Source organism: Haloarcula sp. HT12 (assembly GCF_055271655.1).
The window spans coordinates 385,593-439,735 of record NZ_JBUXKW010000005.1 but is presented as its reverse complement, the minus strand read 5'-3'; the positions used below and the strand labels follow the sequence as shown (position 1 = coordinate 439,735).

Sequence of the window (54,143 nt, the reverse complement as noted above, 5' to 3'; positions counted from 1 at the left end):
GAGCCTCGACATCGTGCTCGGGGAGGTGGACCGGTAATGCAGTCGGCGCCGTTACCGGAAACGCTCGCGAACCTGCTTGGGCTCGATCCCAACAGCACGGCCGTGATGATCGTCATGAGCCTCATCGGGGCCGGGCTCATCGGGACGCTGATGATGACGAACACGGCACTTGCCGGCCCGTGGGCGAAGCGGAAGATCACCGCCGCGTTCACCGACCGAATCGCCGTCGACCGTATCGGCCCGTACGGGCTGTTCATCATCGTGGCCGACGCCGTCCGCCTACTGTCGAAGGAACTCATCGTTCCCGAGGGCGTCGACCGGCCTGCGTGGGACCTCGCGCCGCTGATCATCGCCAGTACCGCACTGCTTGGCTTCGCCGTGATTCCGATGGGGAACGGCATCCACCTCGCCGACCCCGAGGTCGGACTGGCCTACGTGTTCGCAGTGGCCTCGACCACCTCGGTCGGCCTCGTCATGGCCGGCTACGCGTCGAACAACAAGTACTCGTTCCTCGGGGGCCTGCGCGCGGTCGCCCAGAACCTCGCCTACGAGATCCCGCTCATTCTGACGGGCGCGTCGGTCGTCCTCTTCGCCGGCTCGCTCCAGATGAGCGAGATCGTCGCGGCCCAGCAGCAGTCGCTGATCGGCCCGCTGCCGTCGTGGTACGCGTTCGTGAACCCGTTCGCGTTCGTCCTCTTTATGATCGCGAACCTCGCGGAAGTCGGTCGGAACCCGTTCGACATTCCGGAAGCGCCGACCGAGATCGTCGCCGGCTACCAGACCGAGTACTCCTCGGTGTACTTCGTCCTCATCTACCTCGGGGAGTTCATCCACATCTTCCTGGGCGGGGCGATCATCGCCACGATCTTCCTCGGCGGTCCAGCCGGTCCGGTCCTGCCCGGTATCGTCTGGTTCCTCATCAAGATCTGGGGCGTCTTCCTGTTCACGCAGTGGGCCCGCTCGGCGGTGCCCCGCGTCCGGATCGACCAGCTCATCGAGATCGGCTGGAAGGGCATGCTGGTGCTCTCGCTGGCGAACCTACTGCTGACCGCGGTTATCGTCGGGGTGACCGTCTGATGACGGCCACGCGCACCGACCCACGAGCGACCGGAGGTGACCTGTCATGATCGGAATCCTGAAATCAATGGCGACGACGATGAAACACGCCCTCGACGGGGAGACGTTCACGGTGGAGTACCCGGACGTCGCCCCCGAGGTGAGCCCCCGCTTCCGCGGCGTCCACAAGTGGAGCCAGGAGCGGTGTATCTGGTGTCGGCAGTGCGAGAACGTCTGTCCGAACAACACCATCCAGATCGTGATGGACGAGCAGCGCAACGGCGAGCAGTACAACCTCCACATCGGCCAGTGTATCTACTGCCGCCTGTGTGAGGAAGTCTGCCCGACCGACGCCATCCTGCTGACCCAGAACTTCGAGTTCACTGCGGACACGAAAGACGAGTTCGCTTACGACAAAGAGCAACTCAAGAACGTGCCGTGGTACAAGGACATCGACCCGCTTGAGTCCCGCGAACCCGACCGGGGCGCGTGGATCGGTGAAGGCGACGGCGAAGTCGACTATCAGTAAGGGAGCATCCGCTCGCCATCAGCGAGCGGTTCCGGACTCAAACGAAGTGAGAGTCCGTTTTTTCGCCACAGAAAGATTCGCACCGCTCATCTTTCGAGCCTTGCTTCGTGGTTCGAGAGAGCTTCGCTCTCTCGTCATCACGAGGGGCGCAAGCGCCCCTCGAACGACTCCGCTCAGCAAGACCACGTTTTTCAAGGAGAGGTCGGGAACGGAGTGACCGGCCCCGACGCCGAAAAAGGTGGCGGCGGCTGGGAGAAGGCGACGGCGAAGTCGACTACCAGTACCCGCATCGGATATTTTCCGGCTGCGCCCGAGCACAGACGAACACGCGGCTCTGGTTCTCGGACCTGTATCTCAATTGTCTTTAAATCCCCGTTCGTAAGTCGGTAATTCCAGAAGCAGGCGAGCATGTAATTCTAAACACACAGCATGGCGGCCACATATTCGGCTGTGGACTGATCCGCCCCCAGAATCGGGGGGTCATACCGGCAAACAGTGGCTCTACTGGCGAGACGAAAGAGGAATCTTCAAAGGGACGCCGCAAAGAGTCTCCAAGTAAGATGGCACTGGCAGAGTCAATTGCGTTCGCGCTGTTCGCTATGGTAACGGTGGGCAGCGCTGCGGGCGTCGTGTTAGTCCGGGACGTCTGGCACTCGGCGCTGTTACTGGGCGTGTCACTCGTCAGCGTCGCAGTGTTCTACGTAATGAACCAGGCGGCGTTCGTCGCAACGATGCAGATCCTGGTGTACGTCGGCGGCGTCCTCGTCCTCATCACCTTCGCGGTGATGCTGACTCGTGAGGACGAGTCGGTTATCGAGGTGACACCATGACTACAAAGCCCGAACTACAGACCGAGGGGAGTTTCGTCGCAGGACTGGCCGCAATCGCCCTGTTCGTCGTCCTCGGTGCAGTGTTCATGGGCGTCTCGTTTCCGACACCAGCGGGGTTCGGCGAGGGCGCATCGATAACGAAAAGCCTCGGTGCGGCGCTGTTCGACATCGAACCGAGTCTGCTGGTCGGTGACGCGGCCGTCCCCGCGGAAGGGTTCCTCGTGGCGTTTATCCTCATCGCCGTCGTCCTCGATGCGGCGCTGGACGGCGCGTTGATGCTGGCGAAACGCGACAACGAGGAGGACGGGGTCGTCGCCGACGGTGGCACGCACCACGGAGGTGACGACTCGTGATTCCGGCCGAGACGTACCTCCTGCTTTCGGCGGCCGTGTTCTGTATCGGCCTGTTCGGCATCCTCACGCGACGGAACGCGCTCATCTTCCTGATGTCCGTCGAGCTGATGCTGAACGCTGCGAACATCAATCTCGTCGCGTTCTCGCTGCAACATGGGAACCTCACCGGCCAGGTGTTCAGCCTGTTCACGATGGCACTCGCCGCCGCGGAGGTCGCCATCGGTATCGGTATCATCCTGGTCCTGTACCGCAACTTCACAGACGTGGACGTGACGAAGGCGACGACGATGAGGTGGTAACAGATGGCTGCATTCACATACGCTCCGGCGATTGTCCTGCTGCCGTTCGTATCGTTCCTCGTCGCGCTGTTTGCCGGCGACCGTATGCCCAAAGGCGGCGCGCTCGCAGGCATCACGGCGACGGGCGGATCGCTCCTGCTGTCGATCTGGGTCGCGCTGACGGTGGCCGGCGGCGATGTCCACAACGAGATACTGTACCAGTGGACCACGAGCGTCGAATCGCTCCAGCTTAATTTCGGACTCCTGCTGGACCCGCTGTCGGCGCTGATGTTGCTTATCGTCTGTCTCATTTCGTTCCTCGTCCACATCTTCTCGCTTGGCTACATGAACGACGAGGGCGAGACTGGCCTCCCGCGCTATTACGCCGGCCTCGGCCTGTTCACGGCGAGCATGCTCGGGTTCGTCGTCGCCAACAACCTCCTGATGGCGTTCATGTTCTTCGAGCTGGTGGGCCTGTGTTCGTACCTGCTCATCGGCTTCTGGTTCCGCGAGGACGGCCCGCCGAGCGCCGCGAAGAAGGCGTTCCTGGTCACCCGCTTCGGTGACTACTTCTTCCTCATCGGCGTCGTCGGCATCTTCGCCACCTTCGGGACCGGCCTGTTCGCCCCGATTACGCAGGGCGGCGAGGTCGTCGCCGAGAGCTTCCCGATGCTGGCCGAACACGCTGTCGTCGATGGCGACCTCGAACACATCCACATGCTGGAGACGGTCGGCATGGGGCCACAGCAGTGGTTCACCGTGCTCGGCCTCCTCGTGCTGGGCGGCGTCATCGGCAAGTCTGCGCAGTTCCCGCTGCACACGTGGCTGCCCGACGCGATGGAAGGCCCGACGCCGGTTTCGGCGCTGATTCACGCGGCGACGATGGTCGCGGCCGGTGTGTACCTCGTCGCGCGCATGTACGGCTTCTACGCGATCTCGCCGACGGCACTCGCCGTCATCGCGCTCATCGGCGGCTTCACCGCGCTGTTTGCGGCGACGATGGGCCTGGTCAAACAGGAGATCAAGCAGGTCCTCGCGTACTCCACTATCTCCCAGTACGGGTACATGATGCTCGCGCTGGGGTCGGGTGGCTACATCGCCGCTGTCTTCCACCTGACGACCCACGCCGTGTTCAAGGCGCTCCTGTTCCTCGGCGCGGGGTCGGTCATCATCGCCATGCACCACAACGAGAACATGTGGGACATGGGCGGTCTGAAACAGCGGATGCCGGTGACCTACTGGACGTTCCTCGCCGGCTCGCTGGCGCTGGCCGGCATCGTTCCGTTCGCCGGCTTCTGGTCGAAAGACGAAGTGCTGTACGAGGCACTCATCCACGGCTTCGGCACTGAGGGCGGCCTCGGAACGGCCTATCTCGCCGCGTACGCGATGGGACTGCTGGCCGTGTTCTTCACCGGCTTCTACACCTTCCGGATGGTGTACCTGACCTTCCACGGCGACGCGCGCTCGGACACCGCACGCGACCCCGAGCCCGTCCACTGGAACGTCAAGGGACCGCTGACGGTGCTTGGCATCCTCGCGACGACGGTCGGGTTCATCAACATGGCCCCGGTGAAGAAGCTCACCGGCGCGGAGATCGACTTCCTCCACAAGTGGCTGAACGGACCGGAGGAGGGCGGCTGGCCCGCACTCCTCTCGACGGATCTACACCACTACGAGGAGCTGCTGCACGAGGTCCCACACGTCGACCCGGCCTACCCGCTGGGCGGTGAAACGGGTACGCTGCTGGTCTCGGCGGCTGTCTCGCTCGGGCTGGCACTCGCCGGCGTGCTCGTCGCGCGGAGCCTCTATGCCGGTGCCGACCCGGTCGAGCATACGGACAAGCTTGGCGGTCTGAAGACGCTACTCATGCACAACTACTACCAGGACGAATATCAGGTGTGGCTCGCGACGGGCGTCACCTACCCCCTCGCCCGTGTGATGAACAAGTTCGACCAGGGTGTCGTCGACGGCGTCGTCAACGGCATCTCCAGCGTGAGCCTGTTCGGCGGCAGCCGCATCCGACGCATCCAGTCCGGAGTCGTCAGCAACTACGCGATGCTGCTGACGCTTGGACTCGTGCTCTTGCTTGCTGCCTTCGGCATCATGGGAGGGTGGTTCTAGATGTGGGTCGCCGCGCTCCTGCTCGTGACCCTGCTGGGCACCGGCCTCGTGTTCCTCTCGCCTGACCGGTACGCCGGCAAGCTCGCTGCGGCCGTCAGCGCGGTTCCCGCGCTTGGCAGCATCTACATGTACTGGGTGTACCTCACGCAGTACGGCGGCACGGGCAACGCGCTGCTGTCGCCCGCTGACATCGCGTTCGGCCAGCAGATCCCCTGGATCTCGCTGGGTGAGCTGGAAGTGTCGTACTACGTCGGCCTCGACGGCATCAGCATGCCGCTGCTCGCGCTGACGACGGTGCTGACGACGCTCGCCATCGTCTCGGCGTGGACGCCGATCGACGAGCGCCAGTCCCAGTTCTACGGACTGATGCTGTTCATGGAGGTGAGCCTCATCGGCGTGTTCTCCGCGCTCGATTTCTTCCTCTGGTTCGTCTTCTGGGAGGGCGTCCTCATCCCGATGTACCTGCTCATCGGTGTCTGGGGCGGCCCGCGCCGGAAGTACGCCGCCATCAAGTTCTTCGTCTACACGAACGTGGCGTCGCTGATCATGTTCGCGGGCCTGTTCGCGCTCGTGTTCAGCACCGACCTCACGTCGCTGTCCCTGCCCGCGATGGCCGAGGCGTTCCGCACCGCGAGCGGGCTGCCGACTATCGCCGGCGTGAACCTGATGACGATTTCGTTTATCCTGATGTTCTTCGGGTTCGCGGTGAAGGTGCCCGTCTTCCCGCTCCACACGTGGCTGCCCGACGCCCACGTCGAAGCCCCGACGCCGGTGTCGGTCATGCTGGCCGGCGTCCTCCTGAAGATGGGGACCTACGCACTGCTTCGGTTCAACTTCACGATGCTCGCTGACACGGCTCGCCAGCTCGCGGTGCCGCTGGCCATCATCGGCGTCGTCAGCGTCATCTACGGCGCGATGCTCGCGCTGGCACAGCGTGACCTCAAGCGCATCGTCGCCTACTCCTCGATTTCCTCGATGGGCTATGTCATCCTGGGACTGGTCGCGTTCACGCCCTACGGCATGGGCGGGGCGACCTTCCAGATGATCGCTCACGGCCTCATCTCGGGGCTGATGTTCATGTGTGTCGGCGTCATCTACAACACGACACACACGCGCATGGTCGGCGACATGTCCGGGCTGGCGGACCGCATGCCATGGACGGTCGGCATCTTCGTCGCCGCCGCCTTCGGCTACATGGGCCTGCCGCTGATGGCCGGCTTCGCCGGGGAGTACTTCATCTTCCAGGGCTCGTTCAACGCACCGACGCTGGGCGGTGCCGCGCCGGTGCTGACCTCGCTGGCGATGTTCGGTATCGTCATCGTCGCCGGCTACCTGCTGTGGGCCATGCAGCGCACGCTGTTCGGTGCCTTCAGCCTGGAGACCGACTACGAGGTCAGCCCGGCCGCGTTCCACGACGTTGCGCCGCTAGCCGTGTTGCTCCTGCTGGTCATCGCTCTCGGTGTCGCGCCCGACCTCTCCTTTGCCATGATACAGGACTCGATTTCACCGGTTCTCGACATCGGAGGTGGTGCATAGATGGTCGCGCTCCCCGACTGGATGGCGCTCGCGCCAGCGCTGTCGCTGGCCGTCGCCTCACTGGTGTTGCTGCTCGCTGACTCAATCGACCCGGACTCGACGAACACGGGTGCCATCGCCGGCATCTCGGTGGTCGGCTCGCTGGTGTCCTTCGGATTCGCCGGCTGGTTTATCACCGCCGGCACCGGGATAGCCGATAGCACCGGCGTCGCGCTGTTCAACAACCAGCTCGTCGTCGACCAGATGGCCCTGTTCTTCATGGCCATCGTCGCCAGCGTCACGACGCTGGTCGTGCTCGCGAGCTACGACTACGTCGCCGGACACAGCTACCAGGCCGAGTTCTTCTCGCTGGTTCTGCTGTCCGCGACTGGAATGAGCCTTCTGAGCGCGGCCAACGGCCTGGCGACGGCGTTCATCGCGCTCGAACTGGTGTCGCTGCCGTCCTACGCGCTCGTCGCCTTCCTCAAACACAACAAGGGCAGCGTCGAAGCGGGGCTGAAGTACTTCCTCATCGGCGCGGTGTCCTCGGCGGTGCTGGCCTACGGCATCTCGCTGGTGTACGCCGCGACGGGCGTCCTCCGGTTCGACGGCGTCGCGACGGCCATCACCAGTGGGACGGTCCAGACCATCGTCGACGGGTCGATACAGGCCCAGCCCGGTGACCCCGCGGTTCCGATGTCCATACTTGGCGTCGGTATCCTGATGATCATCGGCGGCGTCGCGTTCAAGACGGCCTCCGTGCCGTTCCACTTCTGGGCACCCGAGGCGTACGAGGGCGCACCGGCGCCGATCTCGGCGTTCCTCTCCTCGGCGTCGAAGGCCGCCGGCTTCGTGCTGGCGTTCCGCGTCTTCGCCGTGGCGTTCCCGATCGGCGATCTGGTCGCCACCGGGGGCGCGATCAACTGGGTAATGGCGTTCCAGATCCTCGCCATCGCGACGATGTTCATCGGGAACTTCGCCGCCGCGACCCAGGAGACGGTCAAGCGGATGCTGGCCTACTCCAGCGTCGGCCACGCCGGCTACGTCCTCATCGGACTCGCCGCCGTAACCGGCTCCGGCGAGGGGCTGAGTCTCAGCCTGAGCGCCGGCATGTCCCACCTGCTCGTCTACGGCTTCATGAACACGGGCGCGTTCCTGTTCATCGCGCTGGCCGAGTACTGGGGCGTCGGTCGCCGCTTCGAGGACTACAACGGCCTCGGCAAGGAAGCGCCGGTCGCCTGCGCGGCGATGACGGTGTTCCTGTTCAGCCTCGCCGGCCTGCCGATCGGCGGCGGGTTCTTCTCGAAGTTCTACCTGTTCTCGGCGACGCTCAACGTCGGCGCGTGGTCGCTGGCCGCCGCGCTCATCATCAACAGCGCGCTCAGCCTGTTCTACTACTCCCGCGTCGTCAAGGCGATGTGGATCGAAGAGTCGGACGGCAGCCGGACTATCGAGTCCTATCCGATGGGGCTGTACACCGCTGTGGTCGGTGCCGCCATCGTGACGGTCCTGCTCGTCCCCGGCTTCAACCGCGTCTCCGAGATCGCGTTCCAGGCCGCGCAGTTGCTGTAGTCTGACGCTGGGCTGTATTCTTTCTCGTGCTCGCTCAAACCTGGTAGCGAGGCCTACGCCGACTCGTAGACGAACACGCCACCGCTCTCACGCTTCTCGACGCGGTCCGTGACTTCGAGCACGTCCAGATGCCCGACAGCCTCGCTCATGCCCGCGAAGTACTCCGTGGCCGGGAGGTCGCCGAACAGCGCCGTCATCACGTCGCTCGGCGTCGTCGCGCCGCTGGAGACGATCTCGGCCACCTCCGCGGTGCGCTGGTCGTGTTCCGCGAGGATGTCATCGATGCGTTCCTGCGGTGAGTCGACGGGCTCGCGGTGGCCGGTGAGAAATCGGTCGTGCCCCTGCTCGCGGAGCCACCGGAGCGAGTCGTTGAACGCTGGCAGCACCCGCGGGCGCGCCCCGCGCTCGTCGGGGATCTGCAGGAACGGATTGGGCGTGATATCGCCCAGCACGTTGTCGCCGACGACCGCTTCGCGGCGGCCCTGGTAGTCGTACGAGAAGATTATTTCACCCGCGGAGTGGCCCTGTACGGTATCGACGGTGAGTTCGGTATCGTCGACGGTGACGGTGTCACCGGCTTCGAGCGTGCGGTCGGTGTCGACGCTCTGGGCGTAGGGCAGGAACGCCTCGGGCAACTGTGTCACCGTCTCGGCGGTCTCCCGTGAGACCCCACAGCGCTCGAAGAAATCCGCGAAGTACGACTGCTCGGCGTGCAGTTGCGCCGCGAAATCGCGCATGATCTCCGCTGCCGGAACGCTTGCGAGAACGCGAGCCCCCCGCTCGGCGAGTCGGTTCGCCATGCCGAAATGGTCCGGGTGCGGGTGCGTGACTAGGACTTGTTCGATGTCATCCGGGGACAGCTCGCGTGCTTCAAGCGCCTCGACCAGACGCGACCACGCCTCCTCGCTGTCAGGCCCCGGATCGACGAGAGTTCGTCTCGCGATGTACGTGTTGACTGGCCCGATCTGGAACGGCGTCGGAATCGACACCCGTGTGAACATGTCTCCCCGTTGCGGGTGGGGGTGCAAAACAGTTCGTACCCGCGGTGCGCGTTTATCGCTGTGGCCGCTCGCCGTCCCTCGATTCCGTATTGTTTTCCGGGCACAAGAGATATATTCGTCCTTCGCGTAGGGACAGATATGAACAAACACTTCGAAGACGCACGATACTACCTGAAACGCGCCGGCAAGACCGCCACCAAGGGCGTCAAAGAGGAACTCGAACCGGTCGAGGAACGGTTCCGCGAACTCACCGGGAAGGAAGCGGAGCCGGAACCCAGCCGACTGGAGGCCGTCAAGGCCGATCTGAAGGAACTGCAGGGGAAAGCCGAAGGCGAAGCCGAGGAAGCAATCGCTGACGCCCGCGCAAAGATCAGCGAGTACCGCGGCAAGGAAGAGACGGAAGCGTAGTCGGAAAGCAATTCTTAAGGGATGCGCTCGAATAGAGTCGAGTGCATCGGGTTGGTGATCTAGTTCGGTTATGATACCTCCTTCACACGGAGGAAGTCGGCGGTTCGAATCCGCCCCAACCCATTTCTGATTTCTCGCAGCGACGAGCACTGCGAGGAGGACGTGAAATCGAAATGGTCCGGCGGATTCGAACCCTGAAAGACGAGCGAAGCGAGTCTTTCTTCGGTGAGAGGCCGCCCCAACCCATCCGCTTATTTGACGCGTATGAAGGACGTGTCTCGCTGTTTGGGATACCTGTTGTAGCGGTGAATACAGATACGGAAAACTGGCCAGTAGCGGGTCCGTTTGACTCCCGACAGTTTTTACCGCTCGGTAAACAAGGAGGTGTATGACCGAGAACGAGTCGCGGGCGTCGACCAGCGGACCGATTCCCGGCGAGACGGTCCAGCACGGGACGGGCGTGAACTCGAACCGAGCGTTTCCGACGGACGGCTATCCACACAACCTTGACCCGTTCGTCCTGTTCGAGCAGTTCTACATCGACCCCGAGAAGGGGTTCCCGATGCATCCCCACCGCGGGTTCGAGATCGTCTCCTACATGATCGAGGGCGGCATGGAACACGAGGACTCGCTCGGCGTGGCAAACACGGCATACGAGAACGACGCGATGCGAATCACGGCCGGGAGCGGGATCCGGCACTCCGAGTTCCCCGCGGACGGACGAGCCTGTACCGGGCTGCAGCTCTGGGTGAACCTGCCGCGGGCGGAGAAAGAGGCCGACCCGGACTACGTCGATGCGACGGCCGACGAACTGCCGACGGAAGCGCGGGACGGCGCGACGATCACGACGGTCATCGGCGACGGCTCGCCGATCAGCCTCCACACGCCGATGGAGTATCTGGACGTGTCCGTGGCCGACGCGTGGACTTGGACGGTTCCAGACGAGTGGTCGGGATTCCTCTACGGTGTCGCCGGCGACGGGGCGGTCGAGGGGCAGTCGTTCGCTGCCGGTGATGTGCTGCCGGTCACCGAGGCGCAGTCGGTGACGCTCCGGGGCGATGATTCACTCCGTGTCGTCGCCGTTTCGGGCCGACCGCACGGGGAGCCGATCCGACAGCGCGGGCCGTACGTCCTGTGAGTGGGTATCGTCAGTCCCGGATTACGAATAAACGGCTCCGCTGACGGCCGATTCGCCGTCCGTGTTTCTGCAATCCGACCGCATTTTACCAGATGGTAAGACTCTTTTACGGGCGGTCCGTGCTGTGAAACATGGCAGATGTAGCAGTCGTCGGCGGCGGCCCCGCCGGCCTGAGTGCGGCACAGTACGCGGCGAAAAACGACCTCGAAACGATTGCCTTCGACACGGACGAGTCGTGGATGCACAAGGCCCACCTGTTCAACTACCCCGGCGTGCGATCCATCAGCGGCGACGAGTTCCTCACCATCGCTCGGGGGCAGACCCGGGACCGTGGCGCGACGCTGCACGAGACGGAAGTCACCGATATCGAACAGACCGACGACGGCTTCGTCCTGTCGACGGACGAAGACGAGTACACCGCTGAGTACGTCGTCCTCGCGACCGGTGGCGACCGGAGCCTCGCCGAGGACCTCGGCTGTGCGTTCACCGATGAGGGTGTCGTCGACGTGACCGTCGACATGGAAACGTCGGTCGAGAACGTGTACGCGACCGGCGCGATGGGTCGAGCGGAGAAGTGGCAGGCGGTCATCGCGGCCGGTGACGGCGCGGCCGCCGTCCTCGACATTCTCTCGAAGGAGAAAGGCGAGTACTACCACGACTTCGACATGCCGTCGGACGTGCCGGAGCTCTAACGATGCGGACAGAATCTACGCCCACAATGAACCACGATACCATTTCGAGTCGTACTGTTGAAAGCTACCGTGCAGCCCCGGCGGTGAACGCCTGATGGCACCCGAACTCGACGTCGCGTTGCTCGTCGTCGGACGTGTCCTCTTCGGTGGCGTGCTCGCCTTCACCGGCCTGAGCCACTTCACGCAGACCGAACAGATGGCCGGCTACGCCGAGTACAAGGGGCTTCCAGCGCCGAAGGTCTCCGTCCTCGCGTCCGGCGGGCTTCTCATCCTCGGTGGCCTCGGTGTGACCGTGGGCGTCTTCCCGGTCGTCGCGGCAATCGCCCTCGCAGTGTTCCTCATCGTCTCGGCCGTTGCGATGCACGACTTCTGGGCCGTGCCGGACGAGGACCGACAGGACGAACTGAACAGTTTCCTGAAGAACGTGACGCTCGCTGGCGGCGCACTCGTCGTCGCCGCGTCCGCAACTGGAACGTGGGCGCTCAGCGTCGGAATCAGCCCCGTCTGAGCCGTCTTTTTACCGCCGTCCGTTACTGCGGCGGATACAGCGAGTCGAGAACGAAATCGTTGATAGCTCGTTTGGCCTCCTCGGGGGCGTCCTCGTGCCCGAGGGCGATCCGCCGACCGCGGGCCGCGTGAATCACGTCCGTGATGAGCTGGCCCATCAGTTCGGCGTCAACATCGCGAAACGCGCCCTGCTCGATCCCGTCTTCGACGACCGTGGCGATGCTCTCCCGAAGGCGGTCGTAGTGCTCGTTGAACAGCGCCCGGTGTTCGTCGTCGTTCTGGGCGTAGGCGTACAGCTCGTGGTACACCTTCATCCGGTCCCAGTGCGAGAAATCGTCGAACTCCGGACCGAACAGACACCGGTCGATACGTACATCGAGCTCCGCGCGGGGGTCGGTCTCGTCGTCGACTTCGACGCTGCCCTCGTACTGATCGATGATGTACTCCAAGAACGAAGAGATAAGATCGTACTTGCCGTCGAAATGGTAGTGAATCACCTGCCGGGACATATCCATCTCCTCGCCGATGTCCCGGACCCGCAAGTCCTTGTACCCGTGCTTGCTCAACGCCCGAAAGGTGGCCTCCATAATCACGTCTCGGGTGTCCTGTGGCGTACTCTGCCCGTCCGATTCACTCATGGCTACTGTCTTTTCGTGGTGGACACATATCCGTTTCTCCATCCATACCGGGACTGGAGTCGCCATCGTCCGGGGCGGGCGGCCCGGTCCGCGACGCTGCCAGCGCCGCCTCGCTCACGCGCGTTCGACGAACCGAGCGTCGGCGGAGGTGTGGTCCCGGTTGAACGACAGCACCTTCGCCCGGATCACGTCGCCGGCCGACACCGACGACGGCACATCCTCGGTGAAAAGGACAAAACCCTCGACCTTGCCGACGGCGACGCGGTCGCCGGAGTGATGATCGGTAAATTCGGTGATGCCGAACTCGTAGGTCTCGCCGAGTTCGACCGGCGGTTCTCGTTCCTGTGCGGCCTCGTGAGCGCGCTTCGACGCACCGCTTCCTGAGCGGCGAGTGATGGCAAACGCCAGTGCGAGGCCCACGGCCAGGGCGGCCCCACCGGCGGCGAGCCAAATCGGTTCCATGCCAGGGTTTGCAGGGCGAACGGATTAATACCTTTCAGAGTTCGGCGACGGCAGTTACAGCCCGAGGCGGTCCCGGAGGCCGCCCCCCGAGCCGGAATCCCCGTCATCGGCGTCCCACTCCGTCGGGAGCTCGGCCGCGAGCGACGCCACCTCGTCGTCGCTGTAGCGGGGGTCCGCCGTCGCGTCGTCGAGCCAGTCCGCCCACTCCTCGCCCGTCATCCGGCCCCGCGAATCGACCTCCCACTGGTCGACGAGCGCCTCGCGGTCCTGAAACGGGATGTCCATGCCGCTGTCGCCCCAGTACAGCGGCGAAAGCGCGAACTCGTGGGTGTCGCTCTCCAGCCAGACGAGCCGATAGGGGTAGTCGTTGTAGCAAAATACGTCCTCGGGTGAGACGACGTCGCCGTTGGGGAGCTCCAGGGTCTGGGTCATTACGCTGACATAGGGGCTACCCGGGCTTCAGGGTTATGTGTCGGTAGAACTACGCGACGTGCTGGACCAGCGTCCCTACGCGAGCGGGTCACACAGCGCCCACTCGTCCGTTTCGGGGTCCAGATTGGTGGGTTCCGCACCGCGCTCGGTCACGATGCCAGCGTGGTAGTAGATCGCTTTCAGCTGGAAGACGGTGGGCGAGTGGTAGACGCTGCCGTCGGTGAGTTCCGAGCGGCGGAGTTCGCCGTCGCCGGTCAGCGCCCGCTGGCGAACGGCCTCGTCGCCGCGAAGGAACAGTTCGACGGTGAACTCGGGGTGGAGGGCGTGGAGGTATTCGACGAACTCGACGAGCGACGGGGCAGCGTAGCCGTCCCGGTGGCAGGCGTAGAGCCCGTCGACGAGCAGCTCCGTGGCCGGGTAGGCAGAGACGACGCGGCGGACGAGCTGGCCCCACTGGGGCGCGACGTCGATGAACCGCTTCCGGGAGCGCTGCCAGTCCTCGAACCGCCGGAGGGCGGCGTCGAGGTCGCCGACCGTCCGGAGCGCGAAGCGGACGACCTCGCGTCCCAGCGGGGTCAGCGTGAGCGATCCCTGGCCGGTGTCGATCAGGTTCAGGAACGCCGCGCCGGCGAGAGCGCCGTCGACGGCCCCGACGACATGCGCCGCGAGCAAGTCCCGCGCGTCGCCGTCGTGGTGGACGGCCAGCGGAACTGCGATGTAGTTTTTCGGATGGTTGAGCCCGAAGTTCTGATCGGCGACGCCCTGTGCACCCGCCTGGAACCGGATGGCCGAGGCGGCGTCCATCGACCCGTGGCCGACCACGCGGGGCCGTTCGAGGACCGAAACCGTGCCATCGGGTTCGACGCCCAGCACGCCGACGTTCAGCTCGCGGGCCATCGTCCGCGCGGCGGTGGAGATGCCGCTCCGGGGTGCGGTCAGGAAGGCGACGTTGGCCTCGTTGAGCCGGTCGTAGGCCTGGACGACGCCCCGCTCGGCGTCGACGCCACCGTTGCCGGTGTACCCCTTCGCCTCGACGGCGATCAGCGGCGGCCGGTCGCCGAGTCGGTCGACGGACACCAACTCAGTCGGGAGCGTCTGCACGCCCACGAGGTCGGGATAGCCCGTCCCGACCCGGACGTGGTTGAACGGCGCAAGGGTCGCCTGCACGGACGCCTCGATGGGTGTGGCGTCCAGCCAGCGTTGCTGTGCGAACTGCGTGTCCGCGACGACGTAGGCGTCCTCGCGGTCCGCGAACAGCCGGTCTTTGGTCCGGGCGAGTACCCGTGGCTCGGAGAGCCCCGACGCCGCTGTGGCCATAGACGGCGTTCACACAGGGCGGACATGAGTGTTCTGTCCCCGGAAAATCGGTGCGGCGAACTGCAGCGCCTCCATCACCCGGCGGCAGTGTTAACTCCTGACACGATTGATAGCTAGACATGACACCAAATCTACTAGACGGGGTACAGGACTGGTTCTGGGCCCGCCATTCGAGTCCCAGAAGCGGCTGGTCGCGGGTTCCGACCGGCGCTGTCATCGTGTACGCGGTGTATCAGCGGCGCTGGCGGCTCCTGACCGCGGCGCTGCTGTGGACGGTCATCAATCCGGTCCTGTTCGCGCCGCCGGACGACGAGGACGCCTGGATGACCCGCGCCGTGCTGGCAGAGCGGTGGTGGCTCACGGAGCGGGACAACGGCACGATGGGGCTGTCGTATCCGAACATCTGTAACACTGGCGGGGCGCTGGCGGCGGCCATCGCTCTGTACGCCGCCTGGCGTCGTCGACCAGGCATCGCGACGGCCGGCACGCTGGCGATGAGCGGGCTGAAGCTCTGGTGGCTCAGGAAAATCGTGCAGCGTTACGATGGGCGCGGTCCGGAGTGACCTGCGGGCGCGGGGATAGTAACACGTCCGTTCGGGAGTCGATGAGACGCCGGTCGCGGACGAAGGCAAAAGGGAATGTCTCGATAGCCGTCAGTACTCGTGGAGCGGCCGCTGGCGGATTTTGGCCCGTAGCTCCCCGATCGAGGGGTCGCCGTCACCGCCGAACTGCTGGGTGACGGAGTGGACCTCCTCGCGGGAGATCTTGACGTTGCCCTGCTCGATGACGTCGGCGGGCCGCTCGCGGAGTTCGCGGATCGTCCCGACGGCAAGCAGGAACGGAATGGCCCACGCGGAGAGGGTGTTGCCGCGGGTTTCGGGCATGGCTTCGAGCCAGGCCTGCGCGTCGTCGAGGTAGCCCTCCGCTCGCTCGGTGACCTGCTCGATGACGGGGACCAGCGACTCGACGTTGTCGGTGTTGCTCACGTCGCTGTGGTCAAGTCCCTGTTCGTGGAGCAGCTCAAGCGGGAGGTAGACGTTGTTCTCCTCTTCCATGTCCGTCGCGGCGTCCTTGGCGACGTTGACGAGCTGCAGCAGAAGGGCAAACGAGCGGGCGTTGTCCTCCATCTGGGCCACCTGCTCGTCGGTGGCCTCGTGCGAGACCAGCCCGGTCACCAGCGTGCCGACGGTGCCGGCGGCGTACCAGCAGTACTCTTCGAGTTCGTCGAGCGTTTTGATCCGCAGTCCGCCGGCGTCGGCGTAGCGGTCGACGAACATCGCCATCCCGTCGACGAGTTCCCGGACCGGGCCACGAATCGTCTGTGTGGAGTGGTCATCGAGGGTGTGAAACACATCGACGATTCGACCCGCGTTCTCGACGACCTCCCAGTCCGCGTTGGTCGTCGTGGGAATCCACTCCTCGACGGCGTCGTGGAACGACGAGACGGTCGTCCCGCTAGACGGTTCGAGCGAGCGGCTGTACGTCTGCAGGAGTTCGGTCTGCACCGCTGGAGGGAGGTGACCGGCGTCCTCGATCGTGTCGGCCACACGGCAGAGAAGATAGCCCAGACAGATGTCCCGGGCCATCGGTTCGTTGAGTTCCGAAATCGTGAGACTAAACGTCCGCGACACACGATGGACGGCATCGTAGCACCACTCGATGTCTTCCGAAGACGACCGGTCTGTGTGGTTCTGAGACATTCCCGACATCCGGGGTAGGGCATACGATGATAAAAATGGGACGGCTACGGTGTCGGGTTTGGACCGGCCACGGGTCGGTGTTTCGACAGACTCAGGAGTCTCCAAGCCGAACAGAAGGTATGAACGGGACAGCGGCGGGGAGGACGCGACCGTGAACAGCCAGGACGCAGTGGTGTTGGCGCTGACGGTCGTCGCCGCGATCATCCTCCCGGGGCTCGCAAACTGGGGGCTCAGCACGCTCGGCTACCCCTGGATCGGAAGTACCGCCTGGGCGCTTGGCTACGGCCTCGGTGTCGTCTTCATCTGGTACGAGTGGGTCCGGCCGCTCGATATCACCGGTCCGGAGGGCGTCAGCCGGAGCGAGGACTCCGGCGAGTAACGCGCTGTTCGGCCGCTGTTGATACCCACTCTCGGTTTTCTCTGCTAGCGTTGTCCCGTAGACCGTACGTATTGCATATATTTCATACAACAGTCGTAGTACCCACCTGGCAAGGTTTATACCCGTGGTCGGCCCAACGTGGGGTATGACAGACGAGGCGCTCGGCGAGGGCCGTCCCGGAACGGGGGCCCGCGCCGGTTGGACGCGCGAGCAGGCGGGTCGGATCGAGCGGACCGACGACACCGTCGCCCCCATCGTCTACCCGCCGGCCACCGAACAGATCCCGGAAGTCCACATCTGGGACACGTGGTTCCTCCGCAACCGCGACGGCACGCTGGCGACGGTCGACGGCTATCGGGTCTGTTTCTCGCTGACGGCCCCGTCGGACCTGCTGCCCGGCAAGCGCCACGACGTGGCGACCATCCGCTGTTTCTACTCCGACGACGGCCGGGACTGGCACAACGCCGGCCCGGTGTTCGAGGACGCCCTGGGCCAGCGCCAGTGGGCCGGGTCCGCACTGTACGACGACGGCAGCGTCTATCTCTTTTACACCGCGGCCGGCGAGAACGGAGCCGACGACCTGACCTACACGCAGCGGATCGTCGGCGCGGACGGGGGTAGCATCGACACGACCGACGGGTTCGAGCTCTCGGGGCCGTGGACCCACCACGAACTGCTCCAACCCGATGGCGACCGCTACGAGCGCGAGGACCAGTCCCGTGGGATGATCTACACCTTCCGCGACCCGTGGTTCTTTGAGGACCCCGAGACGGGCGAGACGTGGCTCCTGTTCGAGGCGAACACGCCGGTGCCCGAGGGGAGCGACGCCTGCGGTGGCGACGCCGGGCTGCAGGAGTTCAACGGCAGCGTCGGCATCGCTCGCTCGCCGACGGGCGACCCGCTGGAGTGGGAACTCGAAGACCCGTTGCTTGACGCCGTGGGCGTCAATCAGGAACTCGAACGGCCACACGTCGTATATCGGGACGGCCTGTACTACCTGTTCATCTCCAGCCACCTCCACACGTTCGCGCCGGGGCTGGAGGGGTTCGACGCGCTGTATGGCTTCGTCACCGAGGAGCTCCGGGGCGAGTACGTCCCGCTGAACGACTCCGGCCTCGTCGCCACGAACCCCGCAAACGCGCCGTTCCAGTCCTACTCGTGGATGGCCTTTCCCCACGGTGACGAGGTGCTGGTCCAGAGCTTCTTCAACTACTATGACTTCGACGGCGAGACGCTGGACGAGATCGCTCATCTGTCCGAGGCCGAGCAGATGCGCCGGTTCGGCGGCTCGCTCGGCCCGACGCTCCGGCTCGACGTTGAGGGAAGCCGAACCCGCATCATCGGGACGCTCGGACACTGGCAGATCCCGCTGGCGGGCGAGACACTCCCGCCGACGGACCGGGAACTGATCCGGCGCGGGAAACGGGACGCCGGGTCGGAAACCTACCACACGCGGGGCGAACCTGAGTCGCAGTAACGAGCACCGAAACCGCCTGTTCGCAGGAATACAGCCGGCAACTGTTCGCCAATACGCCTACCAGACGCCATCCAGTTCCCAGACGTCCAGCGACGCGATAGTGGCGCGCCCGCCCTCGGCGGACAGCGAGATGCCGGTCGCGTCCTCGCGGGTCGGATACACGCGGCTGGTCAGACAGTGGCGTTCGTTGGCGAACACCTCGACGACGCTCCCGTCGACGAAGACGCGCAGCGACAGCGGTGCGTCGTACGGCTGGACCCGCATCGTCTGGGTATCGCCGGTCGCCTGCGGGTCGGTGCTCGATGCCGACCGGTCGACGGCGATCTCGCTCTCGTAGGAGTACCGGATCGGCGTCCGCTCCTCCCCGTCCGGCGTTTCGAGGACGGACAGCTCGACGGCTTCTGCATCCTCCAGACGGACGGTCGCGCGGAGCTCGAACGACCGGCTCTCGACCGGTAACTGCTCGGTGTCGCCCGACCCGAGTCGGACCACGTCGTAGCTGGTGTTGTCGCCCCGCAGTTCGGTAAGTTCGGGGGCCGGCCGCTGGCAGAGGCCGCCATCGTCGGCCAGGGACAGCTCCCGCGGAAGCGACATCGCGCCGGACCAGCCGGCGTCCCACTGCCCGCTCACGTCGCGGGCTTCGGGGAGCCACCCCCAGGTCAGGATGCGGCCGTCGTCGGTCCACATCGACTGCGGGGCGTAGAAGTCGCCGTGGTCGAGCTTGTCGCGGCGGTCCACGTCGAACTCGCCGTCCTCGTAGGTGCCGAGGAAGTACACCACGTCCTCGTAGTTCGAGACGTGCAGGAGCTGCCGGTCGCCAAAATCGAGCAGTTCGGGGCACTCCCAGACGGTTCCGGCGGTGTCGCGGTCGCCGGCCAAAATCGGACCGCGGTACTCCCAGTCCCGGAGGTCCGACGACTCGTACAGCAGCGCCGCCCCGCCGCCGCCCTCGATGCCAGCCCCGATGAGCTGATACCAGGTGCCGTCCTCGCGCCAGACGCAGTGGTCCCGGAACTCCCCTTCCCAGTGCTCGGTGCGGAGCACCTCCGGTTCGGTCGGTAGCTCCTCGATGATGGGGTTGTCCGGGTCCTTGTCCCAGGCCGTGAGGTCGTCGTCCGTGGCGGTGGCGATACAGGGGAGCTGGCGCTTGTCGCGACCGCCCGTGTACAGCACGGTCGGGACGCCGTCGTTGTCGACCGCACAGCCCGACCAGCAGCCGTCCCGGTCGGGGCCGTCCGGCGAGGGCGTCAGCGCGACCGGGCGGTCCTCCCAGTGGACGAGGTCGTCGCTGACGGCGTGGCCCCAGTGGATCGTGTTGTGGAACGGCCCGGCCGGGTTGTACTGGTAAAACAGGTGATAGCGGCCGTTCCAGTGGATGAGCCCGTTCGGGTCGTTGAGCCAGTTCGCCGGCGGCGTCACGTGGTACGACGGCCGCTGTGGGTCGTCGGTAAGTCGCTCGCGCAACTGCCCGAACGTGTCGGCGTTCTTCGGGCGGCCGGTCAGCGGGTGTCGCTCGTCCGCCGCCAGGAATTCGAGCGCGTTCTCGACGAGCGTCTCGCGGTTGCCCTGACACACGTCGTGGGTCGGCTGTGCGAACGCCACCGAAGAGCCGATTCCGAGTACCTGCCCGGTGCCGGGCTCCCAGGAGACGATTGCCATCTGCTTGACCACATCGGTGTCGCCCCGGATCGTGCTCGCGAGCACGTCTCCGGACTGGGGCGCGATGGACTCGTATCTCGCGTACGGGATCGTCACGCCGGCGCCGCGGGTGTGAACGCGAAGCGTGTCGTAGTCCGCGTGGATCGGGTGGTCGGCATACAGGGCTTGCCAGAGGTGGCCGGTCGGCTCCGGGATCTCCTCCCAGCCGACGGCGTCGGGCGCGACCGCATCGAACCCCAGCGGCTCGACGGCGGCCATCGCGCTCAGTGTCAACAGGAGCGACCCGCCGTCGCGGACGTACGCGGCCAGCGCCGACGCGTCGGCCAGGGCTCGCTCGTCGAACAGTTCGTCCCGATGCCACCAGAGGACGTCGTACTCCGTCGGCTCGACCGAGGAGAGTGCGCATCGCTCGGCACCGTCGACTGTCTCCTGACACCAGTCGTACGCCGCCGCCTGCTCGTCCGTACAGGCGTCGGTGTAGAGACAGCCGATACGTGGCGAATTTCCCATTGCCTCGGTATCCCCTCCTGAAATATAAAAACATTCGGCAATCGTTTCTGAACGAATATGCACGCTCTTGTGGGTTCTGTCCCCGATGCGGTCAGCGAAGCGTCCAGCAGCCCATCGGTGGCTTACGGCGCACCGTCAGTATGGACCGTCGAGGATGCCAGAAAGCACTGAGAAGGGGCAATAGCCGGAGCGGTGGCTGAAGGCGGACGATCAGCGAAAAAGCGGACAGGACCGGTCAGTAAACGCGGGCGTTGCGGGCCTCGGCCTTCCAGTCGATGACGGTTTCGTGACAACTGGGACAGACGAACTCGGTGAGCTTTGTCGTCTGGTCGTTGTATGACATTCGCGTGCCACAGTTGGTACAATCCATTATAATTGTATATATTCCACAAGGGGATATAAACTTTCTCCTGATCATAGTCGGTTCGGGCGTAATACGGCCTGAACCGACTGTATTTTGCTATCTCATCACATAGGACTGATTGAACAACTGCAGCAGGTGGCAACAAAGCCGCCGCTGACCAGTCGCTCTGGAGCGCGAACTGACGCCGCAGATAGACGATCCGGTGAGGAACTGAGTACCGGTAGGGACTACGACCCGTCGTGTCCCGACGGGTCGATTTTCGGCTCAGTGCCGTCGATGCGACCCTCGATATCCGCGAGTTCGGTCGTGTCAGCCGGTGACGGCGAGCGCTTGTCGGCCGCCGCGAAGTCCAGGTCCGGCGTTGTCGCGGTCTCGTCGAAGCGGTCATCCACGTCGACGCGTTCGCCGTCGAGTCTGGCCTCCGTTCGCGAGAGTCGCTGCTCGACGGCGTCGAGTTCGGCTTCCAGGTGATCGGTGGCGTCCGGGTAGCAGTCCCTGGCTGCCGCCAGCGCAGTTTCGAACGCCGCCTGCGCCGTCTCGTACTCCACTAGGGCGGCGTCGGGCTGGCTGGCGTCGGCGTACCAGTCCCCGGCCTCCATCGCATCCGTCGCGACCGTCCGCCGCGCGGCGACGAGGTTCTCCGCGACGGTCCCGAGTCGATCCCGGACCTTCTCGGGGTCGCCGGCGAACCGACGGTCGTCCGCACCCCAGTCGAGTTCGAGGACATCGCGGTAAGCTTCGAGCGCCTCGGCCCAGTGGTCGGCGGCGACTGCTGGGTCCTCCGCCGCGACGGCCTCGTTATCGGCTTCGACCGCGATACGGAGCGGCGACCGTTCGAGGTCTTCGACGACGGAATCGAGCCGGTCCCGTTCGGCCCGGATGTCAGCGAGGTCGGGAACGGCCTCCGTCGGAAGCGAGAAGATCTCCTCGTACTCCGCCCGCGCTGTGTCGTAGGCGTCGTACGCGGCCTCGAACTCGTTCTCCCGCCAGTGCTGCTCACCGGTGTCGACCGCCCGCCGGGCGCGGCTCCGGCGGACTTCCGCGAGCGTCGCAACGTGGCGCTCTCGGACCGTGGTCACACGCCCTTCGAGCGCGTTCGCGTCTCCGGGTGGTCCGAATTCGGTGGCTGTCTCGCTGGCGACCTCGATCCGGTCCCCGGCGTCCAGCACCGTCTCCAGTGCCTGATCGTGGTCACCGCTGTCTCGCTGCTCGGTCGCCGTCACGAGCAGCCGCTTGACCTCGTCCAGGATGTTCTCGACGCGGATCCACGCCTGTGACGCGTGGGAGAGATACGCGGTGAGATCCACGAGACCCTGCTTCCCACAGTGGACCTGCCACTCCGTGTCGCCGCACCGCCGAAACGTGATCCGGCCGTGTCCCAGCGACCGGTCGCCCGCTATCTGGTCGATATCGACGTGCGGGATGGCGAACCGCGTGTCGCCGCTGTCCTTGCCCACCAGCAACAGGAGTCGCTTGTCAGTCACGACCCCGATCATGCGGTAGTTGCGTCCCGGCCGCACTGTCTCGCCGGATTCCGACCCGCCGATTTCGATGCCGTGTTTGCGACTTGTGAGGACGAACTGCGGCGTCTCGTCGTCGTCAACGGCTGCCAGTGCCGGCCCATCGTGGAGATACCCGGTCGAGAGGAGCCCGCCCGGACCGGTGCCGGTAAGAACGTCGGGCGGATCGTCCCCTAAATTATCTAAGTTGATAATTTTTCCCATTATCGGGTAGAATACGCCTGTGGACTTGAGATTCACTTATCTATTCTGATACCGGAATAGTAAATTAATATGATCAGCGATTATATCATACTGTGATTCCCCGGTCCCGGCCATGTCTGCGATTCTACTGTGTGCCTCGCAAGTCCGTCCGTCAGCCGGCAGACGGCTGTCTGACTTGGCTTTAGGTATCATGTCCCCGTAGTCGGCCATATGCCACGTAGCCGTCTCGGTGGGGGTTCGTCCCAGAACCGACAGGGTGGTGAACTCCCAACCGACGCGACCCGCTTCGGGATCGATACGGACGTGTTCGAGTTACTTTCGAACGACCGCAGTAACGAGATGGCCCGGCCCGAGCCACGGATCGAACGGTGGTTGAACTGCTGGCGGAATCCCTAGTTGGTCTCGACGAGGCGCGCCGCGATCCGCTGTGCGCCGATTGTCGGCGCGACGTCCGGTTCGTCGGCGGCGATAACTTCGATGTCGCGGTTCAGTTCCGCGCTGAGTCGGTCCTCGAACTCGTCGACGATGCCGGGGATGCAGGCCATGCCGCCGGTGAGGGCGATGGGCCGGTCCAGCGCCAGCTGGTACACCTTCATGTAGTCGTTTGCCAGCTCAGGCAGGAACGTGTTCGCCAGTTCGTCGACGGCGTCGTCGAGGTATTCGTCGAGGGCGTCCATCACCGAGCGCTCGATGGTGAACTCGTGTGAGCCGCCGCCGGGCTGCTGGATGATGTCCGTGAACGGCTCGAACTCGACGAAGTCGGCGTGCTCTTCCTTGTATTCGCGGGCGGTCTGATTGTCGATGTTGACACGGCCCTGCGTCTCCTCCTCGACGTAGTTTGCGATCATCCGGTCGACTTCGTTGCCGGTCACCGCGCCCGTCGTGAAGGGGGAGAGCTGCTCGCCGCGGCGATACGCGGAGGCTTCGAGGTTCGTCGACCCCATGTTGACGGCGACGAATATCTCGTCGATGGCTTCGAGGTCGTCGCCAAAGGCCGGGATGGAGCCACACAGCGACTCCGGGTAGCTCTCGACGAGTTCAAGCCCGATCGAGGAGTTCTCGATGACGTCCTGCAGGTTCTCCAGCCCTGTCGGATTGTCGATGGTCGGGATGGCGTACACGACGCCGCTGTTCGCCGGGATGTCGTGCTCCTCGATGATCGCCTCGAAGAACGTCTTGGTCATCTCGGCACGGTCGGCGTCCTCGGGCAGTCCCGACCGGAGCATGTACTGGACGCGGTCCGGGTACTCCCGGGCCGCTTCCTCGCCGTAGAGGACCTTCTCCTCGCCGGTCAGGGCGTCCTCGTAGGTCGCCATGCACGTCAGCGTCTTGATGATCCGGTTCTCCGTGCCGTGTTCGCCCGGCAGGGCAATGACGGTCCGGGTGCTCCCGAGCTTGACCCCGACCGGAACAGCGGCAGCGCCGCCTGACGACACACCGGCGTCCGATTCGGACCCGGCTCCGTCGTCCGCATCGTCGTCACTCATATACGGTCGTCCTTGTCGACCGCCCGCTATATATCCTCTCCCTAGTATTCAGGACTGATAGCTGTCCCCTCGGGAATTTGATACCGATACCCGTCGTTATCAGGGATTGGCGGTGAAGAAATTGTTGCTGAAAACGAAGGTCACGTCATCTGGGTGAGTTTCGCGACGTAGACGAGACTCAGCATGTGGTCGTCGACGCTCAGGTCGTTGTCGTCGTTGGTCGCGGACTCGTCGATGCCGAGCAGGTAGTCCGAGAGGTCGTCCTGGACGGCCGCTGTTATCCAGTCGATTGAGCGGTAGTAATCGAGCGCCTCGTCGGCCCCCTGGTACCCGGAGTGCATCAGCAGGAACTCCAGCCACTCGAAGATCACGAACTCCGCGGCGTAGGTCTCTGGCAGCGTTTCGAGATAGGGCTTCTCCTGGGCCTCGCCGCCGAGGAACGGCAGCAGTTCGCGGTACAGTCCGGAGCGGAAGGAACTCCCCGCGAGCACCTCTTCATCGGAGTCGTCAAGCCCCATGTCGAGGTCCGTCGGGTCGGGGACGTCCTCGTCGCTCATCCCGTTCCCCCGCTGACGAGCCATCTTCCGTAGCTCGTCGAGGTCGTAGTCGCGCGGGTTGATGGTCATGATACTGACCCTTCAATCTACACAATCATAAATCTTGCACACCGTCAGACGGCCGTCATGCATACGTTCGCGGGCGTTTCCGTCTCGTCCGCGTTCCGTCCCCCAGTTGCGACGTTGATAATCGGGACCACATTTTTATAGTGGCTCGGGGTCGACCTGTGGATACTTCGACGATGAACCGGCAATCAGAAACCGGTCCAGCCCGCTTTTGCGTGACCAACGCGAAAGGCGGGACCGGAAAGACGACAGTTGCTATCAACGTAGCCGGTGCACTGAACGACCGCGGCCGGGATGTCCTCTTTATCGATCTCGACCCCCAGGGCAACGCCACGGAAGGCGTCGGCCTCGTCGATGCGTACGACGCCGACCCGCCGACGCTGTTCGACGCACTGACCGGCGACCCATCGGCGCTGGGTGACCTTATCTGCGAGGGCGCGGAGATGGACGTGATTCCGTCGAGCATCGATATGCTCCAGGCCGAGCACGAACTGACCATCGCGGACCTCATCGCCCGGGTCAACACCCAGGGCGGGGATATCGACCAGGCCGCGCTGGCCTCGTTCGCTATCAACATCACGCCGGAGATGGTCACGGGGTCACACGCGCTCGACACGCTCGACCGGGCGCTGGACACGCTCGATGCCGACTACGACTACGTCATCATCGACTGCCCGCCGTTCTACGGGAAACTGACCGACACCGGCATGTACGCTGCACAGAACGTCCTCATTCCCGCACTGACCGAGGCCACCTCCGAGCGGGCCATCGAACTGCTGATGGACCAGATGGCCGCGATGGAGCGCCAGACAGACGCGTCGATCAACACGCTCGGCGTCGTCGCCAACCGCGTCGAGACCACGTCCGAGGACGAGACGATGCTCGAATGGTTCAACATGGCGTTCCCGGACAGCCCCGTCTGGGAGGTCCGCAAGCGGGTCGCGCTCCAGCGCGCGTTCAGCGCCGGCCAGTCTATCTTCGCGACCGAGGAATCGTGTGACATGGCGGCTGTCTTCGAGGACATCGCCGCGGAGCTCGACGAGCAGTTCGGCTTTACCGACACAGAGGTACCAGCATGAGTGACGACGAACGCATGGACAGGGCGGAGCGCATCCGGCAGATGCGCGAGGGGAACAAGGCGGAAACTACCGACGACACCGAGGCGACGGACGAAACTTCCGCGAACGGGTCCGGTGAGCAGCCCGACACAGCAGACAAAGCGACGGAAGACACTGCGACGGAGGCAGCGGACACCGACAGCGATGACACAGCCGCCGATGTGGCGGCTGCCGATGCTGACGACAGTTCCGGCAGTGCTGACAGTGAAGAAGGCACCACCGACGCGATGGCCGCTGCACAGCGAGCGGCCGAGGCCTCCGAACAGGTGGCGAGCGGTGACGCTGACGCCACTGACGCTGCTGCCGACCAGCCGACGGACGACCTTTCGGCGTCGGCCAACCCGATGCAGGGCCCGACCGGCGTCGAACTGCCGGACCAGGAACTCATCGAGGAGGCGATGGCATCAAGCGACGCCGCCACGACCGAAGGCGGCGCTCGCGCCGCAGCGGTCGACGACGAGTCCGCCGGGACCGAAGAGATGGTTCGGGTACTCGAATTCGCGCTCGGTGACGAGTACTACTGTCTCGACATCGACTACGTCGAGGAGATCGTCAAACGCGAGACGGTCACTCGCGTTCCCAACACCGACGACTACGTCGAGGGTGTCGTCGACCTCCGGGGCCAGATCACGACCATCCTCAACCCCAAGGCGATGATGGACATCGACAGCGAGGGCACGCAGAACCTCATCGTCGTCTTCGACGCGGACGTGTTCGAGGAACAGGGCGCGATGGGCTGGATCGTCGACGAGGTCCGGCAGGTCGTCCCCGTCGCCGAGTCCGAGGTGAACACCGCCCCGGTTGACGGCGAGTACATCAACGGCGTCGTCGACCGCGACGACGAAGACGAGTTCGTGATCTGGATCGAGCCGGACGACGTGCTCGGGAACGCGACTGCCGACGGCGAAGACTGACGCTGTTCTACGGGTTTCCGGTTTTGCTACTCGCTCTCCGTCGCCCCCGCGTCGAGGTCCAGTTCCTCGCTGACGAGGTCGACGGCGTTCTCGACGGCACCCACCGTCCCCAGATAGCCCGCGCCGACGGTCGTCTTGAGCGCCAGCGCGGCCCGACCAGTGAGAATAGAGGGGCCGACCTTCGCCACGGCGTCGTCGCCGACCGAGACGAGCCACCCCGGCACGTCGAACTGGTACTGGGTGAGCCGAGGCTGGAAATCGCCGGAGCCGTTCTGCCTGTGGTCGACGAGCGTCCCGATGTTGTCGGCAGCGACGCGAGCCTCGCGGATGGCCGCCGCCGCGCTCGCTGGCACGGCCTCGCCGTCGCTGTCGACGACCCGAGCGGCGTCGCCGACGGCGAACGTCGACTCGCCCAGTCGGAGGTCCGCCCGGACGAGGGGCCGGTCGGCGTCGAGTGCCGGCGACCCCTCGATACCGCCGGTCCAGACGAACTGGTCCGTCTCCAGGTCCGAGCCGTCGGCAAGCGTTATCGAGTCGGCGTCGGCCTCGGCCACGCCCGCCCCCGTTTTGACGGTCACGCCGACATCGACCAGCGCGTCGTGGACCGCCGACTGGAATGACGCCGGGAACGACGGCGCGACCTCGGCTTCCTGTTCGAGCAGCAGGACCTCGCTGTCGCTGTCCGAGGCCATTTCGGCCAGTTCGCCGGCCACCTGGACGCCCGACAGGCCCGCGCCGCCGACGACCACGCGGTCGCCGTCGCCAAGCCCGAGGAACCGCTCGCGGATCTCGCGAGCGTCGTCAAGGCGCTTCAGCGGCGTCGCGTGCTCGCGCACGCCCGGAAGACCGTAGAAGGCTGTTCGCGCGCCGAGACACACCGCACCAACGTCGTAGGACAGCGTCTCCGAGCCGTCGAGCGTCGCCGTCCCCTCGTCGGGGTCTACGTCCGTGACCGTCGCCTGTCGGATCTCGCAATCGAGGACGGCGTCGAGGTCGACAGTGATTTCCTCGGCCAGCGACGGCCGCCGGACGACCCGGTGGAGTTCGTGCTGGACGAGGTGTTCGGCCTGCTCGTCGACGACGACCAGCGAGACGCTGTCGGGGAGGGTCTGTTCGAGCTTCCTGGCGAGCGTGAGCCCGGCGTATCCGGCTCCGAGAACGACGACGCGCATTGTATCGCCCGATTAGGACGGCGTCCGGTTAATCCTGTGCACGGGCGATAGCTGACCGCCTTTGATCAGCTCAGAACAGCGCCTTGTCTTCGCTGAGAACCTGCGCGGGACCGCCGACATCCCAGACGCGGGTGTCGACGCCGCAGTCGGCGACCACATTTTCGACGCGGTCGACGTACTTCTCGGTCGTGTTGATGTAGACGCTCGCGCCGGTGTCGACGGAGAAGTACACCGGCACGTCCTCTGCGTTCCGGAGTTCCCGGACGGCGTTGAATATCTCGATGGTGCGGGGCTGCCAGTACACCCAGCCGGCGGGGCCGGTCATCGTCGCGGCAGCCAGCGAGAGCGAATCCTTCTCGGCGAGGTCGAAGACGGCGTCGAAATCAGCCTCGTACAGCGCGTCGCGCATGTCCGAAATCTGGCCGTGGATGTGGGCCATCCGCGACTCGAACATGTGGCTCTGTGCGGCCTCCTTGTGGGCTTCCTCTGTTTCCTTGTAGGATGGGACCATGCCGGCAACGATTCGCAGGTCGTCTTCGAGGTCCGTCTCGATGCGCTCGCTGCGGCAGTCTTTGTCGTTCATCCCGGTCCGGAGGTGGGAGAACGCGCCCGTCACCGCGCGCGCGGCCGAGGAGGAACCGCGGCGCGCGACCGTCGAAATTTCGGGTCGCGTCATGTCGAGACCCGCCGCCTCAACGAGGGCCATCGCCGCGGCGGCAAAGCCCGACGAGGAGGAGCCAAAGCCGATGTTCGTCGGGAAGTTGTTCGCCGACTCGAAGCGCACGCCGTGGTCGATGCCCGCGAGGTCTCGGACGTGGTCCACGACGGCGTCGATGCGCTCGGCCCCGCGGCCGGTGACCTCCTCGCCGTCGATGACGTACACGTCTTCCTCGCGGTCCGGGTCGAAGGCGGCCGTCGTCTTCGAGTGGCTCGGCGCGGTACAGACGGAGATGCTGTCGTGGTACGGCAGTCGCAGTTCCTCGTCACGCATCCCGTGGTACTTGACCAGCCCCTGAATCGGATGTGCCTTCGCGGTCGCTTTCATACCTCACCCTTCCGGGCCGGTCACTTTGCTATTGCGAACCGCCGTCGGTATCTCGGTGACGAACCGCCGAGCCGAACGAGCGTGTCGGCGGCGTCAGTACTCGGGGTTCTCCTCGCGGATGCCCTCGCGCTTGTTGACGAGGCGGGCGAGCGTGAACAGCGCGTCCGAGAGCCGGTTCAGGTAGATGATGGCCGTCTCGTTGACGCCGGCCTCCTCGGCGGCGAAGGAGACACAGCGGCGCTCGGCGCGCCGGCAGACCGCGCGTGCGTGGTGAAGCTTCGCCCCTGGCTCCGACCCGGAGGGAAGGATGAACGACTCCAGCGGGTCCAGTTCCGCGTCGGCCTCGTCGATGAGGTCTTCGAGCGTCTCGACGTGGGACTCCTGTATCCGCGGGTCGTCCTCCTCCGGGCTGGGGTTGGCGAAGTCGGCCTGGACGATGTGGAGGTGGTTCTGAATCACCCGGAGCTTCTCGTCGATGTCGTCGTGCCCGGTCGGCCTGACGACGCCGACCAGCGCGTTCACCTCGTCGACGGTGCCGTAGGCTTCGATGCGGCGGCTGTCCTTCGACACCCGCTCCATGTTCCGGAGGTCCGTCTGGCCCTGGTCGCCGCGGCCGGTATAAATGGTCATACGATATGCTGGCACTGCCAGCGTCTTATAAGCGTGGGCGAATCGTTTGGGAGCGAGAGCGGCCGAGTCAGGACTCTGCCAGCAGCGTCAAAGCCGACGGCGGACTTCCGAGAGCGCGGCCGGCGAGATATCCAGTTCGGCAAACAGCGATTTGCGCTCATCGCTGTCCCCGTGGCCGGCGACGAAGCCGTTGAGTCTGGCGGCGACCGTCGAATCGACGAACGCGTCGCCATAGCGGTCTTCGAGTTCGTCTGCGACCACCGGCGTCGAGCGGAGTTCGTACTTCTGGTGGTAGTCCTCAGCCAGGTAGAACCGGTCGAGGGTTTCGATGGCCGTCTCGACGGATTTTCCCGTCCGCGATTCGAGTTCCTCCCGCGTCCGCTGTGCGATCTCGCGCTGACGGTCGTCGTGGGCCAGCACCACGCCGCGATATTGGCGCTTGCGGGGGGCCGAGAACGGACTGTGATTGCTCCAGAACACGTCGAGTAGGGCCTCGTAGCTCAGCATGTCGGGGTCGTACTCGATCTGGACGACTTCGGTGTGGTCGCCCAGCGAGTAGTAGCTTGGGTCCGGTTCGGTTCCGCCGGCGTAGCCAACACGGGTCCGGACCACGCCTGCCATCGCGCCAAAGCGGGCGTCCGGCCCCCAGAAACAGCCCATACCGAACGTCGCCGTTTCCGTCGCCGACGGCGGCGGGGTCTCGGCATCGACGGCCAGTTCCGTGGGATGGGTCGGTTCGTACGCGCTCGGATTCATACTGGGAAACAGGCGTCCCAGCGGTTTGCCCCCTTCGACACCCGGGCTGAACCGGGAAATTCAACTGTACCCCCGCGGAAACTACTCGATATGGGCCTCGAACTCGAACACTACTGTCCCGAATGCGAAGAGTACCGCGATTTCTGGAAGGTCGCGAGCACGACGATGCACCTGGGGACCAAGGTCAAGTGGCACTGCCCGGAGTGTGACTACGGGTTCGTCCGCATCAACGGCGAAGTCGACACCGGCCAGGCGGCATAGCTCTCCGGAGCGGTATAGAGACCTCTTAGCAGTCGTTTTACACCGGCCCCGAGAGGTATCTGTCACCGATGAGTCTCGACCCGGACGGTGCAGGGAACGCGACCGTCGAGCGGACGCAGCCCTCCCACGACCTGTCGATGACCGTGGTGGAGTACACCGACGAACCGGACCGCTGTACCGTGTCGCCGCGTGGGCTCTCCGGCGTCGCCAAGCTGTCGACGTGGCTCACCGTCGACAGGTCGGTCGTCGTCGACTTGGATACGATGCGGTGACCGAGAGTTTTTACCGGGGAACCACGGATCTAGAACCGATGAGCATCGAGGTCCTACTGGTAGACGAGGACGTAGACGTTCTGGAGATCGTCGGGACGTTTCTGGGACAGGAAGACGGGTTCGAGATCACGACGGAGGCCGATCCCGAGGCGGCGCTGGACCTGGCAACCGAGAGCGAGTTCGACGCAGTCGTCAGCGACTACAAGATGCCCCGGCTCGACGGGATGGAGCTGTGTGCCGCGCTCCGGGACAACGGCGTCGACATCCCGTTCCTGCTGTTTACGGCCCGTGAACACGATGACGTGGCAGATGCCGCCGCGGACCACGGCGTCACCGCTGTCGTCCAGAAAGGCACCGGCACGGAGCAGTACGGCGTGCTCGCCGACCGGATCCGCGACGCGATCTAGGTATCGACCCGAGGCAGTTCCAGCGTGACGACTGTCCCGCCGTCCGGACCGCTGTCGAACTCGACGGTGCCGCCGTAGGTTTCGGTCACCCAGACGACCAGCCACAGGCCGAGTCCGGTCCCGTGGCGCAGTTGTGTGATCGGTTCGTCGCCGGTCACCACGTCGAGTTCGTGCTGTGGAATCCCCGGCCCGTCGTCAGCGACAGTGATCGAGACGGTTCGTCGGTCCGCCCGGACATCGATGCGGACAGACGGGTCGTCGCCGGCGTGTTCGAGACTGTTTTCGAGGAGTTCACCGAGGATTCGATGGAGTCGCCCGTCGCCGGCTGTGACCGGCGTCTCCGGGAGGTCCGTTTCGATCTGACCAGCGCGGTCGTCGCGATACGAGGACACGATATCCGAGACGACGGCGTGTACGTCGACCGGGTCCGTGCCGTACTGGTCGCGACGCACGGACCGCTCCATGTCTCGTGCGCGCTCGCTGAGCGACGCCATCTCCTCGGCCTTCCGCTGGAGCCGGTCGAGAATCGAGAGGCGGTCCGAGTCGTCGATGCGCTCCTCCAGCGCGTCGGCCATCCCGAGGACGACGGTCAGGTCGTTCCGGAGGTTGTGCCGGAGGACGCGGTTGAGCAGTTTCAGTCGGCGCTCGCGCTCGCGCTGCTCAGTGATGTCGGTGTAGATGCCGAACCCGCGGACGCTGTCGCCGTCCCGGCTGTACGGCACGCCCCGGAAGAGGAAATCACGGAACCCCGTCTCGGTCATCAGTCGGAGTTCGGTCTGGAACGGGTCGCCGTCCGCCTGTCGGTCGTCGAACTGGGGCAGTTCGTCGTGCGTCGTGTCCGGCGGCCGGAGGAGGTCGGAGAGCGGGCTGTCCACGGCCGTGTCTCGGCCGTAGCCGAACACCTCCGAGAAGGCCGGATTGACCGATCTGACGACCGACTCGTCAGCGACAGTCTCCGTCTCGATGACGGCGTCCGGAAGGGTGTTGAACAGGTACGAGAACCGGTCGCGCTCGTCTTCCAGCTCCGCCCGCGCCTGCTTGAGGTCGGTCAGGTCCCGGACGACGCCGACGGTGCCGCGGAACTGGTCCGCGTCGAGCAGCGACACCTCGATTTCGGCCGGGCGCTGCTCCCCGGCGGCTGTCTCCAGCGTCGTTTCCAACTGGACCGCGCCGGCTCCGCCCTGCCGGCAGAGGTCGCCGATACGACGGGCGAACTCGTCGATAGCGTCCTGATCGAGGGCAATGCGCGGATGCTGGCCCAGAAGCGCCTCCTGCTCGTACCCGAGCCACTCCGCGAGCGGTTCGGTGACCAGCTGGAACCGCCCTTCGTCATCGAGGACGTACATCATATCGCGGACGTTCTCAACGACCGATTCGTACCGTAACAGGCTCCGTTCACGCTCGACGCGGTCGAACGCGGCGGCCGCGTTGGACGCGAGAATCTTCCCGACGGAGACGTCCGACTCGGTGAACTCGTGGCCCTGTCGCGCCCCGATGCTCACGACCCCGTGGTCACCCATCGGGAGGTACATCACCGCCGTCAGCACGTCAGAGTCGTAGTTGTCGATCCGCTCGAACTCGTCAACGACCAGCGGCTCGTCGCGCCGGAACGCGTCGCCAGGGAACCCCTCGTCGGCGTCGTACACCGGTCGTTCCGGGACTTTGTCGCTGGCGGCTGCCGGTCTGAGTGTGTCCGTCTCTTCGTCGTATAGCCTGACGAGCGAGTGGTCGAACCCGAGGTCCGATTCGGTCGCCGCAATGACTGTTTCGGCGACCTCCTGGGGCGTCTGGGCCTGCATAAGCGAGCGGGTCGTATCCAGCAGTCCGGACAGCGCCTCGTCGCGCCGCTTCTGTTCGGTGATATCTCGGATGACGCCCGCGGTCCCGGCGAACCGCCCGTCGTCGTCGTACAGCAGCGTCATGTGGTCTTCCGCGGGAAACTCGCTCCCCGAGGCCTGCTGGATCACCAATTCGAACGACTCCTCGTCGTCGCGGTCCTCGAATATCATCTCCTGGACGATGGATTCGGCGCGCTCGACGACGGCATTGTTCTTGATGGAGCCGGTGTACGAGCCGAGCAGCTCCGCCTCGGAGTAGCCCGTAAGGTCGGTCATCGCCTGATTGACGAACTCGAAATACCCCTCCGAGTCGAGCGCGTACACGCCGTCGTCGACCGCTTCGATGATGTTCTCGTACCGGTCGAGTTCGTCCTCGCGGTGGCGTCGTTCGAGTTCGCGGTTCACCCACTCGACCAGCAGTTCGAGGAATGCCCGCTCCGAGTCCGAGAACGCTTCCGTGCGCGGATCGCTGTCGGCGAAACACAGCGTCCCGTAGGTCGTCCCGTTGACGCTGATCTCGCTCCCGATGTAGCAGGCAATCCCGGTTTCCCGTGCGAGTTCCGGGCCGCCCTCTACCTCAGTAGCATCAGGGATATCGTACAGATCGCCGGTCTCGATGACCCGGTCGCAGTAGGTGTCCTCGACCGGGGTCGTGGTCCCGGGCTCGAACAGGGAGTGCTCGCCGACCATCACCGCGATCTCGTGGGTCCCGTCCGCGATCCGGTTCAGAAAGCCAAGCGACACGCCGAGCCGCTGGCATCCGATGTCGAGGACCCGTTCGATCGTTTCGGTCTCGGTGAGCCCCTCTTCGGTTGCCAGCTGTGCTAGCTCACGCAGCGCCGCGTTGTTCGTCTGTAGCTTGCGCTCCGTGCGATCAGCGGTACCGCCGGCACTCGCAACGCGGGAACCAGTCTGCGCCGACGGTATCGAATTCTCGGATGCAGTCGTCGGTAGCGACTGCGAGTCCTCGCCACGCGTGTCGGCCGCGGCCAGGATAGCAGACACGCGGTCGACCAGATCCACGTCGCTCCGGGGGACGTACTCAGTGGCGTCCAGCTGTGTCGCCCGCGCGGCGACGACGCCGTCGGGTTCGGTCGTGGTGAGGACGACCGGGACCGCGTCCGCTTCCTCGCGTATCGCCGCCAGCACGTCCAGGCCGGTTTCCGTTCCCGGCAGGTGCTGTTCACAGACGACGGCCTCGTAGGCGTGGTCGGCCAGTTCCGACAGCGCGCCCGTCGCGGTGGTGACTGTTGTGACCGATGCATCAGGTGGGGCTGTGTCCGCGTCCTCGTCGGCAGGACCTACGTACAACAAATGCGGCGTATCGGACATAGCGTTCCGTTGTAACTGCTATACAACGGGGTGCCATATACGCTCGGGCGGAAGTATCAAATATCGAAACGAGCGGCTACGTGTCGTCAAGCGCCTGCCAGGAGAGTCGCGGACTCCGGGCTGCGGTCACCTGATCGATGCGTTTCGCCGCCGGACGCGACGGCGCGTCCGCCAGTTCGGCATCCGAATCGCCGGCCACGGCGTTGAACGCGGCCGCGAGCTGGTCCAGCGAGCGTTTGGTCTCGCCTTCCGTCGGCTCGGTCATCAGCGCCTCGTCGACGATCTCGGGCCACTTCGTCGTCGGCGGGTGGACGCCGTAGTCGAGCATCCGTTTGGCCGCGTCGGCGGCGTCCTGCTCGCCCGCGCTGGCGACGAACTCGTGGTGGAACGGGCCGAAGGGCACCTCGTACTCTATCTGCTCGGCGAGGTAGTTCGCGTTCAGGACGGCCTTCGCGCTGGCGTCGCTGAGGCCCTCGTCGCCGAGCCTGGCGATATAGGCGAAGGTCTTGACGAGCACCGGCCAGTTGCCGTAGAAACCATGGACCTTCCCGATGGAGTTGTCCGGCTCGTAGTGTTCGTAGTTACCGCCCGATTCTCTGACGTGTGGGTTCGGGAGGAACTGGGCCAGTTCCTCGCGGACACCGACCGGGCCGGCCCCGGGGCCGCCGCCGCCGTGGGGCGTCGCGAACGTCTTGTGGACGTTGTAGTGCATCACGTCGAAGCCCATGTCGCCGGGGCGAGCCCGCCCGAGCAGGGCGTTGAGGTTCGCGCCGTCGTAGTACAGCAGGCCGCCGGCGTCGTGGACGATATCGGCGATGTGCTCGATGTCGCGCTCGAACAGCCCCAGCGTGTTGGGGTTCGTGAGCATGAGTGCGGCGGTGTCGTCGCCGACGGCCGCCTCCAGCGCCTCGATGTCGACGCGGCCGTCGTCGCCGCTCGGCAGTTCCACGACCTCGTAGCCGGCCATCGCCGCTGTGGCGAAGTTCGTCCCATGCGCCGAGTCCGGGATGACGACCTCCCGGCGCTCGTCGTCGTTGTGCTCGTGGTAGGCTTTCGCGATCTGGATCCCGGTGAACTCTCCGGCCGCGCCGGCCGGCGGCTGCAGCGTCACGGCGTCCATACCGCCGATGCGGCCGAGGTAGTCCTGCAGGCGGTGACACAGCGCCAGCGTCCCCTGGACCGTCGAATCGGGCCGGTCCGGGTGGATGGCGGCGTCCGCCAGTGCGGCCACGTCCTCGGTGAAGGAGGGGTTGTACTTCATCGTACACGAGCCAAGCGGGAACGGCCCGCTCTCGACGCCGTAGTTCATCTGCGAGAGGCGCGTGTAATGCCGGGCCAGTTCCGGCTCGGCCGGATCCGGCAGGGACAGGGAGTTCCGCGTCAGGTCGTCGGGTAGCGGCGAGTCCTCGATCTCGACCGTTTCGCTCGCTTTCTCCGAGAGCAGCGGCTCGTAGCGGTCGTCGCTGTCGTCGGTCCAGCGGGCCTGGTCGTACTTCACGCGAGACACCTCCGTGTCGAGCGTGAAGCTCGTGGGACGCGGTTTGTCCCACGGTGTTTCGCCGAGTATCGCGAGGCGAAGAGACACCTCCGTGTCGAGCGTGAAGCTCGTGGGACGTGGTTTGTCCCACGGTGTTTCACCGAGTATCGCGAGGCGAGTGTCATTTCGCCACCTCCCGGAACGCCGCGACGAACTCGGCTTCGGCCTCGGCGGTCGTCTCGGTCGCACACACCTGCACCAGGTGGTCGTCGACCGCGTGGACCGCGAAGCCCTCGCCTGCGAGGTCCCCGACGACGGCGCTGGCCGGCTGGTCCGTGCGGGCGAGGAACTCCCGGAAGTGGTGGCGGTCGTGGACCGGCGCTTTCACGCCGACGATATCATCGAGGCGGGCGGCGAGGTCGCTGGCGCGGGCCACACACTCCTCGGCGAGGTCGACCAGCCCGTCCGGGCCGAGCCACGCAGCGTGTATCGCGGTCCTGAGCGCGACCCACGCCTGATTCGTACAGATGTTGGAGGTGGCCCGCTCCTTGCGGATGTGCTGCTCTCGCGTCTGGAGCGTCAGCGTGTACGCGCGGCGGCCGGCGGCGTCCTCGCTGGCCCCGACCAGTCGACCGGGGACCTGCCGCAGGTACTCCTCGCGGGTGACGAACATTCCGAGGCCGAAGCCGTAGGCGGTGCCGGTCCCCAGCGACGCGGCGTCGCCGACGACCACGTCCGCGCCCACGTCGGCCGGGCGCTCCAGCAGCGACAGCGCAATCGGGTCCGAACCGAGGCAGAACAGCGCGTCGTGGTTGTCCGCGAGGTCACCGATGGCCCCGAGGCGTTCCTCGATGACGCCCCGGACCGTCGGCGTCTCGGCGTACACCATCGCGGTGTCGTCGTCCACCAGTTCGGACAGCGCCGCCACGTCGACGACGCCGTCAGTCATCGGATACGCTTCGACCGTGAGGTCCGGTCCCTCGGCGTAGTTCGACAGCACGGCGCGTTTGCCCTCCCGGAGGTGTTCGGGAACCAGAATCCGGTCACCCGAGACCGAGCGCACGCGCTGGGAGAGCGTCGCCGCCTCGCCCAGTGCCGTCGCGTCGTCGTACATCGAGCAGTTGGCGATGTCCAGTCCCGTGAGTTCGACCACTATCGACTGGAACTCGAAGAGGGCCTGGAGGAATCCCTGTGCGACCTCGGGCTGGTACTGTGTGTAGGAGGTCAGGAACTCCGAGCGGCCGGCGAGATCCTCGACGACGCTCGGGACGTAATGGTCGTAGTGGCCGCGGCCCAGAAACTCGGTGAGGTCGGCGTTGCGGCCCAGGAGGCCGGCGACTTCCCGGCGCGCCGCCCGCTCGCTCCGGGCGTCGATACCGAACTCGCCGTCGAAAGCGACGGACTCGGGGACGTCGAACAGCGAGTCGAGGTCGTCGACCCCGACTGCATCGAGCATCGCCGCGGTCTCTGCGGCCGTCTGCGGTGCGTACGGACTGCCTGTCGCGTGTGAGTCACTATCGCTCATATGAGGACCACCCAGTAGCGCCGGGGTGACATGATAGCGGCAGCTAACGACCGTGTCCACATTAGGTTACTCCTTTCACCCCTGCAAGGGGCCACTGCCACCGGGGGTTACTCGATCTGGTCGCGGTACGCGGCGGGTGAGAGCAGGTCGTCGATCTCGCTCTCGTCGGCTATCTCGACCTCGAGCATCCAGCCCTCGCCGAAGGGGTCTTCGTTCAGCAGCTCCGGTTCGTCGCGGAGCTTGTCGTTGACTGCCGTGACGGTGCCGGAAACGGGGGCGTACACGTCGGACACAGCCTTGATCGACTCCACCACGCCGAAGTCATCGCCTGCGGTCAGCTCCGCCCCTTCCTCGGGCAGTTCGACGAACACCACGTCGCCGAGTTCGTCCTGTGCGAACTCGGTGATGCCGACCTCGGCAGTGTCGCCGGAGACGCGCACCCATTCGTGTGACTCCAGATATCGCAGGTCGTCGGGAACGTCGAAGCTCATCTATCGAGGAATGGCGTGCTCCTGGTACGTGCTTTCTTCGGTTCGCCGCGGACGACCACGCGGACGGATTCGCCTGGTTCGGCATAGGCCGCTGGGACGTATGCGAGGGCTATCGGTGCCCCAAGCGTCGGACTCATCGTCCCGCTGGTAACGTGACCGAGCGGCTCCCCGTCCGGCGTCGTCACGTCGTACCCGTGGCGTGGGACCCCACGGTCGACGAGTTCGATGCCGACGAGCTTCTCTTCGGGACCTTCCGCGGCGATGCCCTCCAAGGCATCCCGACCAGTGAACTCCGTATCGAGCTTGACGGTCCAGCCGATACCGGCCTCGTAGGGCGTTCTTGGCTCGTCGACCGGATGGAACTCCTGGCCCGAGAGCAGAAACCCCATCTCCAGACGGAGGGTGTCGCGCGCGCCCAGTCCGCAGGGCTGGCACTCCAGCGCGCCCCAGACCGCTTCGGCCTCGTCCCACGGGCAGAGGATCTCGAAGCCGCGTTCGCCCGTGTAGCCGGTCCGGGCGATCAGCGAGTCGACGCCGGCGACAGCCCCGTCAGTCACCTCAAACCGCGAGAGCGAGGTGAAATCGGCGTCTGTCTCGGCCGCCAGCAGCTCCGGGGCCTCGGGACCCTGGACGGCGAGCATCGCGTACTCCTCGGTCCGGTTCGTCACGGTCGCGTCCAGCCCCCGTTCGTCCCGTGCCGTGAGCCATCGTTCGGTCATCTCCCCGTCGTGCCCGGCGTTCGGGATAACCAGGAACTCATCGGCCGCGTCCGCGGGTAGTCGGTAGACAACAGTGTCGTCCAGCATGATCCCGCCCTCGTCGGTAATGGCCGCGTACTGGGCCTCTCCCGGGTCCAGCACCGTCACGTCGTTGGTAGTCAGCCGCTGTGTCAGCGTCGCCGCATCCGGACCGTCGACGGTTATCTGGCCCATGTGCGAAACGTCGAACTTCCCGACCTCGCTCCGGACTGCCTCGTGTTCTGTGCGGATCGACTCGAACTCGACTGGCATCTCCCACCCGCCGAAATCGGTAAACGAAGCGCCGGCACGTTCGTGCATTGCCGAGAGCGGTGGTGACCGCAGTGACATACGCCGACATCTCGTACCGCGTGGTCTTACCGTTTGGCCCTTCGACGCTTGCGGACCACTGATAAATCATATACGACGATATCAAATCGGTGTTGGGCGAACCGAGGTACCGAGACTGGACACAAAAACGAGTCGCCCGATCCGTTACTCCTCTCGCGCCAGCGGGAACGTGAGTTCGACTCGTGTTCCGCCGTCAGAGTCTTCGGCCAGCGTCACGGCTCCGCCGAGGCGTCGGACAAGCCACGTGACCGCCCACATCCCGAGGCCGCGACTGTGTGCTACCGGTCCCTCCGTCTCCGACGCCACGACCTTTCGCTCCATGTCGGAGATACCGGAGCCGTCGGTATCGACCCTGACTGTCACCTGACCTGTCGGCGTCTTTTCGGCCGCGAGTTCGATAGTCGGGGCGGATCGGTCGCTGTATTCCAGTGCGTTCTCGACGAGGATCTCGAAGATCAGGTCGAGGGCCATCCTGTCGCCCGATATCTCCGCGTCGGTGGGTTCCACTTTAATGGTGGCCCCAGGATGCTGTTCTGTGAGATCGTCCCGGACATCGGTGAGGACCTTCCGGAGGTGGACTGTGCCACTGCGGGGGTCACGCTCGATGACGCGGTCGAACGTCCGTGCTCGCTCGGCCAGCGAATCGAGTTCCGCCGACGCGCTGTCGATTCTGTCGATGTGTCCTCTGGCAACGTCAAGGGAGAAATCGGGCGAGCTGAGCGCTTCTTTGAGGAGTCTCGCATTGCCTCGGATCACGGTCAACTTGTTTCGGATGTTGTGTCGGAGGATCCGACTCATGACCATTATTCGCTGTTCTCGCTCCTTGTCCCGGGTGATGTCTCGAACGATCCCCCGTAGTTTCGGGGTCCCGTCACGGACGGTTTTTTCGGCCCGGAGTCGGAACCAGCGCTCGGTTTCATCCGCAATCTGGCGGCGTGCTTCCAGCTCCATCGGTTCGCCGGTTTCGCGACAGGCCTCGATTGCGTCGCGGAGGGCTGGCCTATCGTCGGGGTGGTACTGCTCGAGGGCCTCCTCAAGCGTCGGATTGTACTGTGCCATGCCGTAGAGACGCCGCATCCCGGTGGTTCCCTCAATCAGACCAGTCTCCAGATCGAGTTCCCAGCCGCCAACGTCGGCCAGCGTCTCAGTCCCGACGAGCCACTCCAGTTGCTCCTCCCGCTGTTTCAATCTCGTTGCGTCGTCCAGGCCGACGACGACACGCTCGACAGTCCCGTCATCACCCAGTATCGGCGCGGCGTTACTCGAGAGCCACCGTTCAGTCCCGTCAGCGAGCTCTATCCAGTGTTCAAACCCGAACACTGGTTCGCCGGATTCGAACACCCGCGCAACCGGATGTTCCGCCTCGGGGATCGGGGTCCCGTCCTCGTAGGAGATATTCCACTCCGGCTGGTCGTACCGTCTTCCAGTGATCTGATCGTGTTCGAGGCCGAGCAGGTCTTCGGCGCGGTCGTTGGCCAGTAAGATCTCGCCTGATGACTCTACCACGACGAGCCCGACCGGGCTGATCTCGAACACCCGCTCGATGAGGGCTTGCTTCTCCGCACGCTGCTTTCGCTGTGTGATATCCTCGGCCAGCCATAGCACGCGCTCCGTCTCGTCGCCACCAACTGGCGTGACACGGGCCTCGAAGTACCTGTCCCCGTGGTCGAGTGAGAGCTGGTACTCCATCCGCTGTTGTTCACCGGTCTGTAAGGCGTCCACGATGACTGTGTAAAACCGGTCCGCCTGTGCCGTGGAGAAGATATCCCAGAGGTCCGTTCCCAGCAGCGTTTCCGGCCGTTTGAAGAATAGTGCGCCGTTGTGGGCGTTGTGGATGACATCCACGAAGACGCCGTCGGCGTCAAGTACGACTGCTGGGTCGGAAATTATCTCGCAAAGCCCGTTTAGCACGTCTTGATCCGGTGGCGATTCCCTACTCATGGTCCCACATATCGAATGGTTGTAGCCGGTCGATTCTATCTGGAAAGACTATCCGAAAAATGAGCAAGGAACCCTCGTAAGTGTTGCGTAGTCTCGTTTGCTATAGCGAATGCTGATTTATGACGTGAAACGGCACGCATAAGCGGGCCGGGCGGGGAATGGGGCGCATGGAGCTGTTTCGTCGGATATTCGGGGAGATAGATTCGCGCCGTCGCGTCGGACTGTTCGTTGATGGGCCGAACGTGCTCAGGTCGGAGTTCGACGTCGACCTCGACGAGGTCCGCGACATCGCGGCCGAATACGGCCCGCTGGCGATCACGCGCCTCTACGTCGATCAGAACGCCTCGCCGGGGCTCATTCAGGCTGCCGAAGCCCGCGGGTTCGAGGTCCGAACCACCAGCGGTGACGTGGACGTGCGCCTCGCCGTTGACGCGACGGATGCCGTCGTCTCCGGACGGATCGACGTGCTGGTCGTCGCCTCGCGGGACACGGACTTCAAACCGGCGCTGGAGGTAGCTGCCCGAGAGGGTGTCAGAACGGTCGCCGTCGCGCCGGGGGAGTACGGCCGCTCCGACGCGTTGCGGAACGCGGCCGAGGACGCAGTGACGCTCTGAGACCGCCAGGACGCCAACTGTTTTTTCGACCAGTGCCATTGGTCGCGTATGGATATTGACGACACGCCGGTACTGGACAACCATCTCCACCTCGACCCGGTCAACGGCCGGAACGTCGAGGCGGCCGAGGAGTTCGCCGACCACGGTGGGACACACCTGCTGGTGCTCAACAAGCCGTCCTGGCATCTCGCCGAAAAGGCGACGGAGGAAGCGACGTTCCGTGAGGTGTTCGATCTCACCGTCGACGCCGCCACAGCAGCGTCGGACGTACTGGACGGTCGCGCCTGGCCCGTCCTCGGGGTCCATCCCGCGCTGATTTCGAAACTGGTCGGCGAGGGCTACACGCCGCCGGAAGCGCGGGATATCATGCAGACCGGCCTCGATGTGGCGGCGGAGTACGTCGCCGACGGCACGGCGCTGGCGATGAAGTCCGGCCGACCGCACTACGACGTGGACGACGCCGTCTGGGAGGCCTCGAACGAAGTGATGTGCCACGGGTTCGAACGCGCCGCCGACGTGGGCTGTGCGATACAGCTCCACACCGAGGGCGGCGAAGACTTCGAAGACGTTGCGCAGTGGGCCGAACAGCGCGGTCTCGACCGGACACAGGTCGTCAAACACTACTCCGGCGGTCGGCTCCGCGGCCCGGTCAAGTCAGTGCTTGCAGACAAGAACGAACTGGAGATCGCGGTCGAGTCCGACGAGCCGTTCCTGATGGAGACGGATTACATCGACGATCCGGACCGCCCGGGGGCGGTGCTTGGGCCGAAAACGGTGCCACGGCGCGTCCGCTGGCTGCTGGAACACGGACACGAGGACGCGATACGGACGGCACACGTCGAGACGCCGGCAACAGTGTACGGCATCGACACCGAGGCGACGCTGGAGCGGTAAACGGCGACGGCAAAAGCGGGTCCGGCGGTTATCCGAACTTACCGGTGATGTAGTCCTCGACGCGCTGGCTGTCGGGGTTCTCGAAGATCTTGTCGGTATTGTCGAACTCGACCAGCTCGCCGCCGGTGAGGAAAACGGCCGTCTTGTCGGAGATGCGGGCCGCCTGCTGCATGTTGTGGGTGACGATAACGACAGTGAACTCCTCGGCCAGTTCCTCGATGAGGTCCTCGATCTTCGAGGTGGCAATCGGGTCGAGCGCCGAGGCCGGCTCGTCCATCAGGATCACGTCCGGGTCGACGGCGATGGCCCGGGCGATGCAGAGCCGCTGTTGCTGGCCGCCCGAGAGGTCCAGCGCGCTCTTGTCCAGTTGGTCCTTGACCTCCTCCCACAGTGCGGCGCGCTTGAGCGCCGTCTCGACCTTCTCGTCTATGTTTTCCGTCTGGTCCTGAATCCGGAGGCCGTACGCGACGTTGTCGTAGATGGTCTTGGGGAAGGGGTTCGGGTGCTGGAACACCATCCCGATGCGCCGCCGCAGCGCCACTGGGTCCACGTCGGCATCGTAGACGTTCTTCCCCTCGAAGTAGAGGTCCCCCTCGACCCGCGCCGCGTCGATGAGGTCGTTCATGCGGTTGATACACCGCAGGAATGTGGACTTGCCACAGCCGGAGGGGCCGATCATGGCCGTTACCTGTTTTTCAGGGATAGCCAGGTCGATGCCCTGGAGTGCCTGGGTCTCCCCGTAGAACACGTTCAGATCGCGGGACTCGATGACTGGCTTCCCCGTCTCGCCCGCGGTCGCCTCGGTCCCCTCAACGTCGATCGACTGCTCGATGAGGGGGTCGCCGGACGGGTCCGGCGACGATGCGGCCGTTTCAGCGGTCGGTGTGGGCTCGGTACTCTCGTTGCTCGTCATCTCGTTGTCTGTCATGAATTATCCTGTTCGCTGATACCGGTTCCGGATGACAATCGCTGTCGCGTTCATCACCAGCAACACTGCAAGCAGTGTAATCACGCCGGCCGCCAGCACGCCGTGGCGGAACGCCGGGTCCAGCTCCGACGACCACGAGAAAATCTGGCGGGGCATCATACTCGCCACGTCGAAGAAGCTGTTCGGCGCGAGCCGGACCGACGCCGCTGCCCCGATCATCAGCAGCGGGGCCGTCTCGCCGATGGCCCGACCCAGCGCCAGTATCGTCCCGGTTAGAATGCCCGGCAGCGCTTCGGGGAGGACGACCTGCCGGATCGTCTGCCAGCGGGTGGCCCCCATCCCGTAGGAGGCCTGTCGGAACGAATCGGGGACGGATCGGATCGCCTCCTGAGCGGAGATGATCACGATTGGGAGTATCAACAGGCCGACGGCGAGGCCGGCGACGATGACGGATCCCTGGGGCCACTGGAGAACCCGGATGAAAAGCGCCAGTCCGAGCAGTCCGTAGACGACTGACGGAACCCCCGCGAGGTTCCCGATGTTGATCTCGATGAGCGTGACGACCCTGCCCATCAGCCCCTTCGAGGGGGCGTACTCCTCCAGGTAGATCGCCGCCCCGACACCGACCGGGAACGTGGTGAGCACGATCACGATGATCATCATCACCGAACCGACCATCGCGGGGTAGATGCCAGCATCGGCGGCCGTCCGCGAGGTCGCGCTCGTCAGGAATCCCCAGTCGAGCCAGGGGTCCGGTCCGGCGAACCCGAGCGCGCCGGTGATGACGCCGCCGACGATCACGCCCAGCACGGCGACGACCGGGAAGGCGAGTCCGCGGACGCCCTCGCCGCGACGGACCACGCCTTCCACGTAGACACCCAGCGGGAGGGCAGCGAACGTGACCAGCAGCAGCCACACGTCAGTCCCGATTCCGAGCAGCGGCCCGGCGACGACGCCAAGCACCGCGACCGCAGTCGTCACCCCGACGACGGCCAGGCCGTCACGCCGTGACTCGCGTCGCTGTTCGATAAACCAGCCTGCGGCACCGGCGACTGGGAGCACGAGCGTCAGGAGCAACATGACCCAGTCCGTGGGTACGAACGGGAGCATCATGATCGCCTCCCGGAGGCTGATCACGCGGTAGTACAGCCCGAAATCGAGCCCGAGGGCCGCGGCGGCGTCGGTGACGAACCAGTTGAATCTGGTAGGTGGTAAACCGAACACCGTGATGATCGGGGCGAGGAGCACGACCACGAGGCGTTCCAGCGCGGCCCTCGGTCGCAGTCGGCCGTGTGCGACGATCAGGCCGACAGCCACGACCAGCGAGATGAGGAGCGCGAACCATTCAAGCACGGAGAGCAGTTCGATGAACAGGACCGCAAACCCGCCTGTGAGCAGGAGGCCGACGACCGGGAGTCCGCTGGTGACGTAGGCGACTTCGCCGGCCGGTTCGTCGAGTCGGTAGTAGTAGACAGCCAGTGCAGCCAGCGGCACCAGCACGGTGGCGGCGTAGGTCGCCAGCCACCCCGCGTCGGCGGAAAAGGGCCGAAACGCGTCGTTGGCGACGAACAGCAGGAGGAGCAGGACGGAGACGAGTCCGAAGGCGGTCGCTGCGAGACAGGTCGCCTCGAAAGCGCTCCCACGCAGATGATTGACGTCGCTTTGCTCCCCGTGCCAGCCTGTTTCCGGTTCTCGTGTTGCCATCAGTTCAGTCCCCCAGTGGTCATTCGTACTCCTCCCGGTAGCGCGCCGCGATTCGGTTGCTCAGCAGGTTCAGCAGGAACGTGATGACGAACAGCGTCAGGCCGATAGCGAAGAGGCTGGTAAAGCCCAGTTGACTGACGCTGTCGGCGCTGTTGATCTGGACCATCGCCGCCGTCATCGGCTGGTACCCCTGGAAGAGGTTCGCCAGCGGGTCCGAGAGGTTCAGCATCCGGGGCCGACTACCGGCCGCGACGACGACGATCATCGTCTCGCCGATGGCACGCGACAGGGCGAGGATGAACGACGAGAAGATGCCCGACGCCGCCGCGGGGACGACGATGCCGGTCGTCACCTCGAACTTCGTCGCGCCCATCCCGTAGCCGGCCTGTCGCAGCGAGTCCGGGACGGCGCTCATCGCGTCCTCGCTCAGACTGGAGACCATCGGGATGATCATGATCCCGACCATGATGGAGGCGCTGAGGATGTTGAACGTGTTGACCGGGAGGCCGATGGTCTGGAGGAACGGCGTCACGTACACGAGCGCGAAGATACCGTAGACGACCGTCGGGATACCCGCCAGGATCTCCAGCCCCGGCTTCAGAACCGAGCGCATCTGCTCGCTGGCGTATTCGCTGAGATAGACTGCCGCCGCGACGCCCGTCGGGAGCGCGATGACAGCGGAGATCACCGTGACCAGCAGCGTGCCGCTCAACAGCGGGAGCAACCCGTAGACGTTCCGACTGATGAGGAACTCCGTTCCGGTAAAGAAATCGACCGGGTTCACCAGCGTAAAGAACGTGATCGCGTCGCGTGCGAGCAACACGACGATGCTGACGGTGACGAGAATCGATGTGGCAGCACACAGGAGCAAGACGTACCGATACATGCGCTCGCGTGCTGCACGCCCGCTCGGTCTGGACGTGATATCCGGCCCGGGCGTCTCGGTACTCATTGTGTTGTCTCTCGTAATTTCCCCATGTAAGTAAACCGATTCTGTACCGTGTTAGCCGGCAATCTCGTCCAGCTTTTCGAGGTTCTCGTCGCGCTGGGCTGTGCTCGAAGGGACGTACCCGATATTCTGGACCACATCGGTTTCGGCCTGTTCGAGATAGAAGCGAATGAACTCGTAGACCGCCTCCTTCTGGAGGGCTGATTCGGACACGTAAATGAACAGCGGCCGGGCCAGCGGGTACGAACCGTCCTTTGCGTTTGCCAGGCTCGGAGGCGTACATTCGTCGTCCTCTTCAGCCTTGACTTCGACGGCTTTCACCGCCTCCGAGTTGGAGTTGTAGTAGGCGAAACCGAAGTACCCGATGCCGCCCTCGTTGTCACGAATCCCCTGGACGATGGTCTCGTCTTCCTCGGTCGGCTGGTATTCGGTCGTGTGTTCGGTGTCCTCGCCGACGACGTTCCCGTTGAAGTAGTCGAACGTCCCAGAGGTCGATGCCGGGCCGTAGCGTTCGATCTCCATGTCGGGCCACTCGTCGCGCACGTCCGACCAGTTCGTGACATCCCCCTCATCGCTCCAGATCTGCCGCAGTTCGTCGAAGGTCAGGCAGTCGACCCAGTCGGCGTCGTTGTTGACCGCGACGGTCAGCGCGTCACCCGCGACCTCGAACTCGACCGGTTCGACGTCGTTGCTCGAACACTGCTCGATCTCGGCGTCCGTGATGGGGCGGGACGCCCCGTTGATGTCGGAGTCGCCGGGACAGAACCAGTTCTCGAAGCCGCCACCGCTGCCCGTGGAGTCGACGGTGACGTTGACGCTTTCGTGTTCCGCCATGAACTCCTCTGCCATCGTATCAGAGATGGGGAACACGGTACTGCTGCCCTTGATAATGACCTCTCCCGAGAGCCCGTCGGAACCGCTCCCGTCGGAACCGCTCCCGCCATCGGAGCCACCGCCGTCGCCACGACTCGTGTTCTGAACGCACCCAGCCAGTGCCAGTGCCCCAACCGCACCGGAACTTGTCAGAAAACGACGGCGTGAGAGACCACCGCTCGGTGAATCTGTCATCACCTGATTGGAGATGAAGAGCGGATAAGTACCCTACTATTAGCCCTATATCTGGATATAAACACTATATACTACTATATATTTATTCGAGCTACTCCCGTTTCGCACGCATAAACCGGCAGATCGGCTGTCTGAAAGCGATGGTGTACCGATTGGAATGGGCAACTACCAGTATTCTCGTGCTAGCAATTCACACCACTACGGGTTTCCCGTGATGTGAGGTAGCATGATAGAGCCGGTCAGAGTTCTGATACGTAGTATATAGTTACGACATCTTTTATAAAGTATCGGCGCGTATTCGTAGTACTATGGAGACACGCAAAGTACAGCTGACGGGTGGGTCCACGTATACCGTCTCACTGCCGAAGGAGTGGGCGACGGAGAACGGCGTCGACAGCGGTAGTATCGTCGAGTTCTACGCCGAAGACGACTTGCTACTGGTCTCGCCACAGGACGGCGACGACCGCGTCGAGGGGACGCTGGATGTGACCGGCCTCGAAAACAGACACGAACTCACGCGGGCCGTGATGACGATGTACGTCAGCGGCTTCGACATTATTCGACTGGAAGCCTCGCGGATCACAGCCGAGCAGCGTCGCATCATCCGCGATGCCACGCAGGGACTGGTCGGCCTGGAGATGATCGAAGAGACAGCCGACCGAGTCGTCCTGCAGGACCTGCTGGACTCCTCGGAGCTGTCCGTTCTCAACGCCATCACGCGTATGCGGCTGGTCTCGTTGACGATGCTTTCCGACGCCGTCGAGGCGCTCATCGAGGACGACGACGACCTCGCAGAAGACGTGATGCAACGCGACGACGACGTGGACCGCCTCTGGTACATGGTCTCGCGCGTGTTCCGGACCGTCCTCCGCAATCCGACGGCTGCCAACGAAATCGGCTTCCCGCGCGAGACGGTGTTCGACTACCAGTCCAGCGCCCGCCAGCTCGAACGCATCGCCGACCACGCCACCAAGATCGCCGGCCTCTCCCAGGAGATCGGGGAAATTACCGGCGAAACCGCCGACCTCCTCGACCAACTGGAAACCGAGGCCACCGCTGTCCCCGAGACCGCCATGGATGCCCTGTTGGCTGACGACAGCGACGAGGCCGTCGAACTGGCAAACGAGGCCCGCAGCCAGATTCCCGACGTCGACGAGACAGCCCGCGGCGTCGACGGGAAGGTCAGGGAGCTAGACCCCCAGAGCGCACAGTTGCTTGGCCGCGTCGTCGACTCGCTGTCGCGGACCGCCGACTACGGCGGCAACATCGCCGAGAGCGCGCTCCAGAAAGCTGCCCCGCGGCCCTGACCGGCGCTGTCGCTCGGTGACCGTCGACAGCCGAAAAAAGCTGATCGCTTGCCGGATTACTCGACCAGCACGGCGTTGACCTGGCCGTGCTGTCCGGGGCGGGAGGTCACGCGGGCCTGACCCTCGGACGTGTCGATGATTGCGCCTTTGGTGATGATGTTCCGTCGGGCGTAGTTCGGGTTCGACGGGTTCTCGACCACGTTGTCGATGGTCGCTTCGACGGTTTCCGCGCCGTCGGCGATGCTCGCAACGTTGGTCTTGACGGCACGGACCTTCTGGGTGTTACCACGGGAGTCGACGGTCTTCAGGCGCTGGTCGCCGACCTGCGTCTCGGTCGTCTCCTTTCCGAGTTCGTGTTTCTTCTTCTTGTGGTTCGGTCGTCGGCGTCCGCCTGTCCGCTTGCGAGGGGAGCGTCCCTGGTCTTTCATACGGGAAGGAAGACCCAGCGGCTACTTGAACCGTTCGATGCCGACTCGCTATCGCAATCGTTACCCCCGCGCCGACCGGCTGTGCTGACGATGAGTCTGAAGACGGCCGTCGCCGCGCCGTTCCGCCAGCGTGGCACCGACCGGATGGCGGAAAGCGAGTTCGTCGTCGCGCTCTCGCTGGACCGGAACTGGTTCTCGCCCGACCAGGCAAAGACGCTGGTCGACGTCGCCGCGAGCGAGGGATTACTCGAACGGGAGGACGACGACCTGGTCGTCGCCTTCGACGCCACCCACACCGACGTACCGGACGGGTTCGCACCGGGCGAGGAAATCCTGCAGTCGCGGTCGACGTTCGAGCGGGTGCTCGATGCGGTCGTCGAAGCCGGCATCGAGAAGCAGACAGCCGTCGCCGGCATCAACGCACTCCAGTCCGAGGTCGGCGTCACGCTGGAGGCCGCGGCCGTGGTGTACGCGCGCAGTGAGGGTGTCGACGTCGAAGCCATCGCTGCGGACGTTCGGGAGGAACTCTGATGGTCAAAGACAGGATTTCTGATGGCCGGCGGATCGGACAGTTGCTCGCCTCGGAGCTGACCGGCCTCCAGCGCGGGCCGCTCGCCGACGTGTCCGTCGTCGATGCGGACAGGGACGTGGAGCCGACACCGACGGGCGCGTTCGCCTACCGCGTGACGGCCGGCGGCACCGAGGTCGCGGTCGTCGAGGTAACGCCGGAAACGGCCCGACTGGTCCTGGAGCAGGAGCCCGCAACCGTACCGGATCGCGACGATATCACCATCGACGGGACAACTGTCGTCGTTCACAGCGGCGCGGCGGTGAAAGCCGCGGTCGACGTGCTTGAGCGGACGCTGTCGGCGTAGGACAGTTTTCGAACGGGGCGGCGGTCTGCGATGCCCGAGATCAGTGACGGCTCGGCTCGGCAATCGCCGCGGACGTCCACGCGACGAAGCCGGTAAGAACGAGCACGGAACCGAGTATCGCTGTCGCGGCAGCGATAGCAAGCACCAGCGTCGGGAGGCCCAGCGGCGTCCCGACGGCGATGACAATCGGCGTCACGGTGATACAGAGCGACCCCAGCGCGACGGCCCGGCGCTGTGTCGTCGTCAGTTCGATGCCGAGATGGAACAGCGACCCGGGCTCCGGGTCGGGAGCGGCGAGGCCGAGACACAGCAGCGGGACGCCGATGAACACCAGCGTCGCGGCGACGGCGTACGACCAGAACAGCCACTGCCCGGACGCGGGCGCGAGCGACAACAGCGCGCCGACGGCAACGAGGCCGACACCACCGACGAGTCCGAACTGCCGTAGCCGTGGGTCTTCCAGGGCTTCGCTCAGGTCCGGGAGGGTCTCGGCCACGTGACCGACATCCATGAAACGGTCCATGAGCGGGCTTCTACCTGCGGTGTGAAATAGACACGGGAGAAAATATCAAATCTGATTCCGACGGCGTGGTCCACGACGCGAGAAGGAAACGCTTGTATCGCTGCCAACCGCCGCGGTATCTATGCACTTCTTCGACCGTCTCGCGGACCGCATCGCGGCCGCCGACAGCGTGGTGTCGGTCGGGCTCGACCCGGACCCCGCTCGACTCCCGGACAGCGTGCTGGACGCCGACCTGCCGCGCTGGCAGTTCAACCGCCGCATCATCGACGCGACCCACGAACACGCCGCCTGCTACAAGCCAAACGCCGCCTTCTACGAGGACCCCGACGGCTGGCGCTCGCTGCAGGAGACCATCGCCTACGCACACGGGAAGGACGTACCCGTGCTGCTTGACGCCAAACGGGGCGACATCGGCAACACGGCACGTCAGTACGCCCAGATTCTCGACGACGATGAGGGGCCCGCCGCCGACGCCATCACGGTCAATCCCTTCCTAGGCCGCGACTCGCTGGAGCCGTTCCTCCAGCGCACGGACCGGGGCGTGTTCGTCCTCGGGCGCACCTCGAACCCCGGCGGCGAGGACCTCCAGGACCTCGAACTGGCTTCCGGCGAGAAGCTGTACGAGCGGGTGGCCCACCTCGCGGACCTCTGGAATCAGAACGGCAACGTCGGCCTCGTCGTCGGCGCGACCAACCCCGACGAACTCGAAGAAATCCGTGAACTGGTCCCGGACATCCCGTTTCTCGTCCCCGGCGTCGGCGCACAGGGCGGTGACGCCGAAGCGGCCGTCGAACACGGCCTCGCCGACGGCGTCGGCCTCGTCAACTCCTCGCGGGGTATCATCTTCGCCGGTGAGGACGCCGATACGCGCCGGGACGACTCCGGCGACGCGTTCTTCAAGGCCGCCGGCCAGTCCGCGAAACAGCTCAAACAGCGGCTGAATCAGTTCCGGTAGCTCAAAACTGGTACGTATCCACGCCGTCGGGCATGTCTTCCGACGGGACGCGGTCGCTGGGCCGGCCGACCTCCGCGGCGCACTCGACGCACATCCCGGTGTCCTCGTCCCAGTGGCGGTCACAGACCAGCCGCCCACACCTGTCACAGGTGTGGTCCACGTCGGGGCGCTCACAGAGTTCACACAGTCCGGCTACGCTCATGCTATAGAGTAGCATGCCTGGCTGTTTGAATCTTTGGCGACGCGACTACTTGGCGTTTCATCGACCGCCGAACAAGACACGCCCCGACCGAAACAGCCACGAAGTATTTGCCCGTGGACATTCCTATCTGTACTATGTTGTCGCTCCTTCAGATCGGCGCGCTCCCGTCACCGCCGGCGCTCCTCGTCGGCTTGCTGGCCATCGCTGTCGTACTGCTCGTCGGTCGACTGGTCATGAAAGTGGCGTGGCGGCTCGTCATCATCGCCATCATTGCGGTCGTCGTCCTCTGGATACTCGGAATGCTGGGCTTCCAGGTGCTCTAGAGTCCGGCGAGAAAATTCCGGATGACGTCGTGGCCGACCGCGGTCAGGACCGACTCCGGATGGAACTGCACGGCTTCGATGGGGTACTCGCGGTGGCGGACGCCCATCACCAGTTCCGTGCCGTCCTCGGTCTCCGTCGTCGCGCTGACGACGAACTCCGCTGGAACTTCTTCAGCGATGAGTGAGTGATAGCGCCCGCCCTGGAACCCCTGTTCCAATCCCGCGAAGACGCCTTTCCCGTCGTGATCGATGGGGAAGGCCTTCCCGTGAATCGGTTCCGGTGCGCGGCCGATGGTGCCGCCGTAGGCGTACACCGCCGATTCGAGCCCGAGACAGACCCCAAGCGTCGGCACGTCGGGGCTGACCTCACGAAGGACATCCAGCGTGACGCCGACGTCACGTTCGTTCTTCGGGTGGCCCGGTCCCGGCGAGAGGATGATGGCGTCCGGGTCGAACGCCGCGACATCATCGAGCGATGCCGTGTTCCGGACGACTTCAGTTTCGGCGTGTTCGGACACGTACTCGACGAGGTTGTACGTAAAGGAGTCGAAGTTGTCCACGAACAGCACCCGGAGGTCGTCCCTGACAGCGTCCTCATCGGCCGGCTGTGACGCGCTCATCGGGTCATCTCCTCGGGATCGGCGTCGGCTGCCGGCTGGTCGCCCTCGTCCTCGATCTCTTCTAACGCCGTCAACACGCCGTCCATTTTCTGTTCGGTCTCGATGTATTCGCTTTCGGGGTCCGAATCGGCGACGATGCCGGCCCCGGCCTGAACGGTGATGCGATCTTGGTCACCCTCGTCTTCGACCGTGGCCGAACGGATTACGATAGCGAAATCAGTGTCGCCGTCCCAGTCGAAGTAGCCGACGCCGCCGCCGTAGGGACCTCTTGGCGAGCGTTCGAGTTCGTCGATGATCTCCATCGCGCGGATCTTCGGCGCGCCCGAGAGCGTCCCCGCCGGGAACGTCGCGCGGGCAGCGTCGAAGGCGTCCTTGGCCGCGGCGAGTCGGCCCGTCACCGTGGACTCGATGTGCTGGACGTGGCTGTACTTGAGGACGTTCATGAACTCCGGGACGCGGACGCTGCCGGCCTCGGCGACGCGGCGTACGTCGTTGCGTGCGAGGTCGACGAGCATGGTGTGCTCAGCCCGCTCCTTTCCGTCGGCGAGCATCTCGCCCGCGAGGCGGCGGTCCTCGACGGGCGAGTTCCCGCGCGGGCACGTCCCCGCGATGGGGTTCGAAACGACGTGGTCACCCGCGACGGAGACGAGCGTCTCCGGGCTCGCGCCGACGATAGTGAGGTCATCGTAGCCCAGCAGGTACATGTACGGCGAGGGGTTCACCGCTCGGAGCGCCTCGTAGAAGCCAAGCGGGTCGACCTCGCCGTGCAGTTCGCGGGTCCGCGAGATGACGCCCTGGTAGATGTCGCCCGAGAGGACGTACTCCTTGGCGCGCTCGACGGCGTCCTCGTACTCGCCTTTGGGTCCGGCGACCTCGTCCTCGCGGCGGAAGCCGCCGGTTTCGAGCGGTGACAGGTCCGAGAGCACGTCCTCGACGCGCTGGGCCTCGGCAACCAGTTCGTCGTAGCGCTCGCCGGCGTCCTCGTCCTGGCGGACGACCGGCGTGAACACGAGCGAAACGGTCTCCTCGACGTGGTCGAAGCGGACCGTCGACGTCGTGAGCACGAACTGCGCGTCCGGGAACCGCGAGTCCGGACGGTCCAGGCCGACCTCGTCGAGCCAGAGGTCGTAGACGGCGTCGTACGAGAGGAAGCCGACGAGGCCGCCTTCGAGGTGCTGGCGGTCCATCTCGGGGAAGTTCCGCAGCGCCACGTCGGGCATCGCTGCTCGGAGGTCGTCCACGACGTCACCGCCGTCGGTCGTCACGAGGTCGGCGTAGCGGTCGTCGAAGGCCTCCACCTCGCTCTCGTCGCCGGTCACCGTGACGACGGCGCGCGGGTCGTAGCCGACGAAGGAGAAGCGGGCGTGGCGGTCGTCGGTCTCCGGTGCAAACGCGCCGTCGGGGTCGCTGGAGGCGACCTTTTCGGCGCTTTCCAGCAGGAACGTGTAGTCGTTTGCGGCTACGTCGCTCGTGCGGCCGGTCAGGGCCGCGTAGGCGGTCAGCGGCTCCACATCCACGTCCAGTTCCGCGGCGGCGCGGACGACGACCGGTCGGTCAGCCTTGGCGTGTTCGACGAACTCACCATGGGAGATATCGAGGGTCATACCGCGCCCTCCGACACCTGCTTTGCGTTCCGGACGAACCGCTCGACGGCGTCGTGGTCTTTCGTCCCGCCCGAGGATTCGACACCGCTGGCCACGTCGACGGCGAACGG

The 54,143-nt window shown here is 64.9% G+C and carries 59 protein-coding genes and 1 tRNA gene (2 of these 60 cut by a window edge); 30 read left to right on the top strand and 30 right to left on the bottom strand.

From position 1 onward, the window contains the following. The 9 genes from ACY9XZ_RS18675 to ACY9XZ_RS18635 form a co-directional block, all read left to right on the top strand. On the top strand, positions 1-37 hold the 3' portion of the coding sequence (locus ACY9XZ_RS18675) for an NADH-quinone oxidoreductase subunit D (RefSeq protein ID WP_463458504.1). 1,646 nt of this gene lie to the left of the window's left edge; the window shows 37 of its 1,683 coding nt (coding positions 1,647-1,683); the start codon falls outside the window, past its left edge; its stop codon occupies positions 35-37. After that, positions 37-1,077 (top strand): complex I subunit 1/NuoH family protein, encoded by a 1,041-nt coding sequence (locus ACY9XZ_RS18670; protein ID WP_463458503.1) that lies wholly within the window; start codon positions 37-39, stop codon positions 1,075-1,077. Before ACY9XZ_RS18675 ends, ACY9XZ_RS18670 begins: the two co-directional genes overlap by 1 nt. 46 nt (positions 1,078-1,123) lie before the next feature. Then, on the top strand, positions 1,124-1,585 hold the full coding sequence (locus ACY9XZ_RS18665; RefSeq protein WP_004518194.1) for a NuoI/complex I 23 kDa subunit family protein: 462 nt from the start codon (positions 1,124-1,126) through the stop codon (positions 1,583-1,585). A gap of 560 nt (positions 1,586-2,145) precedes the next feature. Continuing rightward, on the top strand, positions 2,146-2,415 hold the full coding sequence (locus tag ACY9XZ_RS18660) for an NADH-quinone oxidoreductase subunit J (protein ID WP_004591678.1): 270 nt from the start codon (positions 2,146-2,148) through the stop codon (positions 2,413-2,415). Beyond that, positions 2,412-2,768 carry a proton-conducting membrane transporter gene (locus ACY9XZ_RS18655; RefSeq protein WP_463458502.1) on the top strand — a complete coding sequence of 119 codons (357 nt, stop codon included), beginning with the start codon at positions 2,412-2,414 and terminating at the stop codon, positions 2,766-2,768. The genes ACY9XZ_RS18660 and ACY9XZ_RS18655 overlap by 4 nt, the downstream gene beginning before the upstream one ends. After that, positions 2,765-3,067 (top strand): NADH-quinone oxidoreductase subunit NuoK, encoded by a 303-nt coding sequence (gene nuoK, locus ACY9XZ_RS18650; protein ID WP_463458501.1) that lies wholly within the window; start codon positions 2,765-2,767, stop codon positions 3,065-3,067. Before ACY9XZ_RS18655 ends, nuoK begins: the two co-directional genes overlap by 4 nt. Before the next feature lie 3 nt (positions 3,068-3,070). Then, positions 3,071-5,167 carry an NADH-quinone oxidoreductase subunit L gene (gene nuoL, locus ACY9XZ_RS18645; RefSeq protein WP_463458500.1) on the top strand — a complete coding sequence of 699 codons (2,097 nt, stop codon included), beginning with the start codon at positions 3,071-3,073 and terminating at the stop codon, positions 5,165-5,167. Then, complete coding sequence (locus ACY9XZ_RS18640; protein WP_463458499.1) at positions 5,168-6,703, top strand: complex I subunit 4 family protein; 1,536 nt, start codon at positions 5,168-5,170, stop codon at positions 6,701-6,703. Next, positions 6,704-8,254 carry an NADH-quinone oxidoreductase subunit N gene (locus ACY9XZ_RS18635; RefSeq protein WP_463458498.1) on the top strand — a complete coding sequence of 517 codons (1,551 nt, stop codon included), beginning with the start codon at positions 6,704-6,706 and terminating at the stop codon, positions 8,252-8,254. A gap of 53 nt (positions 8,255-8,307) precedes the next feature. Here ACY9XZ_RS18635 and ACY9XZ_RS18630 read toward each other — a convergent pair whose 3' ends face one another. Next, positions 8,308-9,255 carry an MBL fold metallo-hydrolase gene (locus tag ACY9XZ_RS18630; protein ID WP_463458497.1) on the bottom strand — a complete coding sequence of 316 codons (948 nt, stop codon included), beginning with the start codon at positions 9,253-9,255 and terminating at the stop codon, positions 8,308-8,310. A 138-nt stretch (positions 9,256-9,393) separates the two neighbouring features. On the opposite strand from ACY9XZ_RS18630, the gene ACY9XZ_RS18625 reads away from it, so the two are divergent. The 5 genes from ACY9XZ_RS18625 (at position 9,394) to ACY9XZ_RS18605 (ending at position 12,001) form a co-directional block, all read left to right on the top strand. Next, complete coding sequence (locus tag ACY9XZ_RS18625) at positions 9,394-9,663, top strand: DUF7553 family protein (RefSeq protein WP_463458496.1); 270 nt, start codon at positions 9,394-9,396, stop codon at positions 9,661-9,663. Positions 9,664-9,711: 48 nt separating this feature from the next. Next, positions 9,712-9,786, top strand: a tRNA-Val gene (locus ACY9XZ_RS18620). A 265-nt stretch (positions 9,787-10,051) separates the two neighbouring features. Continuing rightward, positions 10,052-10,801, top strand: coding sequence for a pirin family protein (locus ACY9XZ_RS18615; protein ID WP_463458495.1), 750 nt, complete (start codon positions 10,052-10,054; stop codon positions 10,799-10,801). Positions 10,802-10,932: 131 nt separating this feature from the next. Beyond that, the gene (locus ACY9XZ_RS18610; protein WP_463458494.1) at positions 10,933-11,493 is read left to right on the top strand and encodes an NAD(P)/FAD-dependent oxidoreductase; all 561 of its coding nucleotides are present in this window, start codon (positions 10,933-10,935) and stop codon (positions 11,491-11,493) included. A gap of 94 nt (positions 11,494-11,587) precedes the next feature. Next, entirely contained in the window at positions 11,588-12,001 is a 414-nt protein-coding gene (locus ACY9XZ_RS18605; protein WP_463458493.1) for a DoxX family protein, read from the top strand. Positions 12,002-12,023: 22 nt separating this feature from the next. Here the strand turns inward: ACY9XZ_RS18605 and ACY9XZ_RS18600 are convergent, their stop codons facing one another. The 4 genes from ACY9XZ_RS18600 to ACY9XZ_RS18585 form a co-directional block, all read right to left on the bottom strand. Further along, positions 12,024-12,638 carry a TetR/AcrR family transcriptional regulator gene (locus ACY9XZ_RS18600; protein WP_463458492.1) on the bottom strand — a complete coding sequence of 205 codons (615 nt, stop codon included), beginning with the start codon at positions 12,636-12,638 and terminating at the stop codon, positions 12,024-12,026. A gap of 114 nt (positions 12,639-12,752) precedes the next feature. After that, a complete protein-coding gene (locus ACY9XZ_RS18595; RefSeq protein ID WP_463458491.1) occupies positions 12,753-13,100 on the bottom strand; it encodes a TRAM domain-containing protein in 348 nt (115 codons plus the stop codon). 54 nt (positions 13,101-13,154) lie between these two features. Beyond that, positions 13,155-13,532 (bottom strand): hypothetical protein, encoded by a 378-nt coding sequence (locus ACY9XZ_RS18590; protein ID WP_463458490.1) that lies wholly within the window; start codon positions 13,530-13,532, stop codon positions 13,155-13,157. Between the two features lie 75 nt (positions 13,533-13,607). Then, positions 13,608-14,849 carry a hypothetical protein gene (locus ACY9XZ_RS18585; RefSeq protein WP_463458489.1) on the bottom strand — a complete coding sequence of 414 codons (1,242 nt, stop codon included), beginning with the start codon at positions 14,847-14,849 and terminating at the stop codon, positions 13,608-13,610. Positions 14,850-14,968: 119 nt separating this feature from the next. On the opposite strand from ACY9XZ_RS18585, the gene ACY9XZ_RS18580 reads away from it, so the two are divergent. Further along, entirely contained in the window at positions 14,969-15,412 is a 444-nt protein-coding gene (locus ACY9XZ_RS18580; protein ID WP_463458488.1) for a DUF6653 family protein, read from the top strand. Between the two features lie 90 nt (positions 15,413-15,502). Here ACY9XZ_RS18580 and ACY9XZ_RS18575 read toward each other — a convergent pair whose 3' ends face one another. Then, positions 15,503-16,549 (bottom strand): phytoene/squalene synthase family protein, encoded by a 1,047-nt coding sequence (locus ACY9XZ_RS18575; RefSeq protein WP_463458487.1) that lies wholly within the window; start codon positions 16,547-16,549, stop codon positions 15,503-15,505. 151 nt (positions 16,550-16,700) lie between these two features. Here ACY9XZ_RS18575 and ACY9XZ_RS18570 point away from each other — a divergent pair, with 151 nt between their 5' ends. Both ACY9XZ_RS18570 and ACY9XZ_RS18565 read left to right on the top strand, forming a co-directional pair. Then, complete coding sequence (locus tag ACY9XZ_RS18570; protein ID WP_463458486.1) at positions 16,701-16,928, top strand: hypothetical protein; 228 nt, start codon at positions 16,701-16,703, stop codon at positions 16,926-16,928. A gap of 145 nt (positions 16,929-17,073) precedes the next feature. After that, on the top strand, positions 17,074-18,405 hold the full coding sequence (locus ACY9XZ_RS18565; RefSeq protein WP_463458485.1) for a glycoside hydrolase family 68 protein: 1,332 nt from the start codon (positions 17,074-17,076) through the stop codon (positions 18,403-18,405). A gap of 57 nt (positions 18,406-18,462) precedes the next feature. Here ACY9XZ_RS18565 and ACY9XZ_RS18560 read toward each other — a convergent pair whose 3' ends face one another. Further along, positions 18,463-20,574 carry a GH32 C-terminal domain-containing protein gene (locus tag ACY9XZ_RS18560; RefSeq protein WP_463458484.1) on the bottom strand — a complete coding sequence of 704 codons (2,112 nt, stop codon included), beginning with the start codon at positions 20,572-20,574 and terminating at the stop codon, positions 18,463-18,465. Positions 20,575-21,165: 591 nt separating this feature from the next. Then, a complete protein-coding gene (locus tag ACY9XZ_RS18555) occupies positions 21,166-22,662 on the bottom strand; it encodes a hypothetical protein (protein WP_463458483.1) in 1,497 nt (498 codons plus the stop codon). Positions 22,663-22,872: 210 nt separating this feature from the next. Between ACY9XZ_RS18555 and ACY9XZ_RS18550 the strand changes: the two genes are divergently transcribed. Further along, positions 22,873-23,058, top strand: a complete 186-nt coding sequence (locus ACY9XZ_RS18550; protein ID WP_463458482.1) for a hypothetical protein — start codon at positions 22,873-22,875, stop codon at positions 23,056-23,058. Here ACY9XZ_RS18550 and ACY9XZ_RS18545 read toward each other — a convergent pair. Both ACY9XZ_RS18545 and ACY9XZ_RS18540 read right to left on the bottom strand, forming a co-directional pair. Then, positions 23,055-24,149 (bottom strand): hypothetical protein, encoded by a 1,095-nt coding sequence (locus tag ACY9XZ_RS18545; RefSeq protein WP_463458481.1) that lies wholly within the window; start codon positions 24,147-24,149, stop codon positions 23,055-23,057. The genes ACY9XZ_RS18550 and ACY9XZ_RS18545 overlap by 4 nt on opposite strands. Positions 24,150-24,289: 140 nt before the next feature. After that, a complete protein-coding gene (locus tag ACY9XZ_RS18540) occupies positions 24,290-24,775 on the bottom strand; it encodes a FlaD/FlaE family flagellar protein (RefSeq protein WP_463458480.1) in 486 nt (161 codons plus the stop codon). A gap of 173 nt (positions 24,776-24,948) precedes the next feature. On the opposite strand from ACY9XZ_RS18540, the gene ACY9XZ_RS18535 reads away from it, so the two are divergent. Together ACY9XZ_RS18535 and ACY9XZ_RS18530 are read left to right on the top strand one after the other, a co-directional pair. Continuing rightward, positions 24,949-25,851, top strand: a complete 903-nt coding sequence (locus ACY9XZ_RS18535) for a ParA family protein (RefSeq protein ID WP_463458653.1) — start codon at positions 24,949-24,951, stop codon at positions 25,849-25,851. After that, on the top strand, positions 25,848-26,804 hold the full coding sequence (locus ACY9XZ_RS18530) for a chemotaxis protein CheW (protein WP_463458479.1): 957 nt from the start codon (positions 25,848-25,850) through the stop codon (positions 26,802-26,804). Before ACY9XZ_RS18535 ends, ACY9XZ_RS18530 begins: the two co-directional genes overlap by 4 nt. Positions 26,805-26,830: 26 nt before the next feature. Here the strand turns inward: ACY9XZ_RS18530 and ACY9XZ_RS18525 are convergent, their stop codons facing one another. From ACY9XZ_RS18525 to msrA, 4 genes are all read right to left on the bottom strand, one after another. Then, the gene (locus tag ACY9XZ_RS18525) at positions 26,831-27,976 is read right to left on the bottom strand and encodes an NAD(P)/FAD-dependent oxidoreductase (protein WP_463458478.1); all 1,146 of its coding nucleotides are present in this window, start codon (positions 27,974-27,976) and stop codon (positions 26,831-26,833) included. A gap of 70 nt (positions 27,977-28,046) precedes the next feature. After that, positions 28,047-29,021 carry a phosphomevalonate decarboxylase MvaD gene (gene mvaD / locus ACY9XZ_RS18520; RefSeq protein ID WP_463458477.1) on the bottom strand — a complete coding sequence of 325 codons (975 nt, stop codon included), beginning with the start codon at positions 29,019-29,021 and terminating at the stop codon, positions 28,047-28,049. Between the two features lie 93 nt (positions 29,022-29,114). After that, positions 29,115-29,651, bottom strand: a complete 537-nt coding sequence (locus tag ACY9XZ_RS18515) for a cob(I)yrinic acid a,c-diamide adenosyltransferase (protein ID WP_463458476.1) — start codon at positions 29,649-29,651, stop codon at positions 29,115-29,117. A gap of 87 nt (positions 29,652-29,738) precedes the next feature. After that, complete coding sequence (gene msrA / locus ACY9XZ_RS18510; protein ID WP_463458475.1) at positions 29,739-30,407, bottom strand: peptide-methionine (S)-S-oxide reductase MsrA; 669 nt, start codon at positions 30,405-30,407, stop codon at positions 29,739-29,741. Positions 30,408-30,497: 90 nt separating this feature from the next. On the opposite strand from msrA, the gene ACY9XZ_RS18505 reads away from it, so the two are divergent. The 3 genes from ACY9XZ_RS18505 (at position 30,498) to ACY9XZ_RS18495 (ending at position 31,347) form a co-directional block, all read left to right on the top strand. Beyond that, complete coding sequence (locus tag ACY9XZ_RS18505) at positions 30,498-30,668, top strand: DUF7838 family putative zinc beta-ribbon protein (RefSeq protein ID WP_463458474.1); 171 nt, start codon at positions 30,498-30,500, stop codon at positions 30,666-30,668. 68 nt (positions 30,669-30,736) lie between these two features. After that, positions 30,737-30,940, top strand: a complete 204-nt coding sequence (locus ACY9XZ_RS18500) for a DUF7511 domain-containing protein (RefSeq protein WP_463458473.1) — start codon at positions 30,737-30,739, stop codon at positions 30,938-30,940. Between the two features lie 38 nt (positions 30,941-30,978). Then, the gene (locus tag ACY9XZ_RS18495; protein ID WP_463458472.1) at positions 30,979-31,347 is read left to right on the top strand and encodes a response regulator; all 369 of its coding nucleotides are present in this window, start codon (positions 30,979-30,981) and stop codon (positions 31,345-31,347) included. Here ACY9XZ_RS18495 and ACY9XZ_RS18490 read toward each other — a convergent pair. The 6 genes from ACY9XZ_RS18490 to ACY9XZ_RS18465 form a co-directional block, all read right to left on the bottom strand. After that, entirely contained in the window at positions 31,344-34,517 is a 3,174-nt protein-coding gene (locus ACY9XZ_RS18490; protein WP_463458471.1) for a PAS domain S-box protein, read from the bottom strand. The genes ACY9XZ_RS18495 and ACY9XZ_RS18490 overlap by 4 nt on opposite strands. Before the next feature lie 76 nt (positions 34,518-34,593). Next, a complete protein-coding gene (gene gcvPB, locus ACY9XZ_RS18485; RefSeq protein WP_463458470.1) occupies positions 34,594-36,015 on the bottom strand; it encodes an aminomethyl-transferring glycine dehydrogenase subunit GcvPB in 1,422 nt (473 codons plus the stop codon). Positions 36,016-36,175: 160 nt separating this feature from the next. Further along, on the bottom strand, positions 36,176-37,519 hold the full coding sequence (gene gcvPA / locus ACY9XZ_RS18480) for an aminomethyl-transferring glycine dehydrogenase subunit GcvPA (protein ID WP_463458469.1): 1,344 nt from the start codon (positions 37,517-37,519) through the stop codon (positions 36,176-36,178). 107 nt (positions 37,520-37,626) lie between these two features. Beyond that, entirely contained in the window at positions 37,627-38,010 is a 384-nt protein-coding gene (gene gcvH, locus ACY9XZ_RS18475; protein ID WP_463458468.1) for a glycine cleavage system protein GcvH, read from the bottom strand. Further along, complete coding sequence (gene gcvT, locus ACY9XZ_RS18470) at positions 38,007-39,098, bottom strand: glycine cleavage system aminomethyltransferase GcvT (protein ID WP_463458467.1); 1,092 nt, start codon at positions 39,096-39,098, stop codon at positions 38,007-38,009. The genes gcvH and gcvT overlap by 4 nt, the downstream gene beginning before the upstream one ends. 144 nt (positions 39,099-39,242) lie before the next feature. Next, positions 39,243-41,039, bottom strand: coding sequence for a sensor histidine kinase (locus ACY9XZ_RS18465; RefSeq protein WP_463458466.1), 1,797 nt, complete (start codon positions 41,037-41,039; stop codon positions 39,243-39,245). Positions 41,040-41,206: 167 nt separating this feature from the next. Here ACY9XZ_RS18465 and ACY9XZ_RS18460 point away from each other — a divergent pair, with 167 nt between their 5' ends. Together ACY9XZ_RS18460 and ACY9XZ_RS18455 are read left to right on the top strand one after the other, a co-directional pair. After that, a complete protein-coding gene (locus ACY9XZ_RS18460) occupies positions 41,207-41,653 on the top strand; it encodes an NYN domain-containing protein (protein WP_463458465.1) in 447 nt (148 codons plus the stop codon). A 48-nt stretch (positions 41,654-41,701) separates the two neighbouring features. Further along, positions 41,702-42,547, top strand: coding sequence for a TatD family hydrolase (locus ACY9XZ_RS18455; RefSeq protein ID WP_463458464.1), 846 nt, complete (start codon positions 41,702-41,704; stop codon positions 42,545-42,547). A gap of 28 nt (positions 42,548-42,575) precedes the next feature. On the opposite strand, the gene pstB is transcribed toward ACY9XZ_RS18455, so the two are convergent. From pstB to ACY9XZ_RS18435, 4 genes are read right to left on the bottom strand one after another with little or no spacing between them, the layout of a single operon-like run. Then, positions 42,576-43,475, bottom strand: a complete 900-nt coding sequence (gene pstB / locus ACY9XZ_RS18450; protein ID WP_463458463.1) for a phosphate ABC transporter ATP-binding protein PstB — start codon at positions 43,473-43,475, stop codon at positions 42,576-42,578. A 3-nt stretch (positions 43,476-43,478) separates the two neighbouring features. Then, a complete protein-coding gene (gene pstA, locus ACY9XZ_RS18445) occupies positions 43,479-45,179 on the bottom strand; it encodes a phosphate ABC transporter permease PstA (RefSeq protein ID WP_463458462.1) in 1,701 nt (566 codons plus the stop codon). A gap of 19 nt (positions 45,180-45,198) precedes the next feature. Continuing rightward, positions 45,199-46,131: a phosphate ABC transporter permease subunit PstC gene (gene pstC / locus ACY9XZ_RS18440; RefSeq protein WP_463458461.1), complete on the bottom strand. Its 933-nt coding sequence runs from the start codon at positions 46,129-46,131 to the stop codon at positions 45,199-45,201. 51 nt (positions 46,132-46,182) lie between these two features. Then, complete coding sequence (locus tag ACY9XZ_RS18435; RefSeq protein ID WP_463458460.1) at positions 46,183-47,196, bottom strand: phosphate ABC transporter substrate-binding protein PstS family protein; 1,014 nt, start codon at positions 47,194-47,196, stop codon at positions 46,183-46,185. Between the two features lie 308 nt (positions 47,197-47,504). On the opposite strand from ACY9XZ_RS18435, the gene ACY9XZ_RS18430 reads away from it, so the two are divergent. Continuing rightward, positions 47,505-48,503: a PhoU domain-containing protein gene (locus ACY9XZ_RS18430; protein WP_463458459.1), complete on the top strand. Its 999-nt coding sequence runs from the start codon at positions 47,505-47,507 to the stop codon at positions 48,501-48,503. A 56-nt stretch (positions 48,504-48,559) separates the two neighbouring features. Here the strand turns inward: ACY9XZ_RS18430 and ACY9XZ_RS18425 are convergent, their stop codons facing one another. Then, the gene (locus ACY9XZ_RS18425; RefSeq protein ID WP_463458458.1) at positions 48,560-48,931 is read right to left on the bottom strand and encodes a 30S ribosomal protein S8e; all 372 of its coding nucleotides are present in this window, start codon (positions 48,929-48,931) and stop codon (positions 48,560-48,562) included. 90 nt (positions 48,932-49,021) lie between these two features. Between ACY9XZ_RS18425 and ACY9XZ_RS18420 the strand changes: the two genes are divergently transcribed. Both ACY9XZ_RS18420 and ACY9XZ_RS18415 read left to right on the top strand, forming a co-directional pair. Next, complete coding sequence (locus tag ACY9XZ_RS18420; RefSeq protein ID WP_463458457.1) at positions 49,022-49,462, top strand: DUF2240 family protein; 441 nt, start codon at positions 49,022-49,024, stop codon at positions 49,460-49,462. Next, entirely contained in the window at positions 49,462-49,806 is a 345-nt protein-coding gene (locus ACY9XZ_RS18415; protein WP_463458456.1) for a hypothetical protein, read from the top strand. The genes ACY9XZ_RS18420 and ACY9XZ_RS18415 overlap by 1 nt, the downstream gene beginning before the upstream one ends. A 40-nt stretch (positions 49,807-49,846) precedes the next feature. Here ACY9XZ_RS18415 and ACY9XZ_RS18410 read toward each other — a convergent pair whose 3' ends face one another. Then, on the bottom strand, positions 49,847-50,329 hold the full coding sequence (locus ACY9XZ_RS18410) for a hypothetical protein (protein WP_463458455.1): 483 nt from the start codon (positions 50,327-50,329) through the stop codon (positions 49,847-49,849). Positions 50,330-50,450: 121 nt separating this feature from the next. On the opposite strand from ACY9XZ_RS18410, the gene pyrF reads away from it, so the two are divergent. Then, entirely contained in the window at positions 50,451-51,284 is an 834-nt protein-coding gene (pyrF, locus tag ACY9XZ_RS18405) for an orotidine-5'-phosphate decarboxylase (protein ID WP_463458454.1), read from the top strand. A 1-nt stretch (position 51,285) separates the two neighbouring features. Here pyrF and ACY9XZ_RS18400 read toward each other — a convergent pair whose 3' ends face one another. Beyond that, the gene (locus ACY9XZ_RS18400) at positions 51,286-51,486 is read right to left on the bottom strand and encodes a hypothetical protein (protein ID WP_463458453.1); all 201 of its coding nucleotides are present in this window, start codon (positions 51,484-51,486) and stop codon (positions 51,286-51,288) included. Positions 51,487-51,620: 134 nt separating this feature from the next. Here ACY9XZ_RS18400 and ACY9XZ_RS18395 point away from each other — a divergent pair, with 134 nt between their 5' ends. Beyond that, entirely contained in the window at positions 51,621-51,809 is a 189-nt protein-coding gene (locus ACY9XZ_RS18395; RefSeq protein ID WP_463458452.1) for a hypothetical protein, read from the top strand. Here the strand turns inward: ACY9XZ_RS18395 and trpG are convergent. The 3 genes in view from trpG to ACY9XZ_RS18380 are tightly spaced (each overlapping or abutting the next) and all read right to left on the bottom strand, a layout consistent with a single transcriptional unit that may run on beyond the window. Next, positions 51,806-52,429, bottom strand: coding sequence for an anthranilate synthase component II (trpG, locus tag ACY9XZ_RS18390; protein ID WP_463458451.1), 624 nt, complete (start codon positions 52,427-52,429; stop codon positions 51,806-51,808). The genes ACY9XZ_RS18395 and trpG overlap by 4 nt on opposite strands. Further along, positions 52,426-54,033 carry an anthranilate synthase component I gene (trpE, locus tag ACY9XZ_RS18385; RefSeq protein WP_463458450.1) on the bottom strand — a complete coding sequence of 536 codons (1,608 nt, stop codon included), beginning with the start codon at positions 54,031-54,033 and terminating at the stop codon, positions 52,426-52,428. Before trpE ends, trpG begins: the two co-directional genes overlap by 4 nt. Beyond that, positions 54,030-54,143: the final stretch of a phosphoribosylanthranilate isomerase gene (locus ACY9XZ_RS18380; protein ID WP_463458449.1), read on the bottom strand. The gene runs 531 nt beyond the window's last position; 114 of the gene's 645 nt are visible here — the last part of the coding sequence; its start codon lies beyond the right edge, outside the window; the stop codon is at positions 54,030-54,032. Before ACY9XZ_RS18380 ends, trpE begins: the two co-directional genes overlap by 4 nt.

Coding starts and splice junctions, on each gene's coding strand:
- ACY9XZ_RS18560 (WP_463458484.1), bottom strand. CDS start 20,574: ATGGGAAATTCGCCACGTATCGGCTGTCTCTACACCGACGCCTGTACG.
- ACY9XZ_RS18490 (WP_463458471.1), bottom strand. CDS start 34,517: ATGTCCGATACGCCGCATTTGTTGTACGTAGGTCCTGCCGACGAGGAC.
- ACY9XZ_RS18500 (WP_463458473.1), top strand. CDS start 30,737: ATGAGTCTCGACCCGGACGGTGCAGGGAACGCGACCGTCGAGCGGACG.
- trpE (WP_463458450.1), bottom strand. CDS start 54,033: ATGACCCTCGATATCTCCCATGGTGAGTTCGTCGAACACGCCAAGGCT.
- ACY9XZ_RS18415 (WP_463458456.1), top strand. CDS start 49,462: ATGGTCAAAGACAGGATTTCTGATGGCCGGCGGATCGGACAGTTGCTC.
- trpG (WP_463458451.1), bottom strand. CDS start 52,429: ATGAGCGCGTCACAGCCGGCCGATGAGGACGCTGTCAGGGACGACCTC.
- ACY9XZ_RS18590 (WP_463458490.1), bottom strand. CDS start 13,532: ATGACCCAGACCCTGGAGCTCCCCAACGGCGACGTCGTCTCACCCGAG.
- ACY9XZ_RS18630 (WP_463458497.1), bottom strand. CDS start 9,255: ATGTTCACACGGGTGTCGATTCCGACGCCGTTCCAGATCGGGCCAGTC.
- gcvT (WP_463458467.1), bottom strand. CDS start 39,098: ATGTCACTGCGGTCACCACCGCTCTCGGCAATGCACGAACGTGCCGGC.
- ACY9XZ_RS18515 (WP_463458476.1), bottom strand. CDS start 29,651: ATGACCATTTATACCGGCCGCGGCGACCAGGGCCAGACGGACCTCCGG.
- ACY9XZ_RS18670 (WP_463458503.1), top strand. CDS start 37: ATGCAGTCGGCGCCGTTACCGGAAACGCTCGCGAACCTGCTTGGGCTC.
- ACY9XZ_RS18580 (WP_463458488.1), top strand. CDS start 14,969: ATGACACCAAATCTACTAGACGGGGTACAGGACTGGTTCTGGGCCCGC.
- gcvPA (WP_463458469.1), bottom strand. CDS start 37,519: ATGAGCGATAGTGACTCACACGCGACAGGCAGTCCGTACGCACCGCAG.
- ACY9XZ_RS18665 (WP_004518194.1), top strand. CDS start 1,124: ATGATCGGAATCCTGAAATCAATGGCGACGACGATGAAACACGCCCTC.
- gcvH (WP_463458468.1), bottom strand. CDS start 38,010: ATGAGCTTCGACGTTCCCGACGACCTGCGATATCTGGAGTCACACGAA.
- ACY9XZ_RS18595 (WP_463458491.1), bottom strand. CDS start 13,100: ATGGAACCGATTTGGCTCGCCGCCGGTGGGGCCGCCCTGGCCGTGGGC.
- ACY9XZ_RS18410 (WP_463458455.1), bottom strand. CDS start 50,329: ATGGACCGTTTCATGGATGTCGGTCACGTGGCCGAGACCCTCCCGGAC.
- ACY9XZ_RS18525 (WP_463458478.1), bottom strand. CDS start 27,976: ATGCGCGTCGTCGTTCTCGGAGCCGGATACGCCGGGCTCACGCTCGCC.
- ACY9XZ_RS18435 (WP_463458460.1), bottom strand. CDS start 47,196: ATGACAGATTCACCGAGCGGTGGTCTCTCACGCCGTCGTTTTCTGACA.
- ACY9XZ_RS18535 (WP_463458653.1), top strand. CDS start 24,949: ATGAACCGGCAATCAGAAACCGGTCCAGCCCGCTTTTGCGTGACCAAC.
- ACY9XZ_RS18640 (WP_463458499.1), top strand. CDS start 5,168: ATGTGGGTCGCCGCGCTCCTGCTCGTGACCCTGCTGGGCACCGGCCTC.
- ACY9XZ_RS18610 (WP_463458494.1), top strand. CDS start 10,933: ATGGCAGATGTAGCAGTCGTCGGCGGCGGCCCCGCCGGCCTGAGTGCG.
- nuoL (WP_463458500.1), top strand. CDS start 3,071: ATGGCTGCATTCACATACGCTCCGGCGATTGTCCTGCTGCCGTTCGTA.
- ACY9XZ_RS18430 (WP_463458459.1), top strand. CDS start 47,505: ATGGAGACACGCAAAGTACAGCTGACGGGTGGGTCCACGTATACCGTC.
- ACY9XZ_RS18625 (WP_463458496.1), top strand. CDS start 9,394: ATGAACAAACACTTCGAAGACGCACGATACTACCTGAAACGCGCCGGC.
- ACY9XZ_RS18540 (WP_463458480.1), bottom strand. CDS start 24,775: ATGACCATCAACCCGCGCGACTACGACCTCGACGAGCTACGGAAGATG.
- ACY9XZ_RS18545 (WP_463458481.1), bottom strand. CDS start 24,149: ATGAGTGACGACGATGCGGACGACGGAGCCGGGTCCGAATCGGACGCC.
- ACY9XZ_RS18635 (WP_463458498.1), top strand. CDS start 6,704: ATGGTCGCGCTCCCCGACTGGATGGCGCTCGCGCCAGCGCTGTCGCTG.
- ACY9XZ_RS18585 (WP_463458489.1), bottom strand. CDS start 14,849: ATGGCCACAGCGGCGTCGGGGCTCTCCGAGCCACGGGTACTCGCCCGG.
- pstA (WP_463458462.1), bottom strand. CDS start 45,179: ATGGCAACACGAGAACCGGAAACAGGCTGGCACGGGGAGCAAAGCGAC.
- mvaD (WP_463458477.1), bottom strand. CDS start 29,021: ATGAAAGCGACCGCGAAGGCACATCCGATTCAGGGGCTGGTCAAGTAC.
- ACY9XZ_RS18400 (WP_463458453.1), bottom strand. CDS start 51,486: ATGAGCGTAGCCGGACTGTGTGAACTCTGTGAGCGCCCCGACGTGGAC.
- ACY9XZ_RS18420 (WP_463458457.1), top strand. CDS start 49,022: ATGAGTCTGAAGACGGCCGTCGCCGCGCCGTTCCGCCAGCGTGGCACC.
- ACY9XZ_RS18505 (WP_463458474.1), top strand. CDS start 30,498: ATGGGCCTCGAACTCGAACACTACTGTCCCGAATGCGAAGAGTACCGC.
- ACY9XZ_RS18455 (WP_463458464.1), top strand. CDS start 41,702: ATGGATATTGACGACACGCCGGTACTGGACAACCATCTCCACCTCGAC.
- ACY9XZ_RS18555 (WP_463458483.1), bottom strand. CDS start 22,662: ATGGGAAAAATTATCAACTTAGATAATTTAGGGGACGATCCGCCCGAC.
- ACY9XZ_RS18460 (WP_463458465.1), top strand. CDS start 41,207: ATGGAGCTGTTTCGTCGGATATTCGGGGAGATAGATTCGCGCCGTCGC.
- pyrF (WP_463458454.1), top strand. CDS start 50,451: ATGCACTTCTTCGACCGTCTCGCGGACCGCATCGCGGCCGCCGACAGC.
- pstB (WP_463458463.1), bottom strand. CDS start 43,475: ATGACAGACAACGAGATGACGAGCAACGAGAGTACCGAGCCCACACCG.
- ACY9XZ_RS18465 (WP_463458466.1), bottom strand. CDS start 41,039: ATGAGTAGGGAATCGCCACCGGATCAAGACGTGCTAAACGGGCTTTGC.
- ACY9XZ_RS18660 (WP_004591678.1), top strand. CDS start 2,146: ATGGCACTGGCAGAGTCAATTGCGTTCGCGCTGTTCGCTATGGTAACG.
- ACY9XZ_RS18495 (WP_463458472.1), top strand. CDS start 30,979: ATGAGCATCGAGGTCCTACTGGTAGACGAGGACGTAGACGTTCTGGAG.
- pstC (WP_463458461.1), bottom strand. CDS start 46,131: ATGAGTACCGAGACGCCCGGGCCGGATATCACGTCCAGACCGAGCGGG.
- ACY9XZ_RS18575 (WP_463458487.1), bottom strand. CDS start 16,549: ATGTCTCAGAACCACACAGACCGGTCGTCTTCGGAAGACATCGAGTGG.
- ACY9XZ_RS18565 (WP_463458485.1), top strand. CDS start 17,074: ATGACAGACGAGGCGCTCGGCGAGGGCCGTCCCGGAACGGGGGCCCGC.
- ACY9XZ_RS18425 (WP_463458458.1), bottom strand. CDS start 48,931: ATGAAAGACCAGGGACGCTCCCCTCGCAAGCGGACAGGCGGACGCCGA.
- msrA (WP_463458475.1), bottom strand. CDS start 30,407: ATGAATCCGAGCGCGTACGAACCGACCCATCCCACGGAACTGGCCGTC.
- ACY9XZ_RS18395 (WP_463458452.1), top strand. CDS start 51,621: ATGTTGTCGCTCCTTCAGATCGGCGCGCTCCCGTCACCGCCGGCGCTC.
- ACY9XZ_RS18605 (WP_463458493.1), top strand. CDS start 11,588: ATGGCACCCGAACTCGACGTCGCGTTGCTCGTCGTCGGACGTGTCCTC.
- ACY9XZ_RS18530 (WP_463458479.1), top strand. CDS start 25,848: ATGAGTGACGACGAACGCATGGACAGGGCGGAGCGCATCCGGCAGATG.
- ACY9XZ_RS18600 (WP_463458492.1), bottom strand. CDS start 12,638: ATGAGTGAATCGGACGGGCAGAGTACGCCACAGGACACCCGAGACGTG.
- ACY9XZ_RS18655 (WP_463458502.1), top strand. CDS start 2,412: ATGACTACAAAGCCCGAACTACAGACCGAGGGGAGTTTCGTCGCAGGA.
- ACY9XZ_RS18615 (WP_463458495.1), top strand. CDS start 10,052: ATGACCGAGAACGAGTCGCGGGCGTCGACCAGCGGACCGATTCCCGGC.
- ACY9XZ_RS18550 (WP_463458482.1), top strand. CDS start 22,873: ATGCCACGTAGCCGTCTCGGTGGGGGTTCGTCCCAGAACCGACAGGGT.